Here is a 57,671-nt window from a genome sequence, read left to right as displayed (position 1 = left end):
CTTCCCGGCACCGTTCCTTTCGGGTCAGCAGGCGGCTGCTCTGCGGTCTGCTGTGCAGGCTTATGGGACTCCTGCGCAGAGCCGCCCGTTTGCGCCTTTTGCGTCAACAAATAATATCCAATAAGTAGTGCAATGACGGCAAGCAGACAGAGATTCACGTATCCCCACTTCCGCCCCTGCCTTTTTCGCCTGGCTTTTTTTCCAGCCTGGTGTTTCTGTGATCTTGGCGGGTACATGATTCACCCCTCATTACAATTTTTCTAAAATACTCTGCGGCCCTCCCCTGAAGGCCCACTCCATTATATCAGGTTCCCGGGAACAAATAGAACCCCCGGTCCGTGACACAGGGGTTCATCATCGTATATAGTGATGCAGTCGTATTCGAGAGTTTTACTCCGCCTGGGCCATTTCCCACTGCCCGATCACCGCGTCGGACAACGTCTGCATATAGAGCGGATCGCTGTTCAGAGAATCGATGCGCATCAGACGCAGATCCAGCTCCTTCGCTACCTGCTGGGCTTCGATGTCCAGATCGTACAGCACTTCGAGATGGTCGGACACGAAACCGATCGGAGCGACCAGCACGTCCTCGACTTCCTCTTTGCTCAAGTTGCGGAGCGTGTCCAGAATGTCAGGTCCGAGCCATGGCTCGGCGGTACGGCCCGCACTCTGCCAAGCAAACTGCCAGGAAGTGATATCAGCCTTTTCCGCCACCGCGCGGGATGTTTCCAGAAGCTGCTCCGGATACGGATCACCCAGCTCCAAAATTTTCTCAGGCAGGCTGTGCGCACTGAAGAGGACGCGCACTTTGCTGCGGTCCGCACCGGCTTCCTCGAACAAAGCCAGCTTTTCGTTCACACGGCGGGTAAAAGCCTCGATCAGCTGCGGATGCATATGGTAGCTCTGCACAAAGGTCATCTCAACCCCGACCTCGTCAGCTTTCGCTTTGGCCCGCTTCATATAGCTTCCGACGCTCATAGTCGAGTAGTGCGGCGCCAGTACGATCCCGACCGCTTTGCTAATGCCGTCTTTGGCCATCGCCTCCACGCCGTCCTCAATGAACGGGGAAGCATGCTTCAAGCCTTGATAGCAGACGAATTCTACCTCGGGGTGGCGGCTGTCCCGGTTCAGGGTCTCCTGCAGGCTCGCCACCTGCCGGTTCGTGTTCTCACGAAGCGGGAATACGCCGCCCACGATCGCCTCATACCGGTCGGCCAGCTCTTTGAGCTGCTCCGGCGAAGGGGCATGCCCTCTGCGGATATGCGTGTAATACGCCTCAATGCCTTCCATGCTCTCCGGTGTGCCATAGGACATCACCAGTACGCCTACTTTATTTTTCACGAAACGCTCACCTCTTCTTTATATATCGGTTCTTCCATGAAGAAACGGTCTCCTAGCGGAGAAGGGTTGCCGAATATTCATGAATATATTCCGTCAATTCCTTCAGCTTATCCAGCGAAGCTTCGGGGAACAAGCCGTGGCCCAGGTTGAAAATATACCCCGGCTCCTGAACGCCCTGATCGATAATCTCTTTAGCATACTGCTTGATGACGTCCATCGGCGCGGTCAGCACATAAGGGTCCAGGTTGCCCTGAACGGCGAATTTGCCGCCGATCCGCTTCCGTCCCTCGGCAATCGACACTCTCCAGTCGAGCCCGATCACGTTCGCCTGCAGTTCCTTCAACGTCGGCAGCAGTTCGCCTGAGCTGACGCCAGGGAAATAGATTTTCGGTACATGTAAATCTGAAAGTTCGGCAAAGATACGGGTAATGGTAGGTAGTACGAATTTCTCGAAATCCTGAGGCGCCAGCGCCCCCACCCAGCTGTCAAACAGCTGGAACGCCTTGCCGCCGTTCTTGATATGCGCACGCACATAGGTTATGACCATGTCGCCCAGTTTGTTCATCAGCTGATGCCAAACCTCAGGCTGGCTGTACATCATCGTCTTGGTGAGAATATAGCTTTTCGAAGGACGCCCTTCGATCAGATAGCTGGCAATCGTAAACGGAGCTCCGGCAAACGTAATCAGCGGAACATCCAGCTCTTTGTCCAGGATCCGGATCGTCTCCATGATGTGGCTGAGATCCTTGTCTATGTCGATCGGACGCAGGCGCTCCACATCAGCCGCGGTCCGGATCGGATTGTCGATCACAGGCCCGACATTTTTCACGATATCAAAATCGACTCCCAGGGATGCGACCGGATTCATGATATCCGAATACAGAATGGCTGCGTCCACGCCAAGCTTGCGCACGGGCATCATCGTTATTTCGGCAGCGAGCTCGGGCTGGCGGCAAATTTCCAGGAGCGAATATTTCTCTTTGATCTTGCGGTATTCCGGATCATAGCGACCCGCCTGTCTCATATACCAAACAGGAACATGGCTGACTTCCTGCTTGTAGCTGGCGCGGATCAACGTATCGTTATAGGTCACGAATAGGCCTCCATATCTATAAAATTCTCTGCTTCCTATTATGCCCTTTTTAAAAGTAAGTAACAACCGCCGTACCCTGACATCTGATGACAATCGTATGACATCTTTAACATAAGACATTCAGGAAATGTGCTATACTGGTAAAACTGTGTTTTTTTCAATCATTTATATCAGTCAACTTAGAAAGGAAGTGAAAGCACATTGAAACCGTGGAAGGTCAACCTCATTGTGCTTTGGTTCGGCCAATTTCTGGTCAACTCCGGAATGACGATGATCACGCCGTTCCTGTCCCTGTATCTGGCTAAAGATCTGGGGGTGCAGGGCGAGCATGAAATCGGCCTCTGGGCGGGCTTTATTTTTGCGGCCAACTTCATGACCTCATTTATTTTTCAGCCATTATGGGGCAAGCTGTCGGACCGGTACGGCCGGAAAATCATGCTGCTGCGCTCCGGCTTCGGGATGGCCATCGTCATCGTGCTGATGGGCTTTGCCCGGAATCCGTGGGAGCTGCTGCTGCTGCGCCTGCTGAACGGCACGATCTCCGGCTTCAACCCGGCATCCATCTCGCTCGTATCGAGCACGACCCCGAAGGAACGGATGGGCTTTGCAATGGGGATCATGCAGTCGGGCTCGGTGGCCGGAACGATTCTCGGGCCGCTGATCGGCGGCGGCTTGGCCGACCTGATCGGCTTCCGCCCGATCTTTTACATTATCGGTATGCTCATCTTCGCCGCTTCCCTGCTGGCGCTGTTCCTGGTCAAGGAAAACTTCAACCGGGAAAAGGCCGCCCATGCGCCGCAGGTGTCGGTGCTTGAAGGCTTCAAGGAGCTGGCCCGTATTCCGCAGCTTCCCGCGCTGTTCGCGGTAACGTTTCTGCTGCAGTTTGCGATGATGAGCCCCATGTCGCTCCTGCCGCTGTACGTGGAGAAGCTGCACCGCTCCTCGGTTGACATCGCCTTCTGGGCGGGCGTGGTCAGCGCCGTGACGGGATTGTCGAATATGATTACCTCCCCGATCCTCGGGCGCTTCAGCGACAAGGTCGGTGCCCACCGTATTCTGACCTACGCCCTGATCGGCGCAGGACTGTGTCTGATCCCGCAGGCGTTCGTGCAGAGTGTATGGCAGCTGATCGTCGTCCGCTTCCTAATGGGTATCTTCATGGGCGGCCTGCTGCCCAGCGTCAATGCCCTCATCCGCTCCTACACGCCGGGAGGTATGGAAAGCCGGGCATTCGGCTTCAACACAAGCACGCTCGCACTCGGCAATATGCTGGGCGCGCTCGTCGGCGGATTCCTGTCGGGATTTATCGGCATCGAAGGGCTGTTCATCATTTCCGGCAGCCTGCTGCTGCTGAATATGGTCTGGGTGCGGCTGAAGCTGTACAAGCGCAGCAACACGCCGCAGTACCGCTGAACAGCCGCCGTTGGCGGGAAAAAGACGGCCGCAGAGTCACACAAGTGACCTTGCGGCCGTCTTTTTTCTTGCCGTATGACTACAAGAATAAGCCCCTATCGATCCGGAAAGTAACCTCACGTGATAAATGACAAACTCCTTCTTATATATTCCGTTTCCCCTAACTAAAGCCCCAAAACTTGAAGATATGTAATGTAATGTAATCTAACATAATATAATATCCACTAGACTATTTCTACTCCATTTCACAACCTAAATCAAGCTAGATTATTTTATGAAATGTATCAAATCACCAACAAAAACGGTTATTATCTATCATTTTCTCCGATAACAAACGCTTACACGCCAACCTTTTTCATTTGTCATATAACCTAACACCATATATGATCATCTTAGATTTTATTACATAACCATTACATATACATGAGGAGCTGATCGATTAATGGAGAAAAGAAAATTCGGCAAGTGGTCCCTGATTCATGCATCTGCGCTGACGGCACTGTCCCTCTTCGCCGCACCGGCAGGCAGCGTATTCGCCGACGCGGCAGCGGTAACAAGCAGCTCGGTGACAGCATCGGCAACCGTAACGACAAGTCCCGCTGTAACGACAACCGCACCTGCAACCACAACGACAACCGGCACAACCACCCCGGTTCGCAACACGGCCATCCCGCCGATCACCGATGCCGACAAGGCCTCCAAGCTGCCTAACGTGCTGGTGATCGCCACAGGCGGCACCATCGCCGGGCAGTCCGTCGACCAGACCAGCTTCCAAAATTACAAGGCGGGCAGTATTCCTATCGCGCAAATGGTGAGCGAGCTCCCGGACAAGCAAAAAATCGCCGACGTCGAAACGCTCCAATTCGGCAACTCAGGCTCCTCCGCCTATTCGATGGCCGATCTGTACGACCTGTCCAAGACCGTAGACGAAGCGCTCAAATCCTACGACGGCGTCGTCGTCACTTCCGGAACCGACACAATGGAGGAAATCGCCTACTTCCTGGATCTGACCGTGCAAAGCGACAAGCCGGTCGTCATTACAGGATCCATGCGGCCGTGGACGGTCGTCGGCTCCGACGCCAAGGCGAACCTTTATAACGCCATCAAGCTGTCGGCAAGCGGCCGGACCGCCTCGTTCGGCACCGTCCTCATGCTGAATGACACGATCAACCTCGCCCGCGGGGTCACGAAAACGAACGATTACCGCGTCGACACTTTCGAGACGCCGATGCTCGGGGCCGTCGGATATATCGATGAAACGACGATCCGCATTTACCGGGCTCCGGAACGGGCCCTGCTTGGGCCGGGCAAAGGCAAGCCGGTCTTCGACCTCGCCAAAATCAAAAAGTCCGATCTGGCGAAAACCGAAATCGCCTATTCCTATCAAGACGCGGGCGGCGAAGCCATCGAAGGGTTTACCGCTGCCGGAGCCAAAGGCATTGTTACCGCAGGCACCGGAGCCGGAGGCATTTCATCCGCGATGAGCAAGGCGCGCAGCAAGGCGGTTGAGCAGGGTGTGGTCTTCGTCACCACGACCCGGACCGGTTCCGGCAGCGTCTACGGCGGCGGAAAGGGCATCATTTCCGGGGACAACTTGAGTCCGCAGCAGGCCCGCATCCTGCTGATGCTCTGCCTGTCCTTCAGCAGCGACTTTGAAACGGTCAAGTCGTGGTTCACGACCTACGGGGTCACGGAAATCGAATAAGCTGTCATTCAGGGAATCATGCACTCATCATCTTTATTTCATTCCAAAAAAAGCCCGATCCTGGACTGCATCCGGATCGGGCTTTCGTTTGCTGTTTTACTTGACCATGGCCACCGCCAGCCCGTCATAAGCAGGGAGAATGGTTCCGATCAACCGGTCGTCGGTCGCCATCGCTTCGTTAAAGCGGCGGATCGCCTGCACCGAAGGGCCGTTTTTGTCGGGGTTGAGGGTCCGCCCCCGCAGAAAGGTGTTGTCGCCCGCAATCAGCGCGCCCGGATTGGCCAGTTCGATCGCGTACTCCAGGTAATTCGGATAGTTCTCCTTATCCGCATCGATAAAGAAGAAGTCGAACCTCTGCCCCTCCGCCTTCAGCTGCGCCAGGCTCTCCAGAGCCGGTCCGACCCGGTATTCCACCTGGCCGCCGAACCCGGCTTCAGTCACATTGGCCCGCGCAACGTCCGCAAATTCCTGCTTCAGTTCGAGCGAGGTAAGCGTTCCTTCCGGCGCAAGCCCCCTGGCGAGACAAATGCCGCTGTATCCGCCCAGCGCCCCGATCTCCAGGACACGGGCCGCTCCCGTCGCCTTGACCAGCAGCGTCAGCAGCCGTCCGTAGCCCGGCGCGATGGCGATTTCGGGCATGCCTTTCTCGGCAGTCACCTGCTTGACCCGATTCAGGATCTCGTCATTTTCGATAAAATGGTCTGCATATTGTTCTGGATTCACTTTCCTACTTCCCCTTTTTCCTACCGGACCCGGCAATTTTTACGTAACGAACACAAATGTTTGTGATTGACTTTACATTATCCTATAATGTGAGGATGAACAAAGATCCGCACCCGAACGCCGCTGCGGGATCTACCATCATTGTATGAATTTTTACGGTAGTCTACAAGAATAATGGAGTTGAACACGCACCATGCCAGAGCTGCAGTTGATTGCAACCGCCCCGATGGGCCTTGAAGCCATCGTCGCGCGCGAGTTAAAGGAATTAGGTTATAACGACGTTCAAGTCGAGAACGGAAGGGTCAATTTTACCGGAGATTACAAAGATATTTGCCGCTGCAACCTGTGGCTCCGGACGTCCGACCGCATCCTCGTCAAAATGGGGGAATTCCCCGCCAAGACGTTTGACGAATTGTTTGAAGGGACCAAAGCCCTGCCCTGGCAGGACTGGATTCCGGCGAACGGGGAGTTCCCCGTGGAAGGCCGCTCCCACCACTCCCAGCTCAGCAGCGTGCCCGCCTGTCAGGGCATCGTCAAGAAAGCGATCGTTGAAAAGCTGAAACAGAGCTATCATACCGAGTGGTTCCAGGAGAACGGTCCGCGCTATGTCATCGAAGTCAATCTGCTCAAGGACGTGGCGCTGCTGACGCTGGATACGACCGGGCCGGCCCTGCACAAGCGGGGATACCGCAAGCTGGTTACCGAAGCCCCGCTGAAGGAGACAATGGCCGCCGCTTTGCTGCAGATAAGCCGCTGGAATCCGTCGCGGCCGCTGTATGATCCCTGCTGCGGCTCCGGCACGATCCTGATCGAAGCGGCTCTCCTCGGCTGGAACATTGCGCCGGGTCTGCGCCGTTCCTTCCCTTCGGAGCACTGGCCGGCCATTCCTGAGGAGCTGTGGAGCGAGGCGCGCGAGGAAGCGTTCGATGCGGTGCAGGACGATGAGCCGCTCCAGCTGACCGGCAGCGATATCGATCCGAAGGCGATCGAAGTCGCCAAAGCAGCCGCCAAGAGCGCAGGCCTCGCTGGCGAGATCGATTTTCAGGTGCTCCCTGCCTCCAAAGCCCATCCGCAAGGGGAATACGGCTGCCTGATTACCAACCCGCCGTACGGGGAGCGGCTCAGCGAGAAGACCGAAGTCGAGAAGCTTGTCCGCACGCTGGGGCATACGGCCAATCAGCTGCCGACGTGGTCCTTCTTTGCCTTAAGCCCGACCAAACAGTTCGAGCATTACTTCGGCCGGAAGGCCGACAAGCGGCGGAAGCTGTTCAACGGCCGCATCGAGTGCCAATATTATCAATTCCTGGGGCCTCTTCCGCCCCGCCGTTCGTAACAAACGCTGCCGCTTTGTCAGGAGCTGTCCACTTTGGACAGCTCCTATATGGTTTTGGGGTATTTCTTATCATGACCTATTTACAACGCTATAGCAGGAGGTTGTCCAATTTGAACTACTCATACAGCATGTCCAGTCACGCTTCAAATGGCGGCTTCGGGCGGTTCATCCGCTCCCGTTACTTCACATACAGCCTATTTTTGCTGTTCATGATATATAAGCTGCTTCTTTTCCATTTTAAACTTCATATCAGCAAAATCGATTTCAACCCGCTGGACTTTTTTATCGGCCTCGGATCCCTGATCCTCGTATCGTTCTGGACCTTATGGCTTCCCCGGCGCGGGCAGCGGATCGCGCTTATCGTCGTTAACCTATTGCTTACGGCGCTGATGTACACGGACTTGGTGTACTACCGATATTTTCAGGATCTGGTCACCTTTACGGTGATGATGCAGGCAAGTCAGGTGGACTCCCTCGGGGACAGCATTATGACACTGCTTCATTGGAGCGATCTATGGTTTGCCGCGGATTGGCTGCTGCTGGCCGTCATCGCGATATGGAAGCCGTCAGGATGGCGAAGTCCGGCACGGGGGGCACTGAATTTTACTATCGGAAAATCACCATCCCGGAAGGCCGGATTCGCCCGCCGCTTCTCATCCGGGATCGCCGCCCTGGTGATCGGCTGCGTCGTAACGTTTGCGCCGCTCAAGTTCTACATCGATTACTACGCTGTCGGCCTTTTTACCGGAAATTGGTGGAACCTTTCGCTTTATAACGTAACCGGGCTGCTCGGTTTTCATGTATACGACGCATACCGCTTCGGTAAAGAGCATTTGGGTCCAAAGCCCGTGCTCGCTTCGGGCGAAGTCGACAATGTGCAGGAATGGTTTGATCATAAAGATACAACGCGTTCGGAGAACGACGCCATGTTCGGCAAATACAAGGGCAGCAACGTCATGGTCATCCAGACCGAGGCGTTCATGAATTTCATGATCGGCAAGCAGATCGGCGGACAGGAAATCACGCCGAACTTCAACCGGCTCATGAAGGAAAGCATGTACTTCAGCCATTATTATCATCAAACCGGCCAGGGCAGAACCTCCGATGCGGATTTCTCGTCCCAGACTTCCCTGCATCCGGTTCCGTACGGCTCGGTATTCATCCGCTACGCAAACCATCAGTTCAACTCGCTCCCGGCGATCCTGAAGGAGCACGGCTACACGCCAAATGCGTTCCATGCTTATGACGGCAGCTTCTGGAACCGGAATGCAATGTACGAAACCTTGGGCTACGACCGGTTTTTCAGCAAAAAGGATTACGATATCGACGAGCCTCTCGGCTGGTCGCTCGGGGACAAATCCTTTTTCAAGCAGTCCATGGATCAAATTAAGCGGCTTCCGCAGCCGTTCTACTCGTTTCTGATTACACTCTCCTCCCACCATCCGTTCTCGCTGCCGGACGACGTGCAGGAGCTGAATGTCGGCGAGTTCGACGGAACCGTCTTCGGAGATTACCTGCAGGCGATCCACTATGTGGACGCAGCGCTCGGTCAGTTGGTGGAACGGCTGAAGCAGGACGGCCTTTGGGATCATACCATCCTGTATATCTACGGGGATCATGACAATTCGGTGAAGGACAAAGCCGTCTATGAGAAGTTTCTGGGCAAAAGCCTGACCGATTTGGACATGGAGCAGATCATGAACGAGGTGCCGCTCCTCGTGCATCTGCCGGACGGGGAAGGCGCAGGGGTGTATGACCAACCAGCCGGACAGCTGGACATGGCGCCATCGCTCCTGCACCTGCTGGGTATTTCCACCAAGTCCCAGTACATGATGGGAAATGACCTGTTTGACGGCCAAGACCGGTTCGTGGTCCTGCGCAGCGGAGCTTATACAGACGGCAAACGCTTCTACATTCCCTCCCAAAGCGGCATGTTCGAGGATGGCAGCTGCTATAGTCTGGAGAACGGCAAAACGGTTGATGTCAGCACTTGCCGTGCCGGCTACGACCGGGCGAAAAAGGAGCTGTACACCTCCGATGAAACCTTGCAGTATGATCTGATCCCTAAGCTCAATCAAAATGAAAAACCCGGAACTCCTTAAGGAGTCCGGGTTTTTGCTGCTTATATCGAAGATTATGCTAGAACAGAAGCTTGTCCGGATCGCTGCCGACGCGGCGGTTCTGATTAAGGCTGTCGATCTTCTTGATTTCATCGGACGACAGCTCGAAATCAAAGATGTCCGCATTCTCGCGTATCCGGGAAGGTGTAACGGACTTCGGAATCGTGACGATCTTGTTCTGGAGGTTCCAGCGCAGGATAACCTGGGCCGGCGTTTTGCCGTATTTCTGGGCGATGCCCGCCAGCGTCGAATCGTCGGTAAGCTTGCCCTGCATCAGCGGGCTCCACGCTTCGAGCTGGATTCCCTGTGCGCCGCAGAAATCCTGCAGATCCTGCTGGATCAGCCGCGGGTGCAGCTCCACCTGATTCACGGCAGGAACCGTCCTGCTGTCCTGCAGCAGGTCCTTTAGATGATGAACGTGGAAGTTGCTGACGCCGATGGCCCGGATTTGTCCTTCCTCATACAGGCGCTCCATCGCTTTCCACGTATCTTTGAATTTGTCTTTGCCAGGCCAATGAATCAGGTACAAATCGATGACCTCGAGGCCTAGCCGCTTCTGGCTCCCTTCGAAGGCCCGGAGTGTGGAATCATAACCCTGGTCGTCGTTCCACACTTTGGTCGTGACGAAAAGCTCGCCTCTCGGAATGCCGCTCTCGGCAATCGCGCGGCCCACTTCTTCCTCGTTGCCGTAAACCTTTGCGGTGTCAATGCTTCGGTAGCCGATCTCCAGCGCCAGCTTTACCGCCTTATACACATCGTCCCCTTGGGCTTTGTAAGTGCCCAGTCCAAGCCATGGCATCGTAACTCCGTTATTCAGGATGGTGCAATCGGTAATGTGCTTCATACTCTCACAACCTTCCTTATGAAATAATGAGGAGACTAAAGAAGACAATCCTCATTATAACATAATCAGGGACGGGCCCCAAAAAAGCCCTTTCAATATAGTCGGCACTCTCGCTGTATGGATTTGACCCGAATCCAGAATGATGACATGCAAAAAAACCCGCAAAGCGCAGTGCGCTTCACGGGTTCAGACAGGAACCTACGAATTCGATTTCCCTTCTTCGGACGTCAGTGACGCCAAACGGCTCTTTTCCTCGGCCAGCATTTCTTCAGCCAATTCGACAGCTTGACGGTTCTCCGCCAGGCCAGCTTGACGTACGGCTTGTTCCGTATGAGCCAGACGGTTGTGCGCCTGCTCGATCATTTGCCCGGTCGGATGGGACAGAGCCGAGGAAACCGCGTTGTGGAGCTTCTCCACCGCGTTTTGAGCCTGGGATACCGAATTTTGTGATTGCAGACTGGAATCGTAACGTGTTGTCATAAACAGTTGCTCTCCCTTCACTACAAAGTTCCTACCCGTCCTTAGAATGGTATGGAAGGAGCGGAACTATGCAGCAATCCGGGAATCCACCATTTTCCACCAGATCCCTGCACGCAGGTTCGCAATAGAGCGCCTTAGTGATCGCCGTGATTGCCTTGGGATGGATTGGTGATCACAAAGCCTTCCTGCGGAAAATACAAATAGTCGATTTTGACGCCGTCAAGAAGCGGCTCATTCTTGTCCAGAAGCACATCGATTTCCTTATCAGTGCTGACGATTTCATCCGAATCCTTGGGCTTGTCCATATCCAGGCCGTAGTGCGCATGGTCGCCATGGGCGTGGGTCACGAGCACGCGAAGCTTCAGATCGCGGTTTTCTTCCTTCTCGAGTTCTTTTTTAAGCACCTTGGCCGCATTGCGGGTAATTTTGCATTTCATCGGCTACATCTCCTATAGGTAAGGTCAGTTTTACATACGGTATAGATTGAACTCAAGTTCCGAATTGAACCCCTGTTGTAACAGCTTATCCAAGCTCTCCAACATAAATTTCTTGAGTTCATTCTATTTGTAACTATTGATTGTACAGTATCGGATATAGGATGGCAAGAAGCCTCAGCGCACCGGACCCTTGGGCGGATGAATCGCGCTGCCGTCCAGCAGCCCGGGGTATTTTTTATCCATCCGGGAGACAAACCATCCCGTCATCAGCATCGTTACTCCTATATCGTCAATCGGGATAAACGGCATAACGTCGGGCAGCACCCAATACAGCACCACCGGAACGAGAAACAGCAGCTTGTCCGTAATGGCCACTTGAGGTGAAACCAGGTAGCGCCAAATCCGGGAGAACATGTGGGACCAGCGCCGCAGCGACAGCAATCTTCTCCATTTCATGCCTTTCCCTCCTCTTCTTGTATATGTGTGGTACGGATCCATCCGGACCCGGACGAGCTCTTACGCGAAAAAGGAAACGATCGCCGGTCTCTACTTAAACCTAACACAGCGTCCGCTCCCTTAATCATATCATACGTAATCTTGCAGAAAATGTTTCAATATTTTTTTCACAATGACATGAGTTCAGCAAGAATCAAACCGACGTCCAGGCTGATTTGATCGTAATCCTCAAGCGGAAGCGGGTTTTTGCCCAACCCGACCTCGACCGTAAAGCCGGGACGGCGGAAATGCTGGATAAACCAGTCTTTATAGCCGGCGTCGCTGCCTTCCAGCTTCACGGGACGATAGCCGCTGACCTGGCCCAGGCGCCTTGACCATTCCCGGCTCTCCTTGGGCTCATAGTTGCGGTAATTCCAGTAAATCTCCTGCCCCTGGCTGTGCAGAGATACGGCCGCATCGGGCGAAGTTTCCAGCGTAAAGGCCGCCAGCGCCGCCGCTTCCGGCTCCGTCAGCGGGGCGGTACCCGGGTAATCCCGGGGGGACGGAGACCGTTTGCCCCGCCTTTGCACCTCTTCCTCCCAATGGGCCGGGAACTGATCGCCCAGGTCCACGCCGTGAATATTGGCCTTCCAATGCCGGAAGTCGCGGCGGCAGCCGTTCCACTCCGTCAGCTGCCTGTAATACGGATGTCCGGGATGAATCCCTTCCTGAACCAGCTCCACGCCGTCCGGATTGACCATCGGAACGACCCAGAGCGTGCACTGCTGGTACCACTGCACGGGATCATAGCCGTTCCAGCGCTGCCCGCGTTGCAGACTGCAGACGTATTCCTCGATGAAACGCATGACGGACGGCGTCGTAATCCATTCGTTAGCGTGGATGGAAGCGTTCACATGTATATGTTTGCCGCCTTCCCCGATTTTTACATACGGAAGCGGTTTTCCGAGCACGCTCTCTCCAATCGATCCGGTTTCGATCTTAGAATAGAACGCCGCCAACTGCCGGATATCATCCTTCATCTGACGGTAACCGTATTCTCCCTGAAGCTGGACGATACCCGCCCGTTCGGACGGAGGAAGCACCAGGACGCGCCCTTCGGGAAGAACATGCGGCGAGATGCCGGGATTCATCTCCATGATCGCCTCTTCCCGGGTTTGAAAGGCCGCAGCGATGCGGTCCAGTGTATCGCCGGCCTGAACCTCATACCTTCTACGCGGAGAAGAGGGAAGGTACAGAATCTGCCCCGGAATTAAATAGGGCTGGTTGGAAGCCCAAGGGTTGGCATTGATAATATGACTCGCCGATAACCCCCTGCTTGCGGCGATGCGTCTCAGGGTGTCGCCTTTCTTCACAGTATACTGCTGCATGGCATCGTTCCTTTCCGCGGGACTAGGCCGCAGTCATCATCACCATTCGTAACATTGTATGCCCCTGTGAGCTTGGCCCATGCGGTAAAAACGGTCCCTAACGCCCTGTTGAAATCGATGATAAGGGCATGTATGTAAAATGTTCCTCGATCACTCTAAGCCAAACCTCAAGGAAGCCAGACTCCATTTAAACGGAGTTTTCACACGATAGGAAAGCCGCGACTTCCTGATATCCAAAAAATCCGTAAGTCACCTTGAAGGCGGCTTACGGATTTGAGACCATCCAAAATCCTTATTCATCAAATTTGGAGACCTGCCATACGACCGGCGTCCGCCGGATTTGCTCCCCCAGCCACAGCTTTGCGATCCGTTTAAACATTTCGGGGTCGCCGCTGCAAAAAAACTGATGGACCGGGCTCTCCTCCCGGCTGGCGAGCTGCCCTTGATTATACAGAATGGTGCTGATTTCACGGGCCGTCTCGTTCGCCGAGCTGATCAGCTTGACACTGCTGCCGATCACTTCCTGGATCGTATCCTTCAAAAAGGGATAATGCGTGCATCCCAAAATCAGACAATCGATGTCGGATTGGCGGATTCCCGCGAGCGACCTTTCCACGATCGCCGTTGTTTCTTCTGAGCGGAACAAGCCCTGCTCCACGAGCGGCACCAGATCCGGACAAGCCTGGCTGACCACCTTGACATAAGGCGACAGCTGCTGCAGCGCGGTGGTATAGGCCCCGCTGCGAATCGTACCGACGGTCCCGATGACACCCACCTGACCGGTTTTGGTCGCGCTGATGGCGGCTCTGGCTCCGGGATGAATCACCCCGATGACCGGAATCGGCACTTTCCCGGAAATATAGTCCAGCGCCGCAGCTGTCGCCGTATTGCAGGCGATCACGATCGTCTTGGGACTGAATTGGATCAGAAAATCGACGATCTGCTCCGTAAATTTTCTCACTTCATCGGACGAACGGGGTCCGTAAGGGGTGCGGGCGGTGTCTCCAAAATATATGATTTTTTCCCGTGGGAGCTGTCTCATGACCTCTTTGGCCACGGTGAGCCCGCCCACACCCGAGTCTAAAATTGCGATTGCCTGCTGCACGAACACACCGCTTCCTTCTCGTTTTCTTCTCTCTGTAGCTACCATATGAAAACCGTCAACAAAACGTACCTCATATCTTAACCCATTTCGTTTTTTCGGACAACCGCGGCATCGCACCCGAAAATATGGAAAAACAGGCCCTGCTCCCGGGTGACACCAGGAGTGGGCCTGCGTTTTACGTTTCTGAATCCATGCCTGCTTCCAAATTAGTCCCGCTTCGCTTCGGCATCGGTCAAATCGAGATCTTCGAACTCATCGGGCTCGCCAGCGGTTTCTTCCGAGAAAGAGGAGATCTGGGCCAGTTCTCCGGCTTCTTCACCGTCAGCCTTGGACTTGCGCCAGGATTGGATATCGGCAATGACGTTGCCTGCGGTATCCTTCACCTTGCCGGCCCATTCCTGGGTTTTGCCGCCAACCGTCCGTGCGCCCTCCGCAATATCCTGACGCAGTTCTTTCCCGGATTTCGGCGCAAGCAGCAGCGCGGTTACCGACCCTACAATACTTCCGACCAATGCGCCCCACAGCAGGCTTTTATTCTTTTCCTTCATATCTCATCTCTCCTTTTCGCTTGTTGGCACCGTTCCCGGCGGGTAAGCCTCCTGCTTCCAGGAGTGCCATACCGACAGCCCCACATCCAGCCACCGGAACGCTTCCGCGAGCCGAAGCTCGTTGTCACGGTGGGCTTTCTCCAGGCGCTCCATGGCGGAATCGGTGACGAGCTTCGAAATCGAATCCACCCGCTCCAGCGTGCCGGTTAAAGTTTCGCCAGCCAGCCGCAGCGATGAACTGAACGGTTCGATGTCTTCCACCCGCTCATGCAGAAGCGACAGTGTTGAAGATGCCTGTGTCAGCAGCTCCCTGGATTCTGCAGCCAGCTGTGTCATGTCGGCTCCCGCCTTCCCCAGAACGGATTCCGCCCGCAGCAGTACTCTCCTCAGCGTATGTAGAAGGATCATTGCCACAACAGCGAACATGATAAATCCGCAAGCGATGAGTATATAGCCCCATTCCGCCATGATGTTTCACTCCCTTCGCCCAGCCGGGCTAATGCCTAGTTGATGGTGTATTATAAGCAGGGCGGGGTTGTCTTGACACAAAATGGGCGCTATTTTTTTAAAAAATCTGCAGAAACACAAAAAGGCCCGTCCATTCCCATGGACGGGCCAATAACAACCTATGCCGCTGCGGCGGAGAACCGGATTACGCACCCAGCTCCTGCTTCAAATAATCACGCACCTGCACGGAAAACTGTTCGAGAATGTCCGGCAAGACCGGGGTCAGCTTGTGCAGGCTTCTCCGGTTCCATGCATAATATTCCTGCACCAACGGTTTGCGGAGACTGACGAGCTCCGCCAGCACGGCAAACACTTCATCGTCAAACACGCGCTCCTCATGCGTAATTTCTACGATATCCTCGTAGCTGCTTGCGTCGCGCATAATAAATCCATCAATTAAATAGCTGCCGACATCGGTTACGACCTCGATGGCCAAATGCAGCGCCCGTTCCTGAACGAAACCGGACACAATCCCGCCATCCCAATTCCCGGCAACCTGCTTCAATGCTTCCACGATGTCCGGAATCGCTTCCAGACGCCGCTGAATTTGTTCCTGGTTCACGTAATACACGGCCTTACCTCCATGATGTGGAAATTTATTTGTCCCGTTTTCCGCGGCGCTTCAGCCAGAATAACATGACAAACAAGGCCGCAATAAATACGATGAGCAGGAATAAGGTCTCCATTGGATATTCTAAATCGCTCATGTCCCATTCTTCCTATTCTTTAGAATTCGTAGTCCACACTCACGGATACGTCTTTCACTTCGTTGATGTGGCGGATCACGATCTGGTGCTCAGGATGAACCTGGTAAGCCTGCAAATCTTCCAGCGATGCAAGCTCCGTCACCAGCGCGATATCAAAAGAACGTTCCGAATGGATGACGTCGAGCCCAACCTCAATCGATACGAGTTGCGGAATCTTCCCCTCCATATTGCGGAGGACCGCGGCGGTGCGTTCAATACTTTCCGGTGATCTGTCCTTTAATTTAAAGAAGACGATATGCTTAATCATGTATCATGCTCCTTGTCCCATTCGAAAAGTGTACTGAGAAAAATATACCATATCCTCCCCCTCAGGGAAAGGAAACATGAAGAACCGTCACAGATCCGGACCGTTACCTTTGTCTTTATTTCGCAAAACGGCGATGAGCTGGCGGATTTTATCCGGCAGGGGCAGGCCAAGCCGTCCGTAATTTTCGGTAATCGATATGAGTTCGTTGGACATGTAAAAATAGATCGCCCCCGTCTTGATGACGTCGCTCCCGCTGCCGATCAGCACGTCCATCTGGTGCGCAAGGACGATGACGAGCAGCATCAGCGCTTTCCGGGTAAGACCCCAGAATCCGACCTGGCTGTCCAAGCCGGATCCTTCCTTGATGGAGGCCAGAACCCCTGTTGCATAGTCGATGAGTATGGTGATCAGAAACACCGTAAGCAGCTGATCCCACCCTCCCAATACAACGGTAAGAATTCCTCCGGCGACCGCACTGATGCCGTTAACAGCCAGATGATTCATCTCACAGCCCCTCCTTTCCTACCATCTCTTATATGAGTATGAAAGGAGAAAGGAATCTGCGCAGCCGGATATCTTCCCTCACCGGCCTATTTCATAGATTTGCCAGGCGATTGGTCTTACCGTTTGTCGTTCCAGAAGTTGACCGGCGGCGTGCTGTTGGTCAGCGGCTTGAACGTGTAACCTTCGGCTTTCAGCGCTTTGATCAGCTTGTCCAGAATCGACGTGGTCGCCGTCTGGTCATGGAAGAGCACGATCGGGGTAACCCCTCTCTTCTTCATGGCCTTCACATCTCTCAGCACGTTGTTATAAATCGTCTGCGGATTACTCTTGTAGCGCCAGTCGTCCGAATCGATGTTCCAATCCCACAGATGGTAGCCGTACGAAGCCGTCAAATCCCGGTAGCTCTGAGTAAAATACGGCTTGCTTCCATAAGGCGGGCGGATCATTTTCGTATAAACGCCAGCAGCGGCGTGCAGCTTGTCGTTATCGGTGTTCATCTCACCCAGCGCAGACGAAGGTGATGCGTAGAACGTATTCTTCTTGTGGCTCATGCCGTGCAGGCCGGCCCCATGCCCTTCCTTCACGATTCTACGGACTGCGGACGGATGCGAAGCAATGTTATTTCCCAGCATAAAGAAGGTCGCCTTCACCTGATTGCGGTCCAGCACGTCGAGCAGACGGGTCGTACCTGCATTCGGACCGTCGTCGAACGTAATGTAGATCACTTTGCTGCCCTGCTGCGCCGTCGTGCCGTTCCCCGTAGAAGGTTTTTGGACAGCCGTCTTCTTATGTTCCTTGATATACGTGCTGTATTTCAGCGCCAGCTGATGGTCCGTCAAGGAGGCGGAGCTGTTCACCGCACGATACAGCGACTGGGCGGCGTTGTAGGAAATTTGATAGCCGAACTTGTCGGTCAGCTTCCGCAGGGAGACGAGCGTTCTTCCGTTTTTCAGAATGGCGTCCTTCCCGGGAACCGTCAGGACAAGTGCCTGCTTTCCGCGCGAAATGGTCAGCTTGCCTGCGGCGTACTTCGCCGACGCATTCATTTGGGAAACCGTAGAGGCGACGGGTACAAACAATGTACCGTTATGTATAAGCGGCTGGGGCTGGTCATAAGTGATCAGTTTGTCATTGACTGCGACAAAGACGGAAGCCTTGACGGAGGTTGCCGTGCTGCCTGCGGCCGTAGCCAGCCCCCCTTCTGCCGAAAGGACGGTGCCAAAAATAAGCAGGAATGATAAGAGCCATTTCGAGTAGTGCAACTTCTTTTTCAACATAATCTACCAACCTTTTTCTCTCGGATTTGGCTAAGATGTCGTAGATACGCGAATCTAGTAATCTAGCACCCTTGCATTGTACCCTTCCCGGCTGGCGAGTTCAATTTCAATTCGGTAACAGTTTGATGACTGAATTGGAAGCATTTTGGGGTTGAAGTGAAAAAATAGTTCATATTATTCACTTGACAACGGGATACCGTAAATTCCCGGGTCATTCGGCTGAAAACTGGGACCTTGCAGAAACAGGCGATAGCACTATTGAAAACGTAGCCGAAACTATTGTAGAATTTTAAGAAAAATCATCGGAGGAAATATGCCTAAACAACAAGAACCGCATTCCATTCAGGCGTGGTCTCTGATCAATCGCAAATACTTAGGAAAAGGAATCCGCGTCAAACGCTTCCGCAAGCCATCCCGCTGCCAAATCCGCAACCGCGTGCTGCTGGCTGTCCTGATGGCCAACGATATCAAGCTGTCCCAGCTGGCTGAGGACATTTCGGTTTCTTCCCGGAGCGTGAGCGCCTGGGTATATGAAGGACGGATCCCTGGAAAAAAGAATTTGGACAAGGTATGCCAATACCTGGGCTATCCGCATCACATTCTGTTTAATCATACCGTCACATCCACGAGCCCGATCATCTGTCAGCCATCCTCTTCGCGCTTCATGCGCCGGACGCTGACCCGCTCGCCTGTCAGCAACAAAATACTAACAGGGCTATGCATGGTTCACGACCTGTCCGTCAGCGACGTCAGCGAATGGATGGACATCCATCCCGGAACGTTTCGGAAATGGCTGCACCAAGGGACGCTGCCGTCAGCCAGCTTTCAGGACCGGGCGGAACAGTTTTTCCGCATCCCGAAATTCATTTTGTTTGCCGACTGCATATTGCAGGACGAGGAATCATGACACTTTTGGCTTATTCACCGCATTGATCATACAAGGTACGCCCTGCTGTTACGGAGACATTCCGGACGGCAGGGCTTTTTTCATGCTTCGGGAGACCCGGGGCCTCGGTTTTATCGCAAAAAAGTTTCCGCTAAATGTGCCACACTCTTCGAATGTACATCGATAGACGTATTTCTTTGCCTTCCAGCCGTTTTTTTTCGCCTCAAGCAAGCCGAAAGGCCGAACCGATCCTTCTCTCAAACCTTTTTCTATATACTTACGAAAAATAACTGAAAACCTGTTGACAAGTGTTCCAAGTGGGGTATAATAAGGTCAAAGAAAGTCAAAGTCAGATCAAAGGATCAAACTTGTACTGCATGAACAACCTCTTTAGGAGTTTGACTTTCGGTGCAGCCGTCTTGTCCTGACGGAGTTCTGACTTTTATCCCTTTATGCCGGCGGCCTGCTCCCGTAAGGCGCGGGCAGCCGTTTTCCTGATTAGGACATCCAGATGAAGTATCCAAAGATTGATTATTCCATTAACTAACGAAAGGGGCATGCCTTCATGCGCTGTCAACAATGTAATCATAACCAGGCAACCGTAGGTCTGAGCCTCACTGTCAACCATAAATCCGAGAAATTGTTTCTTTGCGAAGATTGCTATGCCAAAGTAAACGGCGGCGTGCCGTTTGCGGCCGGCTTTGGTCCTTCCGGCAGCTATTCTTCTCCGCTGGAAGATTTGTTCCGCGGCTTCATGCAATCCGGCCAGCCGGTATCCGGCGCGGCGCAGCAGCCTCCGAGAGCAGCCGCTCAAGAAGGCGGACGGCGCGGCGGCGGGCTGCTGGATCAGCTCGGACGCAATCTGAACGACGCGGCGCGCGGCGGCAAGATCGACAACGTCATCGGCCGCGATGAGGAGATCGACCGCGTCATCGAAATTTTGAACCGCCGGAACAAAAACAATCCGGTGCTGATCGGCGAACCGGGCGTCGGCAAGACGGCCATCGCCGAAGGGCTGGCGCTCCGCATTACGGAAGGCCGCGTGCCGGCGAAGCTGCGGAGCAAGGAAGTCTATTCGCTCGACGTCGCCTCCCTCGTAGCCGGAACCGGCATTCGCGGGCAATTCGAAGAAAAAGTCAAACAGCTGATCGCCGAGCTGGAGCAGCGTAAAAATGTTCTGCTGTTCATCGACGAGATCCATCTGCTGGTCGGCGCGGGCTCCGCGGAGGGCTCCATGGACGCCGGCAACATCCTGAAGCCGGTGCTGGCACGGGGCGAGCTGCAGGTCATCGGCGCCACGACGCTTAAGGAATACCGTCATATCGAGAAAGACGCCGCGCTGGAGCGCCGCTTCCAGCCGGTGACCGTCGACGAGCCGACCGCCGAGGAAACGGTCGAAATTTTGAAAGGGCTGCGTCCGAAATACGAGCAGTTCCACGGCGTACGCTACCCGGACGAAACGCTTGAAGCGTGCGTGCGTCTGTCCAGCCGCTATATCCAGGACCGCTTCCTGCCCGATAAAGCGATCGACCTGCTCGACGAATCGGGCGCCAAGCTGAATCTGCGCGCTCCAGTCGGCAGTGCGGACGAGATCCGAGCCCGTCTGGAACAGATCACAATCGAGAAAGACACGGCCGCCCGCGATGAAAACTACGAGCTCGCCGCCAAGCTGCGCGACGAGGAAGCCGAGCTGCAGCAGCGTCTAAACGGGAATGCCTCTGCCGGAGAGGTCCTCGAAGTAACTGTCGAGGATATCCAGAACATCATCGAGCGTAAAACCGGCATCCCGGTCGGCAAGCTGCAGGCGGATGAGCGCGGCAAGATGAAAAATCTGGCCGCCCGCCTCGCAAGCCGCGTCATCGGCCAGGGCGAAGCCGTCGACAAGGTCGCCAAAGCCGTTCGCCGCGGACGCGCCGGACTGCGCAGCGACTCCAAGCCGATTGCGTCCTTCCTGTTCGTCGGGCCGACCGGTGTCGGCAAGACCGAACTGTCCAAGGCGCTGGCCGAAGAACTGTTCGGCAGCACCGATTCGATGATTCGCCTCGACATGAGCGAATACATGGAGCGGCACTCCGTCTCCAAGCTGATCGGTTCGCCACCAGGATACGTCGGTCATGAAGAAGCCGGCCAGCTGACGGAACGCGTACGCCGCAACCCGTACAGCATTATCCTGCTCGATGAGATCGAGAAGGCGCATCCGGACGTTCAGCATATGTTCCTGCAAGTGCTGGATGACGGCCGTCTGACCGACAGCCAGGGGCGTACGGTAAGCTTCAAGGATACGGTGATCATTATGACTTCTAACGCCGGCACGGCCGCCGATAAGAAAATCATGGTTGGTTTCACCGCCAAATCCGAGCAGACCCGCTCGATTCTTGATTCGCTCGGCAGCTATTTCCGGCCTGAATTCCTGAACCGCTTCGACGGCATCGTACCGTTTGCCTCGCTGAAGGAAGAAGACCTCGTAACGATCGTCGACAATATGCTCAGCGAAGTATCGGCTGCCCTGTCGGAGCGCGGCATCTCCCTCGACGTGACCGGCGAAGCAAAACGCAAGCTGGCCGAACTGGGTTACGATCCGGCCTTTGGTGCCCGTCCGCTCCGCCGCGTTATTTCGCAGCATGTGGAAGACGGCATCACCGATTTGCTGCTGGACGACGAAGACGTTAAGGAGATTCGTGTCGAGCTGGAAGCAGACCAAGTTCGAGTCGTTCGCGCATAACGTCCGCCGAATAGCCAACTTATCAGCCTTAATTTAACAAGCTGTCCCTCAACCGCTGCGCGGTGTGGGGCAGCTTTTTTATGTGTACAGACAATCAGGCATCGCACAACACGGCCAGCTTGCCCTTCTCCCTTCGCTGTTCCAGATGCCCGATATATAGCACTATTCCCTCTTCTCCCCCTCACCCTCTGAGCACTCCGAAACGCGCAGCCATGCCTTTCGACCGTGAAACATAATGAAATGTTCAACGAAAAAACCCGTCACACGGCCACGGACGGACGCCGCACATAAACGGAGGATGCCGGGCATACTAAGCCGACAACCACATTCCACGATAAATAGGACATAAGAAATATATTTTCCGTTTCATAAATTTAACGTTGACGTTAACGTTAGTCAGGATTACAATGGGTAATGTTACCCGGGAATCTTTGTGGGAGGAAGGAAATGGATGAATATAAAATCGACGATGTCGCCCGAGAGTGCGGCTTGACGAAGCGAACGATCCGCTATTACGAAGAGATCGGCGTTTTTCCGACCCCTGAACGGAGCGAAGGAGGCACCCGCCTCTATACCCGCGAGGACATCGAGTACTTGAAGAAGATCGTCAATGCCAAAGAAATTCTCGGTTTCAGCCTGCAGGAGCTGGTTTCGTACTTATCCGTATCGGACGCTTACAAGCTGCACCACCAGACCTACCATGACATGACCAGCCGGGCTCATCGGAGGCAGCAATTGACCCATATGAGCGAGATGCTGGAAGAACAGCTTCAGATGCTGCGCACCAAAGTGGAAAAAATGCGCCTTATGCAGCAGGAGCTGGAACAGACGCAGACACGGCTGGATGATTTCATCCGCAAATTCGACGAGGAAACCGATTCCCAGGAAAGCTGAAGCCGCTGCACGTGTCTATGCAAGGGCGTCGACAGACGTTTTTTTGTTGTGGAGATTCATGAAAATTTGAAAATACATGATTCATCAAAATGGAGGTAATGTTACTTATGAAAACCAATGCTTCGCAGCCTCTTGAGCTGGAACAGCGACAAGGTGGGCTGCTGTCCCAGCCGAAGGCGGTATGGGCGATCGCTTTTGCCTGTATCATCTCCTTTATGGGCCTCGGCCTGGTTGACCCGATTCTGCCGGCCATCGCCGAGCAGCTGCACGCATCCAAGAGCCAGGTTTCGCTCCTGTTTACGAGCTACAACCTGGTAACCGGCGTAGCAATGCTGATTACCGGCGTCATTTCCAGCCGGATCGGCATCAAGAAGACGCTGCTGACCGGGATGCTGCTCATCGTCATCTTCGCGGCGCTGGGCGGCCTGTCGAACTCCATCGGCGGCATCGTCGGTTTCCGCGGCGGCTGGGGACTCGGCAACGCCCTCTTCATCGCCACCGCGCTGTCCGCGATCGTCGGGTTGTCCACGTCCGGCACCGCCAAAGCGATCATTTTGTACGAAGCCGCGCTCGGTCTCGGGATTTCTGTCGGACCGCTGCTTGGGGGCGAGCTGGGCTCCATCTCCTGGCGCGGACCGTTCTTCGGCGTGGCCGTTCTCATGGCCATCGGATTTATTTTCGTTACGTTTATGCTCCCGAACGTGCCCAAGCCGAAAAAAGCCAGCACGCTGGCCGACCCGTTCAAGGCGCTGTCCTATCCTGCCCTGCTGATCCTTGGGATTACAGCATTCCTGTATAACTTCGGCTTCTTCACCCTGATGGCGTACTCGCCGTACGTCATGGACCTGGATGAGCACGGCCTGGGTTATGTCTTCTTCGGCTGGGGCATTCTGCTTGCCTTCACGTCGGTATTCGTAGCTCCGAAGCTGCAGAAGCGCTTCAGCGTCGTGTCGTCCATTGCAGCGGTGCTTACGCTGTTTACGATCGTGCTGCTCATTATGGGCATCGGCACGTATAATCACTCGCCACAAACCGTTATTGTCTGCGTCATCGTGGCCGGGATCTTCCTGGGCATCAACAACACGCTGATCACCACGGCCGTCATGCAGGCCGCTCCGGTGGAGCGCTCCGTCGCTTCCGCGGCGTACAGCTTCGTCCGCTTCCTCGGCGGTGCCGTCTCTCCATGGCTCGCCGGCAAGCTGTCCGAGTGGTACCATGCCGAGACGCCGTTCTACTTCGGTGCCGTCATGGTCTTCCTGGGCGTCGTCGCCCTGCTCGTATCCCGCCGCAAGCTTGCCCATGTTGACCGGGCAGAAGGCCATTAAGGAGGTTCTTATATGTACTCACGTATTCTCGTACCCGTCGACGGATCCCAGCATGCCCGGCATGCGCTGGATTCCGCTGTATCGCTTGTGCAGAGCCTGAATACCGCTCCCGAGCTCGTGGTCCTGCACGTCAACCCGACCGTTTCCATCAATGAACCGCCGGTCGGCGTAGACCTGGAAGAGCACATCCGCCAGGAAGGTGAAAAAATTCTCGCCCCGGCCACCGAAGAAGCGAGCCGCTCGGGAGTCGCCTTCCGCACGGTCAGCAAAACCGGCGATCCGGCCAAGATCATCTGCCAGACGGCCAAGGAAGAGTCGGCCGACCTGATCGTGATGGGCAGCCGGGGCATGGGCCTTGTGTCGGAAATGCTGATCGGCAGCGTCAGCCACAGCGTCGTCCAGCATGCGCACTGTCCGGTGATGATCGTCCGCTAACCCTCCTCACAAAGTGGAGTTTTTGCTCCAACATGGTTTCAAATCCTTGCTGGGACCCCGGACCGTATTAACCTTTATAAAACAAAAAAGCCGTCGCCCATTCCTGATGGGAGACGGCTTTTTGCTGTGCGAACAAACGGCGGCTCATCCAAACCGTCCGGAGATATACTCCTGGGTCATGGCATTGGCCGGGTTGGTGAAAATAATTTCGGTATCGTTATGCTCCATCAGGGTGCCAAGGTAGAAATATGCCGTATAATCGGAAATCCGTGCGGCCTGCTGCATGTTGTGCGTCACGATGACGATGCTCAGCTCTTTCTTGAGCTCGACGATCAGTTCCTCGACCTTGGAGGTCGAAACCGGATCGAGGGCCGACGCCGGCTCATCGAGTAGCAGAATCCCCGGGTTGACCGACAAGGCGCGCGCAATGCACAGGCGCTGCTGCTGGCCGCCCGAGAGCGACAAGGCGGACTGCTTCAGGCGGTCCTTCACTTCGTCCCACAGCGCCGCTTTGCGTAGACTCGACTCGACGATCTGGTCGAGCTCTTTTTTATTTTTTACGCCATGGTACTTCGGTCCAAAAGCGATATTTTCATAAATGGATTTATAAAATGGATTCGGCTTCTGCCATACCATACCGATTTTTTGCCGCAGCTGAATGACGTCGGTGGAAGGATCGTTGATGTCCTCCCCGCCGATCCAGATCTTTCCCTTGATCACGGCTTGGGAGATCTCGTCGTTCATTCGGTTCAGGGACCGCAGAAACGTCGATTTCCCGCAGCCCGACGGGCCGATGAGCGCGGTAACGCTCTTGTCCGGGAAGGTCAGGCTGATGTTCTTCACGGCTTCGTACGCCCCGTAAAACACGCTCAGGTTTTCAGTGCGGAATGTAGTCGATGATTGTTGCATGCTCATTTCTCCTATCCCATTCGTTTGGATGCCGTCATGATCTTATAGAGCAGGTTGCCGAACCAGCGGGCAAACAGGTTGAAGACAAGCACGAGGATCACGAGCACCGCCGATGCGCCGGCGGCAATTTCCGCCGCGTCGGGCGCAATGCCCTCACTGTTGATTTTCCAGATATGCACGGCCAGCGTCTCCGCAGGACGGAACGGATTGATCGGCGACGTCGGGCTCAGCGGGTTCCAGTTGGTAAAATCAAGGCGCGGCGTGGACATCCCTGCGGTGAACAGGAGCGCCGCCGCTTCCCCGAATACACGTCCTGCCGCCAGAACCGTACCGGTCACGATGCTCGGAAGGGCGACGGGAAACAGCACGGACGTGATGATTTTCCATTTCGATAAACCGAGCGCAAGTCCCGCTTCCTTCTGCTCCTTCGGTACGCTGCGGAACGCCTGCTCCGTAATGCGGACCATGAGCGGCAGATTAAAGATCGTCAGCACCAGCGCGCCTGAGAAGAGCGAAAAACCAAAGCCGAACGTGTTGACGATCAAGAGCAGACCGAACAAGCCGACGACGATGGACGGAAACGAGGACAGCACCTCGACGACGAGGCGGATTGCTCCGGTAATCTTGCCTGGCTTGGCGTACTCGGCCATATAGATGCCGGCACCCAGGCCCAGCGGAATTGTAATGATAAGCGTCAGCACCAGCAGGAACAAGGAGTTAAACAGCTGCGGACCGATGCCGCCGCCCTCCCGGATCGTTTGGGGCACTGAAGTAAGGAAGTGCCAGCTGATGTGGCTGAGTCCCCGGTACAGAATAAATCCAAGCAGTCCGAGCAGAACCGCCACGATTAATAAGGAAAACACCACAATAATGGCTGTTGCAATTTTGTCAGCGGCTTTAGCTTTCAAATCCGATTTCTCCTTTCGAGCAGGCGAACGATAACGACGAAGATAAAGGTCATGAACATGAGTGCGAGCGCCATACTCCACAGCGCGTTACTGTGCGCGGTGCCCATGACGGTGTTGCCCATATCCAGCGTAATGACGCTGGTCAGCGTTGAGGCGGATTCGAACAGCGACCGCGGAATATGCGGCGCATTCCCGATGACCATCTGTACCGCCAGCGCTTCCCCGAAGGCGCGGGCCATGCCGAGGACCACCCCGGTCAGAATAGAAGGAAGCACGGTTGGCAGAATAACTCTGTAGATGGTTTGCCAGCGTGTTGCGCCGAGTGCGTACGAGGACTCCTTGAGGCCCCGCGGCAGCGAGGACAGGGCGTCGGTACCGATACTCGTAATCGTCGGCAGGATCATGACCGACAGCACGATCGAGCCCGCGGCGATCCCGATCCCCTGACCGGGAAACATGTCGCGCAGGGCGGGAACGATGACCGTCAGGCCGACAAATCCGTATACGACGGACGGAATTCCGGCAAGCAGCTCAATGACCGGCTGCAGCAGCTTTTTGCCCCAGCCCGGTACGATTTCCGTCATGAACAGCGATGCGCAGATGCTGAGCGGGCTGGCGATGACCGCTGCCAGAATCGACGTCGCGAATGAGCCGAAAATAAACGGCATGACGCCGAACTGCGGCTCGCCATGGTTGCCGTCCGGATCCCATTTGGAGCCGAACAGAAACTCGCTGAAGCTGACGCCGTCTTTGAAGAAAGTCGCCAGTCCTTTGGAAGCGACAAAATAAACGATGGACAAAATAATGACGATCAGCAGAATCGCGCAAATCGTCGTATAGCTGCGTCCCGCGAAATCTTCCATATGATGTTTTTTAAACCGTCCGGGACGGGGATTGTCAGCGATGCCTACAGGCCTTTCATCTATAGCTTTCATCGTTGTCCTTCTTTCTAAAGTGAAAATAGAGGCAGAAGTTGGTCTCTCCGCCTCTTGTCGTACATATTCAGTGTTTCATGAGAGCTCAAGGAACCTGATGTTATTTCGTGATGTTGCCGTCCTTGTCGCGTTTCACTTCCATTTTGGAAGCCGGAATGTATCCGAGCTCAACCACGTCGCCGTTTTGCACGGCATCCGAAGTCATGTAGTCCAGGAACGCCTTCACTTCCGGAGCAGGCTCACCTTTGGTGTACATGTGCTCGTAAGCCCATACTGGGTATTTACCGGAGGCTACGTTCTCTTCCGTTGCTTCCACACCGTCATATTTCAGAGTTTTCACTTTGTCGTCCAGGTAGGACAGAGCGAGGTATCCGATGGCACCAGGCGTTTCGGAAATGATCTTTTTCACTGTACCGGAAGAATCTTCTTGGATCGAACCTTGCAGGTCTTCCGTCTTCGTTCCGAGTGCATATTTTTCAAACGTTGCGCGGGTACCGGAGCTTGCAGGACGGTTGACAATTACGATCTTTTCATCCTTGCCGCCAACGTCTTTCCAGTTCGTCACTTTACCTGTGAAAATATCAACCAGCTGCTGCTTCGTCAGACTGTCTACGCCTGCGTCAGGATTCGTTACAGCCGCCATGGCTACAACAGCCACTTGATGGTCAACGAGTTCTTTGGCTTTGTCTGCATCCAGCTTTTCTTCAGCAAATACGTCGGAGTTGCCGATGTTGGCTTGACCGCCGGAAACTTGAGTCAGGCCGGTGCCGCTGCCGCCGCCTTGCACTTGAACTTGGATTTTAGAGTATTGGGATTCACCCATGAACTTTTGTGCGACTTGCTCGACGAGCGGTTGGAGCGCCGTGGAGCCTACAGCCAGAACGGATCCGCTAAGCGTTTCCTCTGCAGCCGGTTTATCTTCAGTTGCGGTTCCCGAACCCGTAGTGCTGCCGCTATCCGACGCGTTTTTGCTGCCGCAGGCAGCCAGCATAAGTACCAGGACCAACGTACAAAACATAAGTAACGGTTTTTTGAATTTCATAATCTAATGTTTCCCCCCATTTTGGTTTGCCGTGTAACTCTATGAAGTTTACCGACAAGTTCATTGTAGTTCTCTATCATTTTGTAAAATGATGCGTTTTGTAAAAAGAAAGATAAATATCAGAATATAATCTTTATGAGTCCATAGATTAATTCTATAATGAAGAGGAATCGGACGTGACCGAGGGGGAATCATCGTTGAATTTGTTAAAATTGCAAATCCTTGTTTATATTGAAAAATACAAGAAGGTAACCGACGTAGCCAAAGAGCTGGATATGAAACAGCCGACCGTTACCTTTCATATGAAAAGCTTAGAGGAAGAGCTGGGCATCGCCCTCTTCGAGTCCAGGCGGGGCCGCATCCTCTTAACCGACGCCGGCAAGGCGCTGTACCCCTACGCCGTCAAAATGACGGGACTGGCCGCTGAAGCGCGGAAGGCCGTGCAGGACTACGCCGATTTGGGCAAAGGCATTCTTCATATCGGCGCCGACAGCCTGATGGGGACGATTCACCTGCCCAGGCTCGTCAACCGGTTCTGCCGGCAGTATCCCGGCATCCAGATCGAGCTGACCGTTCAGCCCAGCCGGACCGTTCAGGAGCTGCACTACAACCATGAGGTGGACCTTGCCTTTTATTATTCGCAGGACGTTGCGGCTGCGGGCATCAAGGAAGACCTGCTGCTGGAAGATGAGCTTGTCGTCATTTTTGCGCCGGGACACCCTTTCTCCAGCCTGAAATCGCTGAGCGACCAGCTGGTCGCCCAACACTTCTTCATCCAGCATGCCGAAGGCTCTTTTATGCGGGACTTCACCCGGACCTACGCGATCGAGAGTGGAATCCATTTGTGGGAACGCATGATCATCAATTCGCCGGAGTCGGTCAAGCACACGGTAGAGGACGGGGATTTCATCTCCTTCTTCCCCTTGTCCGGCATCGCAAGCGAGCTCGCCGCCGGAAGTCTCCAATACTTGCCCGCCCCCGGTCCCGCAGGCAAATCGGTCAAGGCCTATATGGCCTATCACGCCGATCAGCCCTATTCGCCGCTCAGGGAGCAGTTCAAGCAGTTCGTCAAACAGCAAATCACCAAGCAGGATATGAAGCCCTGATTCCGCGGAATCGGGGCTTTTTTTGGCTCCGCCCCCTATGATCGTCCCGCATACTAACACTGTTTCGACCTCGTTTACCCCACGAAAAACGGACAACCCAGCTAAAAAAACACTTTACAATTCTCCCCATCTGTTTTAGCCTATACTCAATAAAGTTTCCTTAGGTAAAAACTTTTATATATGTGCATTAATTTGTCCCAAGGGAAACTTATGTCAAAGTTTTCATAATCCAAAGGAGGTTTATGCTATGCTCCCCCGTCACCGCGACCCTTCGGTGTCCGTCGACAGCCTATTCGTCTCCTATCACGGCAAGGATGCCCTTCGCGGCGTCAGTTTTACGCTGCTTCCCGGCAGTATGACCGGTATTATCGGACCCAACGGGGCCGGTAAATCCACGCTGATGAAGTCGCTCCTTGAGCTGATTCCGCGGGACCACGGCGAGGTCCGCATCCTCGGCGGCAGCGTCAAGGAAGCCCGGACCCGCATCGCCTATGTTCCGCAGCGCAGCGAAATTGACATGACGTTCCCGATTACGGTAATCGATACCGTCCTGCTCGGCACCTACCCGAAGCTCGGCCTGCTCAAGAGGCCGCGGCGGCAGCATAAAGAGCTGGCCTACCACTGCCTGGAGAAGGTCGGCATGGAGGATTTCGGCTCCCGGCAGATCGGCGAGCTGTCCGGCGGGCAGCAGCAGCGCGTATTTCTCGCCCGGGCGCTCGCCCAGGAGGCGGAGCTGTTCTGCCTGGATGAGCCCTTCGTCGGCGTAGACGCCGCCAGCGAGGAGACGATCGTCGCCATTTTGAAAGAGCTGCGGGATCAGAACCGCACGGTGCTCGTGGTCCATCACGATTTGAGCAAGGCGGAAGCGTATTTCGACGGGCTTGTGCTGCTTAACGGCGAGCTGGTGAAGGCAGGTCCGGCCCGCGAAGTCTGCCGTCCGGACATTCTCAGCCAGGCCTATGCGGCGCAGCTGACCTTTCTCGAAAAGAACGGAGTGGGTGTGTAATGGAATTTCTGAGCGGAATCCTGGAATACGGCTTTTTGCAAAAAGCGCTGCTGACCTCGGTCATGGTCGGAATGATCTGCGGCATTATCGGCTGCTTCATCATTCTGCGTGGCATGGCGCTCATGGGGGACGCCATTTCCCATGCGGTCCTGCCCGGCGTCGCCCTGTCCTACATGCTGGGCATCAACTTCTTTTTCGGCGCCGTGGTGACGGGCGTGCTGACGGCGCTCGGCATCGGATACGTCAGCCAAAACAGCCGGATCAAGAACGACTCGGCTATCGGCATCGTGTTTACGTCCTTTTTCGCTGTCGGCATCATCCTGATTACCTTTGCGAAAAGCTCGACCGACCTGTACCACATCCTGTTCGGCAACGTGCTTGCGGTCCGCGCCTCCGATATGTGGATCACGCTGATCATCGGCATCGTGATCGCCGCGGTCGTCTACCTGTTCTACAAAGAGCTGCTGGTCAGCTCGTTCGATCCGGTTATGTCCGCGGCATATGGGCTGCCTGGGCGGCTTATCCATTACCTGCTGATGACCCTGCTCACCCTCGTGACCGTCGCCTCTCTGCAGACCGTCGGCATCATCCTCGTCGTCGCCATGCTCATCACCCCGGCCTCCACTGCTTATCTGCTGACCAACCGGCTGTGGGTGATGATTTATCTGGCTGCCGGCTTCGGCGCGTTATCAGCCGTGGTGGGGCTGTATTTCAGCGTCAAATACAATCTGGCCTCCGGTGCAGCCATCGTGCTCGCGTCAGCTATCTGGTTCATGCTGGCATTGGCCTTTTCACCAAAACAGGGCGTCCTGTGGCGGCATTTCCGTTCCCGGCGCAAAAAGGCGGCTCTGAAAGGACTTTGACGCCGTCTGCCCGGAAGGCAGCAGGGTTCGCGCCGCAATGATTCTTTTTAAATAGGAGGGAATCTGTATGAAACATAAAAGGAAGGTTTGGCTCGGAGCCGTACTTATGCTGGTCCTTGCACTTGCCGCCGGCTGCTCCGGTCAAACCGGGAACAAAGCCGGCCCTTCCGGGGAGAAGCCGGTCGTGCTGACCACGTATTCGATCCTCTACGATATCGTGAAGCAGATTGCTGGGGACCGCGTAGAGCTGTATTCGATCGTGCCGGTCGGCACGGACCCCCATGAATATGATCCGCTGCCTGCAGATCTCAAGCATGCCAGCGATGCCGATGTCATTTTCTATAACGGGCTTAATCTGGAGACGGGGAACGGCTGGTTCGCCAAACTGCTGGAGACGTCGGGAAAAGCGGGGGATGACGCCCCTGTCTATGCACTGAGCGAAGGCGTGGAGCCGATGTACCTGACCTCCGCCGGCAAGGAATCCGAGCAGGATCCGCATGCCTGGCTGAGCATTGAGAACGGGATCCGTTATGCAGAGAACGCCCTAGCGGCTCTGACGAAAGCGGACCCGGCCAACCGTGAATATTATGAGCAGAATGCCGGGAACTATATCGAGGAATTGAAGAAGCTGCACGATGATGCCGTGACACGCTTTGCCGACATCCCGGAGGAACGCCGGGTTCTCGTTACAAGCGAAGGGGCTTTTAAATATTTTTCTGCAGCTTACGGGCTGAAAGCCCAATACATCTGGGAGATCAATACGGAAAACCAGGGCACCCCTGAGCAGATGAAACGGATTATTGATATCGTGAAGGCGGAGCAGGTGCCTGCATTGTTTGTGGAGACCAGCGTGGATCCGCGCAGTATGGAGAGCGTCTCCAAGGAGACCGGGGTTCGGATATTCGGCAAGGTGTTCACCGATTCCACCGGCAAGCCCGGGGAAGAGGGAGACAGCTACCTCGCCATGATGAAATGGAACCTCGATACGATTCATGCCGGATTGACGAAGTAACGGGTCCCGCCGCCTTTTTCCACACAGCATCTCCCCTTCTCACCGATGGAATGATCCTGTCTCTTCCTATATATAATAGAGTGATGACATCCTTCTTCATCAATCATCGGCCCGGTTCGGGAGGCTATGCCCAGCCGGGTCCACCCCCTCTTTCGCATCCCGGGCGATTCTTGCAATTCCCTGGGCCCTGTGCTTAAATTGCAATAGTGTAATAGTTACTATTAACTTCATTGTCCCGCGTATGGCCCGGCTTAGCACAGGTGTCCAAGCCTTGTGTTTGCTGTGGCCTGATGGCGTTTTTGATAAGGGGTAATCCATGATGCTGAAGAGGGAACGCGGGCGGCCCGCCGGCAGGATAACCTGCGGATGACAGACCGTACGCTGCTAATTCCTATACGCCCTTGAATGGGCTTGGCGATCTGTGTGGAAATTACGAAAGGGGCGTCGATTGATTTTGCATAACCGTTTTTCATGGAGAGCGCTGATAGGTAAACCTTTTATCTTCTTCTCCATTGTCTTGATTTTAAAAATGCTTTTGGTCTGGACGGTCGTGTTCAGGGAAAATGCCGGAGGCTTCGGCATGATGCTGCTGACGGGCATACCGCCCGTATGGCTGCTCTTCTGCCTGATCGAAACGCTGGCCTACCGCAAGAAGCTGGTCACCTACCTGATCGTGGACCTGGTTCTGACCATTATTTATTTTGCCGTCATTATGTACTATAAGTATTTCGGAGTTATCGTTACTTATCATGAACTTCGCCAAGTAAACCAGGTATCCGAGGTCAACAGCAGCGTCTTTTCGCTCATGGATCCGTATTACTTGTTCATTTTCACCGATATCGTCGTGCTGTTCATCCTTATCTGTTCCAGCCGGCGGTTCCGCGCCTTTGGCCGCAGCTTGTCCGTCCGAACGGGCCGCCCGTGGTTTGCTGGTGGAGCCGTCCTGGCACTGATCGCCTGTGCCGCGTGCATTTTTCCGTTCCGGAGCGGGATGAACGAATTCCAGCAGGCCCGGGATATGGGGATTCTCAACTATGAAGCGTATGTCGGCTTTGCCCCTTCCAAGAACATCAAGGTCGACGCCAAGTCGGTCACGCCTGAGGCGGTTGCCCAGGTGAAAGGAACGACCGAGCCGGCGCAGCCGGCATACTGGGGTGCCGCCAAGGGCAAAAACGTCATCGTCATTCAGCTCGAAGCGTTCCAGAATTTCCTCGTCAACCTGAAGATCGACGGCAAGGAAATTACCCCGAACATGAACAAGCTGGTCAAAGATCATATGTATTTCCCGCATTTCTTCCAGCAGGTCGGTCAGGGAAATACGGCGGATGCCGAATTCGTCGTGAACACCTCCCTCTACGTTCCGTCCAACGGGGCTGCTTCCGAGGTGTATGCGGACAAAGCGCTGCCGAGCGCGCCCAAAACGTTTGCCGCGAGCGGCTATCAGACGGCGACGTTCCATACGAACAGCGTCGTGTTCTGGAACCGGGATCAGCTGTATAAAGCGCTCGGTTGGGAAAAATATTACGACGACAAGTTTTTCGGCAAAAATGACCTCGTTTCGTTCGGTTCATCGGACGAGCTGCTATATGCCAAGACGGCCGACGAGCTGGCACGGATGCAAGGAACCGGCAAGCCGTTCTACGTGCAGGTCATTTCCATGTCGGGCCATCACCCGTTCCGCATCCCGGAGCGCAAGTTCAAGATGGAGCTTCCCGACCGTTATAAGGGAACCCTTGTCGGGGATTATATTCAGTCCCAGAATTATGCCGACTACGCCCTCGGCCAGTTCGTGGATAAGCTGAAGAAAAACGGCGTCTGGGACAACAGCGTCATCGTCCTGTACGGCGATCATCAGGGACTTCCGATATATTCCCTCAATAACAAAGAGAAAAAGCTGATGAAGGAAATTTACGGACGGGAGTACACCCTCCCCGATATGATGAACATCCCGCTCGTCCTCTCCGTGCCGAACCAAAAAGCCCAGACGCTGGAGCAGGTCGGCGGGCAGTCGGATATTTTCCCGACGCTGGCCAATCTGATTGGCGTCTCGCTGAAGAACCAGGTGCACTTCGGCCAGGATCTGCTCAACCAGAACAGCCCCGTGCTGCCGCAGCGGTATTACCTCCCGTCGGGCTCGTTTATTTCGGCTAATGGAGCGTTCGTACCGGGCTCCGGTTACGCCGACGGGGTGACCTATCCGCTGAACGGAGGCAAGGTCACCAAGCCGCTGGATTCGAAGGAAACGTACGAGCGGGCGCACAAGCTGATCAGCATGTCGGATGCTTATGTGGCGGCGCTGCCGGAGTGGAAGGATCAGGAGAAGGAGCATGCCAACACGGATGCGAATACGGATTCGAATACGGATGCAAACACGGGGGCGACTTCTCCTCCGGCCGGATCCGGAGCAGGGACTTCCCCGGCAGATGATCAAACGAGCAGCACGAAACCAGCCGATGCCAAGACAGATGGGACCAAACCGGCAGATGCCAAAGCTAGCAGCACTCCAACAGATACCCAGGCTGGCAATACACCAGCGGGCAGCAAACCAAGCAATACCACCCCTGCGAATGATTCGGAAAAGCCGTCCAAGCCGGGCGATGCTGCAGGCAAATAAAACTTACGCTTTAGAAACCAAACAAGACCGGAAGGAATCTTTGCGATTCCCCCGGTCTTTTCATTTGCTGGCAGCACAGGATCATTTTGCCCAATCGTTAAACGAATTGTGAATTTTTCTTTTACCCCCTTTACAAAATGTAAAATCGGAGTAAATTTTATAGTATAAGCTTTCTCTTAACGAGACGTGGCTCAGCTTGGTAGAGCGCTTGCTTCGGGAGCAAGAGGTCGCAGGTTCAAATCCTGTCGTCTCGATCCTTTATACAATCAACGGTTGCGGGGTGTCTGACCGCAGCTTTTTTGTGTTCAAAAACAACAGATGTCTACATTCGGCCTCATTTTCGTGGTAAGCCCCTCTCCCCTTTATTCCTTCGCAAAATGTAATCTCCTCAACGTACGATAACCCTATGTTTTCTACTGTACTAAACTCTCCATATCGGGCTGCAATTTGTTCCGCAAAACATACAGCATAATGGCCCCAACCAGGAACGCGACGGCATCCGCGATGACGAGCGACCAGACTACCCCGTGGAAGCCGTTCATTCGATTGGCGATATAGAGCACAGGAATCAGCGTAACTCCTTGAATAATGGACATAATAAACGCAGCGGTTCCTTGTGCGGTCGCTTGGAAGATCCCCGTAAACAACGTGGTCATACCTGTAATGAACAAGGATAAGAACGTCACATGCAGGATATAGCTGCCCATTTCGATTAACTGCGGGTCATTCGTAAATAAACCAATCAAGTGGTCGGAAATCAAATAGACGATGATGCCAAACGCGACGGCTAACGCTACAATCGTTTTGATCGTAAATCCGATCGTTTGCTTCATACGCAATTTATTCGCTGTAAAAGAGAAGGCAATCAATGGCACGACTCCCTCACATAAACCCATCAGAATAAACTCGGGAAACTGCAATAAGCGCGATGAAATTCCGTAAGCTGCAACGGCCGGATCTCCATATTCTACAAGAAAACGATTAAAGATGAGCGACATGGCCCCCAAAAAGATACTCATGATAAAAACGGGCACTCCAATTTTGATGACATTGCTCAAAATCTCTTTGGACGCCTTAAACCATTTAACGGAGATCGTTAAAAATGAGCTCTTGTATCCCATATGGTAGGCGTAGAATACGCTGGCGACCAGGTTGGAAACGACCGTAGCAGACGCAACGCCGATCACGTCCCAATGAAAAGCGAAGATGACCAGCGCATCGAGAATAATATTCACGACAACACTCAGAATCATCCCCATCATCGACGTCATTGCCGCACCCTCCGAGCGTACGATATTTTCCAGTGTAAAAAATAAGATGACGAATGGTGAACCAATAAGCATCATCGTCACATAGTCCTTCGTAAAGACGAAGGAGTCGGGCGTTGCCCCCAATCCATGGACAATGGGATCAATCAGCGGGATACCTACGGCCATCACGATAAGACCAATAACTAAACTGCTGTAAAAGGCGAATGATGACACATGCTTGACATCATCAAACTTTTTCTCCCCCAGTAAACGGGAAATGAAGGTACCGCCGCCGATGCCAATCAAGTTGCCCAGTGCCATAATGATGGCGAACAACGGCAAGGTTAACGCGAGAGCGGTTAACATCGCCGTATTGTGGAGTGTGCCCAGGAAATAGGCATTCAATATGGAATAGATGACACTCATTGACGTGCCCAGCATCATCGGTACGGCGAAATGAGCTACGGCTTTGGCGACCGGTGCCTTTTCAAAGTAATAAAGATTTTCTGTATCCATGCGGGTCCCTGCTTTCTTTATTGATTTAGGTCAACCGTTTAACAGTGCAGATGTCATCTTACAGTGTTAGTTTGAACCTTACAGTGTTAGATGATATCATGGACTTATGAACATGTAAAGCATAAACTTACACTGTTAGGTAAAAGGATGGATTCCCGATGAAAAAACAGCAGCCTCAGATTTCGGAGGATCGGATTTTGGAAGCCTCATGGGAGCTTCTTGGCGAGGAAGGTATCGAAAAGTTCAGCATGAGACGATTGGCCGACCGGCTGGGGATTCAGGCTCCCTCGATATACTGGTACTTCAAGAGCAAACAAAATCTCTACCAGCGTCTGGCCAACCAGGTATCGAAAATCATTCTGGAGGAGTACCACGCCGAGGGGGACTGGAAGGAGCAGCTGAAGGGGCTGGCGGTAACGGTGCGAAGCGTGCTCGGCCGGTATCCCTGCTCCACGCAGCTTATGATGTTGACGCTGCCCCACGAACCGGACATCATCCGGTTCACCAACCGGATGCTGCTCTGCGTGGAATCGACGCCGCTCGAGCAGGAGCAGAAAATGCAAGTGGTTCTTACGCTTATGAATTATATTTTCAACTTCGTTCTGGACGATTATGAGCACCAGCGCAATGTCTCCGCGATTGTTAAGGAGCATGGAGAAGGAGCGCTTCCGGGTGAGGAGATGATTCGTCTTCTGGACTCCATGAGCGAGACGGATGCCGGACTGTTCCGGAGGATGTTCAAGAACGGGCTGTTCGAGCTGATGGGGACAGACAAGGCGTTCGAGTTTGGACTGAAGCTGATTCTGCTCGGGATCGAGCAGGTGATCCAGGAGCAGGAGAAATAGAATGCAACGTGAACCGCCCATCCGGTTATCGGATGGGCGGTTCACTAGGGTTACCTTTTACATGGCAGAGACGGCTTTCTCAGGAGGGATTCTCCTGAAGGGAGTTATCTTTTTTACTATGAATCACCCTGCCTCTGTACAGGGTAACGATGGCTGAAACTATAGCCAGGATAACAAACAGACCTCCGATCCAGGCATTGGCCGTAACCTCATAACGGCTGATCACCACGCCGCCGATGGCAGATCCCGCAGCTACGCCGAGATGCAGCGAGGAGGTATTCAGGGAGAGTTGGATGTCCGCCGACTTTGGTGCAAGCCGCACCAAATAGCTTTGAATAGCCGGACTTGGCGCCATGTTAAACGCACACCAGACGATGACGACGGGCAGCAAGCGCAGCATGGAGGCAGCTGCCCAGGGCAGAAGCAGGATCGCCATGGCGTGGAGCAGCAGCGTGACGATCATTGTCCGGGCCGCCCCAAAGCGGTCGGCCGCCCACCCTCCAATCCATCCCCCTGCAATGCCGGCGAGCCCATAAACCAGCAAGACGAAGCTGATTTGACCGGGAGACAGGTTCAACATGGTCTGTAAAAACGGCGTGATATAGGCATAGATCGTAAACTGGCCCGTCATTTGCAGAATGGAGACGAGATGGGCGAACACAATTTTAGAATTTCCCAACGTACGCAGCTGTTCCCGCATCGGAAGCTTAGGCGGGGACACCGCTTGGGGCAGAAATTTCATGATGCATATCGTCACAATGAACGAAAGTACACCAATAAAAGCAAAGGTTGCCCGCCAGCCCCAAGCCTCGCCGATCAATGTCCCCAGCGGAACGCCGAGCACGAGGGCGCCGCTGATTCCCATAAAGATCATTCCAATGGCACGCCCTTTTGCTTCAGGTGTCACAATCCCCGAAGCCAGGGTGATCGACAGAACGACAACAATGGAGCAGCTTGCCGCCAGAATAACCCTGGATAGCAGCAGCATCGTAAAATTCGGACTTAACATAGACATGATATTTCCAGCCGTAAACACCAGCATGGCGATGACCAGCAGCCTTCGGCGCTCAACCTTCGTAGTTAAAGCGATCAAGACGGGGGATCCTAAGGCGAAAACCAGAGAATACACCGAAACCAGTTGGCCGGCCACACCGACGGAAACGCGAAGGTCCCGGGCGATCATATCCAAAATCCCGGCAATGACCAGTTCAACGGAGCCTACTGTAAAGGCAGCCAGCGCCAGAATGAAAATGCGCTTATCCATTCCTCTTCCTCTCCTTTCTTTCAACCTGATTATGAACCAGCTGAAAAAAGCAGAGGTAGTCTAAAAATCGCAAATGATTGCCTGATTCTCTCAAAACGATTCATCGCTGGACCCAACAGGGTTTATAATGGACATAGATAAGGAGGGGAAAACAATTCATGCGGGATTTATCCAACCACGCCAATTCCCTGGTTTCGTATCAAAAGGAATTGTCCCTATTGATGGAAAAACATACGGACGGAGACGGCATTCACGAGACGCTCATTCCTTCCCTTTCCCTGATTCGCAGTTCGAAAACGACGTTCCCTTCGTTTTCGGTCCATGAACCGGAGCTGTGCATCGTCACCCAAGGTTCGAAGGTGGTCATGCTTGCAGACGAGAGCTTTACGTATGGGCCGTCCAGCTATCTGGTTATCTCCCTGGATTTGCCCGTCTCCGCACAGATTATTGAAGCATCGCCTGATGTGCCTTATTTGTGCTTCAGGCTTAAACTAAACCTAAAAGATGCTTTGGACTTAGTAAACGAGGCTAATCCGGTATCCCGGAAGAAGCTCCGTTCGAAACGGGGGTTATTCGTAGAACAATCGACTGCTCCTCTCTTGGACGCGGCTGTCAGGCTTACACGCCTGCTCGATAACCCGGAGGATATACCGATACTGGCACCGCTCATCGTTCGTGAAATCTTATATCGGGTTTTGCAGGGAGAGCAAGGAGACGTATTAAGGCAAATGGCCTTGAGGGGAAGCAGCTCGAACCGGATTGCCGTGGTGGTAGAGCAGCTGAAGCGGGAATACATGGAGCCGCTGCGGATCGATGAGCTGGCGGCCGCTGCCCATATGGCCCCCTCCTCCCTGCACCGTCATTTTAAGGAGGTCACGGCCATGAGCCCGCTGCAGTACCAAAAGCAGCTGCGGCTGCAGGAGGCCCGCCGTCTCTTGTTATCCGAATCTGCCGATGCAGCGGATGTTGCTTTTCGAGTCGGTTACGAAAGTCCGTCCCAATTCAGCCGCGAATACGCCCGGCTTTTCGGCCTTCCGCCGATCAGCGACATCACGCGGCTTCGGGAGCAGTTAGGCCGGGTGCCCTGATCCAAAAGCCCCCGGCTCAGTCTGTAATCACAATCCTGAAGAGAATAAAAAAAACGCCTATCGGCGTAAATAAACATAAAAATAGGATCATGCATTGCCTTTCAGCAATCACATGATCCTATCAACGATGCGGTCGAGAGGACTCGAACCTCCACGGGGGGTTAGCCCACACGGACCTGAACCGTGCGCGTCTGCCAATTCCGCCACGACCGCATATTCAGTTGGTCACGTTCGAAATGTTTTTTTCTTAGCGACAAGATAGATCTTACCATGGATCCATTATCATCGTCAAGCGTTTCGCCAAACTTTTTTTATAAAGTTGAAAAGCGGAGTTCCGGGACGAATCTGCCGGGTGATTCCCCGGTGTCCTTCGTTCCAAAACTCCGCCGTGTTCCGTTACCTTCTGACCGTTTTCCCTGCCTCAAGGGTCAGCTCTTCCCCCTTGTGGCGGATCTGCAGCGGTTCCCCCTCCAGGAGTCCGTATCCCGTTCCTTCCGCGTCGACAAGCACCTCCAGAAGCCGGCCCTGGTTCATGATCCGGAAGCGGTAGCTGTCCCACTGCCCCGGCAGCGCCGGCGCAAATTCCAGCATGCCGTCTACCAGGCGCATGCCCGCAAACCCGTATACGATGGACATCCAGGACCCGGCCATGGCCGCCGTATGCAGCCCGTCCTTGGCATTCCGGTTGATGTCATCCAGATCCATGCGCACCGTCCGGTCGAAATAAGCATACGCTTCTTCGAGTTCGCCGATCTCGGCCGAGACGATGCTGTGAATGCACGGCGACAGTGAGGAATCATGCGTCGTCAAAGGCTCATAGTAGCGGTAGTTCCGGATCTTCTCCTCCATCGTGAACCGTTCGCCGAGCAGGAAAAGCGCCAGCACCAGATCGGCCTGCTTCAGCACCTGGTGGCGGTAGATGACGAGCGGATGAAAATGCAGGAGCAGCGGGTACTTGTCGGCCGGCGTGTTCTGAAAATCCCATTTGGCCTTCGTCAGGAACGTATCGTCCTGCGCATAGATGCCGAGTTCGGCATCATACGGCACGAACATGTTCTCCGCTGCCCTGCCCCAAAGCGCGATTTCCTCGTCCGTCAGGCCGATCGCCGCCCGCAGGCGCTGATCTTCCGCCGGATGTGATTCCGCCAGCCAGCCGGCTACCTGCACCGCGTAGCGCAGCTGATCCTGCACCATAAGGTTCGTATAGGCGTTATTGTTGACGATGGCCGTATACTCGTCAGGTCCGGTCACGCCGTCGATGCAGAACCTTCCGTCGCGGGCGGGGTTGAAGTGTCCAAGGTCCACCCAGAACCTCGACGTCTCAAACAATATTTCGGCGCCCTCATTCAGCAGGAAATCGGAATCTCCGGTGGCGGACACATACTGCTTGATCCCGTAGGCAATGTCCGCGTTGATGTGAGCCTGGGCCGTACCGGCGGGATAATACGACGAGTTCTCTTCCCCGTCGATGGTCCGCCAAGGGAACAAAGCACCCTTCTGCGACATGACCCGGGCCCGTTCGCGGGCTTTGTCCAGCGTGGCGTAGCGGAAATGCAGCAGCGCCCTGGCAATATCCGGCCGGGTATAGGTGAAGAACGGCAGCATGTACATTTCCGTATCCCAGAAGTAATGGCCCTCATATCCTTCGCCTGTGAGACCCTTGGCGCCGATATTGGTCACGCCGTCCCGGCCGACGGACTGCAGCAGCTGAAACGCATTGAAGCGGATGCCCTGCTGCAGTGCAGGGTCGCCGGCGATTTCCACGTCGGCGGTTTTCCAGAACTGTTCGAGAAAAGACTGCTGCTCTTGGGCAAGCACCTCGAACCCCGACTGCCGAGCCATCCGCTGAACCTCTTCAGCACGGACAAGCAGCTCCCCTTCGGCATAATCCTTGGACGTATGGTACGTGACGTATTTGGTGAGGGCTGCGCTCTCCCCCTGCCGGAGTGAAACGGTAAATTCGGATGCCGCATACTCGTTCTCCGACCACGCCGAAGTCTGGGAGGGCTGACTCGTCTGCAGATCATGGCTCATGGCCGTCAGGAGAACGAATCCCGAATGCCGCGTACGCTGTCTCATCCAGGTCAGCTCTCCGTCACGGCCCGCATCTTCGAGCAGCAAGCTCGGCTCAGCCTTGACGGCGCCCAGACGGGGATCGCCGTTGTTGTTCTGCGATGCGATCTTACCGTCCAGCGCGGAGATCAGGCTGATGGCCCCGCTGAAATTAAGGGCGGTGACTTCATAATGGATCGCCGCCAAATGCTTGTGCTGGAGGGCGGCGAACCGGCGGATCCGGATCCGGGCACGCTGGCCGCCGGGTGCTTCCCACTCGATCTCGCGCGTCAGCATTCCCTTTTTCATGTCCAGCTCCCGCCGGTAGTCGTGGACGACGCCGCTGTTCAGATGGAACAGCTGGCCCTCGATCCGCAGCTCCATCCGCTGCGCGTTGGTCACGTTCAGCATCGCGTGATTCCGCTCCGGATACCCGTACGCCCCTTCCGGATACACGATCGGCTCGGAGTCATAGAACCCGTTCAGATAGTTGCCGGTGACGGAGGTGCCCAACATGCCGTAAAAGCCTTCCTCGAAATTGCCGCGCATGCCGATATATCCGTTGCCGATGGCAAATAGGCTTTCGCTGCGCTGGTTGTTTGCCTCGTCATACGTTTCCTCGGACAGACTCCATGCCTCATAAGGGTACAACGGCTGCGGCCTCACATACGTTTCCATTCTCATCTTCGACTTCAGCTCCTTACGCCGCAAGGGCTTCATTATATGTTCATGTTACCCAGCGGTACCGTTAACCTTTCACCGATCCGCCCATCAGTCCTCTGACGAAGTACTTCTGGAGCAGGAAGAAGATCGCAAGCGGCATCAGCATCGAGATAAAGGCGGCGGACGTCAGCAGGTGCCAGTCGTTGCCGCGGGAGCCGACCAAATCGGCGATTTTCATCGACATGACCTGCACTTCCGGCTGGTTGCCGATAAAGATCAGCGAGACGAGGTAGTCGTTCCATACCCACAGAAACTGGAAGATGCCGATGGAAGCAAGCGCCGGGACCGACAAGGGCAGGATCAGCCGGCTGAAAATCGTGAAGTGGGTAGCTCCGTCCATAAAGGCCGATTCGAACAAGTCCTTTGGCAGCTGGCTGATGAAGTTGTACATAAAGTACGTAACCAGCGGCAGGCCGAACGCCGTATGCGCCAGCCAGATTCCGAGGTAGCTGCCGTTCAGGCCGAGCGAAGTATAATCTTTCAGCACGGGGATGAGCGCCACCTGAATCGGAATGACCAGCATCGCGATAATGACGACGAACAGCGTCTTGCGCCCCGGAAAACGCAGCCAGGCGAAGGCGTAGGCGGCGAAGGATGCGATCAGGACCGGAATGACCGTCGCCGGAACCGCAATCGTCAGCGTGTTCCAGAACGCCTGGGATAAGCCGGTTCCCTTCTCCTTCGACTCGCTGCCGTCGGCATTTTTGATCGTATATTCCTTGCCTGTGATCACGTTTTTATAGTTATCGAGCGTCAGTTTGGACGAGCCGACCCAGCCCTGATCCTGCACGCTGATTTCGCGTGCGCGGCGGTTTTCCCAGGTCAGCCGCTTTCCGTCCTGCATGACGCCGCTCTTGAGCTGGTCGTCCGTATACGTCTGGCCGTTCACTTCGATCGGCCCGCGCAGGTCGACATCCTTGGACAGCTGAATCGTGTCCTTCGTTTTCCATTCCTGGTGAGGGAATACCTTCCACCATCCGGTCTCCAAAATATCCGCAGCCGGACGGAAGGACGAAATCAGCAGCCCCAGCGTCGGCAGCAGCCATACGAAACAGATGATGCCGAGCACGATGTTGACGATCCACTTTTTGCTTCTTCTTTTCTTTTTGCCTGCCATGTCAGAATCCCCCCTGCTTGCGGAACTGGCGCAAATTGATGATGATGACCGGCAGGACGGCGATCAGGAGCACGATGGCCAGCGTTGAGCCGTAGCCGAAGTTCCGGTACATGAAGAACTGCCGATAGAACTGGGTCGCCACCACTTCCGTGCCGTACTGTCCGCCCGTCATGACCATGACCACATCGAAAATTTTCAGGGTGAACACGATGATCGTCGTCGTGACGGTCAGAATCGTCGTCGAAATAAACGGAATGATGATGCGGAAGAAAATGCGGATTTCGCCGGCTCCGTCGACGCGGGAGGCTTCCAGAATATCGTCCGGCACGCCCTTGATGGCCGCCGAGAAGATGACCATGGCGAAGCCCGTCTGCATCCAGATCAGGATAATGATCAGGAAGAAGTTGTTCCACGGCTGGAGCATGCTGACCCAAGCCTGGGGCTCACCGCCGAGCGCCATGACGATGGCGTTCAGGAGGCCGATCTGCTCGTCTCCCGGCTGGTAATAGTACACAAACTTCCAGATGACGCCGGCCGCCACGAAGGAAATGGCCATCGGCATGAAAATGATCGATTTTGCGATCCGCTCATAACTGCTCCGGTCTGCAAGAATGGCAATCAGCAGCCCAAAGGCGACACACGCCAGTGTTCCGACGAAAACCCACAGCAGGTTGTTGCGCAGCGCGGTCGCGAGCAGCCGGTCGCTGAAAATGGCGATATAGTTGCCCAGACCGACGAACTTATCAGAAGACGCATTGAAAAAGCTCAGGTACAGCGTACGCAGCGCCGGCAGCACGAGCAGCCAGCCCAGCACCAGAACCGCCGGCCCGATAAACACATACGGGAGCACGCTGCGGCTGATCCGGTCGGGAAACTTCTCCACCGCCCAGGTAAACGTATAGTAAATCAAGTAAACGCCCAGAACGCCCCATAGAACGGCCAGCACTGCGGTAAGCAGCGGGTTCAGGGACGAATCCCGGAAAAAGACGAAAATTACGCCGTTGACGGCGATATTGGCGATCAGGACGCCCAGAAAGATGAGCAGTGCCTTGATGCTGAATCCCGGTTTCGTTTGCGTATTCATAGGTATCCTCCTAAACAGACGACTTCATGGGTAGATCAAACGCGGGGAGGAAAAAGAGAGGCCGACGGATCGCTAAACCCGATCAGCCTCTTTGGTTGCCCATCCCTGCCTCTCCGCTGCCAAAAAGCTAAGCGGCTGCGGTTAGTTGTTCCAGCCGGCCTGAATTTGCTTCAGCGCCTCATCCAGCGTCGCGGTGCCGCTGACATAGTCGGTCATGCCCTTCCAGAACGTGCCGGCGCCCACTTTGCCCGGCATCAGGTCGGAACCGTCAAAACGGAGGGTCGTCGCATCCTGGACCAGCTTCGCCATGCGGCGGTCGGACTCGGATGTGTACCAGTCGAGCGAAGCGTCGTTCATCGGAGCAATCACGCCGCCGGACTGCACCCACGACTTGATCGATTCGCCGGTCGTGAAGAACTCCATCACCGCACGGACCTCCGGACGGTCGTTGAACATGGCATAGATGTCTCCGGCCACAAGCACCGGTTTGCCGTATTTCGAATCGATCGGCGGCAGGTAGAACCAGTCGTAGTCCTGGTCGACCTTGGCCGTTTCAGGGAAGAAGCTGGTAATAAAGTTGCCTGTCAGGTTGAACCAGGCTTTCGGAGGATTCTCGAACATCGGCTTCGGCGCATCGCCGAAAGCGGTCGTCACGATCGATTTGGTGCCGCCATAGACATAATCCTTGTTCATCCAGATTTTGGACATGAGTTCAAACGCGTTCTTCACTTCAGGCGAGGTGAAAGGCAGCTCGCCTTTGACCCATTTGTCGTAGTTTTCAGGTGTTGTCGTGCGCAGCATAATGTTTTCGATCCAGTCGGTTCCCGGCCAGCCGGTAGCCGCACCGCTCTCGATGCCAATCGTCCATGCCGGGTCTCCGTCCTTGGCGATCTGCTCGGTCAGAGCCATCATTTCATCCCAAGTTTCCGGAACTTTGTAGCCGGCTTCCTCAAACTGCTTTTTCGGATACCAGACCAAGCTCTTCACGTTGCTGCGGTTCCAGATACCGGCCATAATTTTGCCGTCCTTGCCGTCCATCGTCCCCATGTCGAGCCAGCTTTGATTGTAGTTCTTCTTCAGTTTCTCCTGGTCCAGAACTTTGGTCAGATCCACCACTTTGCCGGTCTTGGCGATCGAGGCCAGCAGGCCTGGCTGCGGGAAGTCGGCGATATCCGGCGCGTTGCCGCCGTCCACGCGGACGTTGATGGTCGCCTCGAACTCCTTGGAGCCTTCATATTGAATATCGATGCCCGTTTTATCCTCAAAGTCTTTGATGCTGGACTCGAATTTCTTCTGGTCTGCATCCACAAACGGCCCGAACATCGTCACTTTGGTGCCTTTATATTTGCCCTGAAGCGCCTCCTCCAGCGGCGAACCCGGTGTAGCCGCAGGCTCGGTTGCCGTTGCTGTCGAACCTCCGTTGTTAGACGCCGTACCAGCTGGTTCTGTCGAAGGACCTGCATCCTTGCTGCTTCCGCAGGCGCTCATCACCATTGTAAACGACAGTCCCAGCACCATCAGCAGCGATAGTTTGGGCTTTGATGTTTTTTTCATTTTGGAACATCCCCTTTTCTTCATTTAGAAAACGATTCATGATTCCTGATTCAGGTTACGGATGCCATCACGGGTTCCTAGCTTAGCGGCCGCTCACCCCCTTCACAGAATTGAATTCGGCGCCCTCCTGAAACATCCAGTTCATACAGCATTGAACATATTCGTCAAATACAACGCTTACATGAATCCGGGAGGAAATCTCCTTCTGAAAAGCTTTTCAGTGTCGTGTAAAAAAAAGAGCTATCGACATATCTTCACAGCAGACAGACCGCACTTAGCGAAAGTTTTTCTTGCGAGATCTGGAAGCGGAAGCTCCGAAGCTTTTACTTTCTGATCTCTAAAAAAAGATCTGCTTATCTCTGGCGGGATGACTCCCTTACGATCAGCTTATGCTTCATCATCTCCTTTGGGACCTTCACGCTGCCTGTCGTAAGCAGTTCATGAAGCTTCTCCGCCGCGCGGTATCCGAGCTCGTAAATCGGCTGGGCCACCGTCGTCAGCTTTGGAATGAACATATTCGCCATCCGCAGATTGTCGAACCCGACGACCGACACCTGACCCGGCACGAGAATATTCCGGTCCTTCAGATACGAGATCGTCCCCATGGCGAATTCGTCCGCCACGCAGAATACAGCCGTAATGTCCGGATGGGCGGAAAAAAGCTCGTGCGTCGCATGATAAGCCTGCTCGAACCGGTGTTCCGCGTACGCCACCTTTTCGATGTTGTGGGTAAGCCCGCCTTCCTTCATGGCCCGGACGAAGCCTTCATACCGCGGCGGCCCCGATACCGAGTTCACATGGTTGAAGCCGATCATACCGATTTCCCGGTGGCCCAGCTCAATGAGGAACTTCACGGCCTCATAGGCGGCCTCTTCGTCGTCGACCTCGACGCTCGGAACCTCGAATTCGTCCGAATGCGAGGACAGCAGCACGAACGGGATGCGGCATGCGGTGAGCTTCTCATAGTACTCCGGATACAGGATATCGCTGGCGAAGACGATGCCGTCCACCTGCTTCTCGCGGAAGGCGTCGATGTACGACAGCAGACGGTCCTTGTCGCGGTCGGTGTTGCAGATCATTAAGCTGTATCCAAGCTTGACGCAGGCGTCCTGCATCCCCCGGATGATCCCGGCAAAGTACATGTTCTCGATATCCGGGATGAGGAGCCCAAGGGTGAAGGACTTTCTGTAAATCAGTCCCCTGGCAAAGGCATTCGGCTGATACTGGAGCTTCTCGATCGCTTCGAGCACGCGTGAGCGCTTGGCCTCCACCACCGATTCGGGCGAGTTCATAACCCGCGAGACCGTGCTGATGGAGACACCGGCCATCTTGGCAACATCTCTGATTGTTGGTTTCATGTAGGCAACTTCCTTTTTAAGAAAACCTTTTCAAGGCGATTATAGCAAGGGTATTTCGAGTTGGCAATAACTTTTTTTTAAGCGCTTACATCAACTTTTTATGCCGAAACGTTTTTACTCATTGAAGGTGCCTATAGCTGCATAGGGAAAGGTTCTTCGTCCTCTCAGCAAAAAAAGCCCCATCAGGGCTTTTAGGTACATCGCCAAACGTTTGCGATTTCTTTCGGGAAGGTCATTGCTCTGCATCTCCATTCTTTATTCATGAACTGCAGCGTCCTGAATCCATATTTTACAAAAAAATAAGACCGCCCTTTTCTTCCCAGGCCGTTTAGGCGATCTTATTTTCCTTGCTTGGTATTCTTGTTACTTGGTCACTTCCCAGTCCCGGCTCAGGACTTCGCCATCCCCGTGTAGACTAGAATCGCGTCCCGCAGAAACTCCGCCGCTCCCGGCTGCTTCGCATCATAGTAAGCCTTGAAGCGCTCGTCGTCCACATACATCTGGGCCAGCCCGGCATGCGCCTCTTTACTGTAATCGCTCCAATAGTACGTCAGCCACTGCTTGTGGAGGTCAGCCGCCTTCTGAGCGAGCTCACCGGCAGGATCCCCGGTTTGATAAGCCTGCCCAAGCGTGGACAGCACCTCATCGGCCAGGCGCGACACCTCTTCATACTGCTCCTTGGTCATGTTTTTCACCTTGGCGTTGGAACGATCGATGGCCGCATCTCCGTACTTCTCACGGATTTCCTTGCCGTACTTCTGTTCGTTATCGTCAATGAGTTGTTGTTTGAATCCTTCAAATTTTTGCTGATCCGTCATGTTTATTCTCCCTTCCTGATACTGGATCGACCGTTCCACGTTGGCAATCAGCCGGTCCAGCTGCCTGCGTTTGTCAAGAAGCTTCTCACGATGTTCCTTCAGAGCTTCGCTGCTGTTAAAAGAAGGTGAGGACATCAGCTCCTTAATGCGGTCGAGGCTTACGTCCAGCTCTCTGAAAAATAAAATTTGCTGCAGCCTGTTCACCTCATCTTCCCCATAAATCCGGTACCCTGACGAATTGATCCTAGCCGGCTTAAGAAGACCGATTTCGTCATAGTACCTCAGGGTCCGGGTGCTGACGCCCGCGAGTCGTCCCAGCTTCTGTACGGTGTATTCCATGGGATCACCTCCTGACGGTTTCACTGTACACCTTTACGTAACGTCAATGTCAATGTCAAACCTATTTTGTACACAACAAAAAGGGCTTACCAGGCCGACCCTCAGACGAAAGCCATGCCGTGCAGCCCTTGAAGTAACATTTGACCAATTGCTTTGTTTCATTACTCGGCTGAAGCCGGGTTCCGTCCGCCCCATTTATCCACCCATCGCTCCATTTCCTTTAAGGCGAGCTGAAAATCGGCGCCCTTCTCCGTCAGCGAATATTCGACGGTCACCGGGACCGTGGGGAACACCTCGCGGTTCACAAGTCCCATCCGTTCGAGATGCCGGAGCGTATCCGTCAGCGACTGGGTTTTGATCACGGACGCATTGCGCTGAAGCTGATTAAACCGCTGCGGGCCCTTCAGCAGTTCATCCAGAACGAGGAACGCCCATTTGGTCTTCAGGATTTGCAAAACCTCGCAAATTTTCGAGCCCGACTCTTCGGGATCATATTTCAAAGCATGATCTTCCAAAGTGCTTCACCTCCCTCGTGTTCGAGAAAAATAGTACCGACGTTATCCCGCCTGGCCGGCAGGATGCTGCCCTGAATATATAGCTTCAGCATGCCCGTGTCAATGAGCGGATGGTACGCTTGCCGGATTCCTACGGCCGATCATAAAGCTCGCCCAGTGCCGCAAAGGAAGATTTCGTATCCCACGGCATCCCGGGATAGGCCGCCCCTGTCCGCCCGTCTTTGAACGTGCGCACGACGCTGTAGCTCGCCGTATCCAAGTTAAAGGACGGCTCTTCGTCATACGGATAGCTTGGCATGGCAAACGTAAACCAAAAAGCTCCATCCACCCCTTCTTCCTGAAAAATATCGAAAAGCTCCCTCATGTACCGGACCTGCACCTGTTCGTCCCTTACGATGCCCTCCCCCAGCCGCTTGGGCGAATGTCCATGATCTACGACGTTCCAGCCAAAACCTCCCCGGTCCTGCGCCCCTTCGTAGGTGCAGCATCCGAATTCCGTGATGACGACCGGTTTCCCGTGCTTGAAATAGGCGCGCAGCTGCTCCCGGTAGCGCTTATTGTTATACGCATCGCGGTAATGATCGGCCGAAACGATGTCAAAGGGACCCCAATTCACATGTTCCCACGTACCGGAAGCATAGGTGACTTGCCAGTGGAAATGCTCCCGGATCACGTTCACGGCTTTGCTGAGAAAAGCGTTCAGACGCTTATGAAAAGATCCCTTTCGAATGGTGTATTTGAGCAGCCGCCAAGGGCTCATCAGCACCCCGATCCGGTCGAAGGACGAAGCTCCTTCCAATATCCCTTTCATGAACAGGCTCAGCTCACAGCCGGCCACAAACACGACGCCCGCACCTTGTCGCCGCAGCGTCTCCGCAGCGATTGCACATTCCCTGTAGTACTCGAGCATCGCTTGTTCTTTCTCATCGATCAGAGCCGGGGAGAACCACACCTCGAGCCCCTGATGGAGAGCGTATTCCGAAGCCGCCACCAGTCTGTCCACGTCCCTACCCGAAATGCGGATACTGTTGCAGTGCAGTTCGCTTCGGATGATCTCCATTTCCTTCCGGACGGTCTCCGGATCAAAAAGTTCTCTCGATGAGGGCTGATCCGGTCCCCGGGTATACGTTCCGACATCATAGTTGATTCCCCTCCGGCGGGGACCGCCGCTCCTGCGATTTATTGGATCATTGGCCATGCTGCGGGTCATTAGGGTTCCCCCTCTGTCTCGTTTTTAATTAATATTTATTTACTATTACTGTTGATATTTTGCATTAATACGTGAATAATATAAATAAATATTTACTACCTGTCAAATGGATAGGTATGAAGGAGAACACGCCATGAATTCAGACAACTCCAGGCTTGCGGCAGCTTATATTCAGCTGATCCCGCTGCTTCACCACGGCTTTGACATGCCTTCAGCGCGGCAATTGATGCCTGAGCTGACGCATTTGCAGTACCACGTGCTCGAGGCTTTATATCATCAACCGGATAGTTATTCGATGAGCCTTCTGGCCAAACATCTGCATATATCCAAGCAGCAGCTTACGCCTCTGATCGCCAAGCTTGAAGAGAAGGAGTGTCTCACCAAGCAGCCGGACCCTCAGGATAAGCGTCAGATCGGATTGTCCTTGACCGAGAAGGGCCGGCGAATCGTAAGCAGCCGATGGGAGTCCTTCCACCACGAGCTGAGCCAGCAGCTGGACCGTCTTAGCGAGGAGGACCGAGGCGATCTCGGCTTCTGCCTTGAGAAGATGACCCGAATCCTGCGCCGGTTGGATCCGGATACCTCAAAGGCGGATTAGCCCGGCCTGTCCGGCCGGTTTTGATCCGTTACTCGGGCCGGCTTGCGGGAGCGGATTCCCGCTGCCGGTACAGTGGGAGCACGATAAGCAGGCCGATCAGCAGGCACAACCCTGCCAAGCTGTAGATGATTCCGAGCGGTAAGTGTCCGGCGAGCACGCCAGACAGGCTCATCATCAAGAGCATGGCACCTGTCATAAGCGGCGTGCGGATTCCGCTCACCCGCCCGATGTATTCGGGCTCCGTATGCTGCATGACCAGCGTTTGGTTACCGATGAATATCGCCGGCTGCAGCAGGGCGATAACGAACTGGGCCAGCATCGTGAGCCACAGCATACCGGACCATCCGGTGACGGCAATCCCGGCTGCATTGACGATCAGGCCGAGCATCAGCAGCGTCTGGGGAGCCATGCGGCCGGCCAGCGCAAACGCGGCAATCCCTCCGGCAATCTCCCCGGCGCCATACGGGATGGACAGCCATTTCAGGTGATCGGCGGGAAGACCGAGCTTGTCGGTCACGATGAAGACGCTTAGCGGCGAAATGAGGCCGATCCCCAGACCGACAGCCGCAAAACAGAGACTGAGCCGACCCAGTACGCGGTTCGAAGTGACATAACGGATGCCGTCCCTCATCTCCCGGAATACCGAGGTTTCTTTTCTTCGGCCGCCCCCTTCGGCCTTGGCATCGGCTGGAATCCATCCCAGCACGGCGGCGGACAGCAAAAAAACAGTCCCGGTCAAGCCCATGGAAACGCCGATGCCGAAAGTTTGGTACACCCATGTCCCAAGAACGGGGCCGAGCACCATAAACACGGCAAACATCGTTTGCAGCACGGACATCGCCGGCTGGATCAAGTCCGCTGCGGCCCGTTCTTGAAACAGCCTCATTCCTGATGGCTGCGACAATTGGGACAGCACGGCGGATACCAGCGTCGGGAAGAACACGGCTTCCCAGGCACCCGATTTCATGGCCGCGAGGACGATCCAGATGGAGACGGCGGCGAGCAAATCGCACCAGATCAGCGTTCTGCGCGGCCGCCACCGGTCGGCGAACACGCCTCCGATCAAGGCAAATACCAACATCGGAGCGTACTCGGCAACCGAGATCATAGAGACGGCAAAGGCGTCGCCGCCAGTCTTGTTCACCACATAGAGCAGCACCGCGAAGTTCCGGACCCAAATGCCGGTTTGCGTCAGCAGATTGGAAATGAGGACGATGCGAATCCATGGATGATGTAACAGCCTTAACGAAGCGAACATTTATTAGACTCCCTTCCTGGTTTGGATTTCATCATGTGCGTTTCGGATTCGATGATGCAGCCTCCTCCAAGGGGAGAGTCAATGACAATTTTTTTCGGGTTCCCTGCTTGACTCTGACCTTAGGGGAGGCTATACACTAACCGCGAAAGGAGGAAATGACCAGGTGTACACCGTGAAAGAAGTATCGGAGCTGTCGAATGTCACGATCAAGACGCTCCACCACTACCACAAGATCGGCCTCCTGATGCCGAGGGAGATTACCGATGCGGGATATCGGTTATACGGCATGGAAGAACTGGAGCGTCTGCAGCACATTTTGTTCTATAAGGAGCTCGATTTTCCGCTGGAGCAAATCAAACAGCTGCTGGAGGATCAGCCGGGCAGAGCCGAGATTTTGTCCGGTCAAAGGGAGCTCCTCCTAGGCCGGATGAGCCGGCTCGAGCGGCTTGTCCATACGCTGGATGAGTCCATTCAACATACACGGGAGGGAAAAGCGATGAATACGAAAGATATGTTCCAAGGATTTCAGAGCGAAGAGGAATGGAAAGAAGCGTTGGCGGAGCAGAACCGCCATGTCCAGGAGAATTACGGATACGACATGCTGGAAGAAAACCGGGTGGATCCGGTCGAAATGAACGATCAGGCCGCGGAGGCGGTACGCTTTATGAACGGAATGGCGCAGGCGCTGAAGGATGGCGTCAAATACAACGACGGGCAGATCCGGCAGCTGATCGCATCGCATCTGGAGGCTTTGAAAAAGCATGGACATGACACCGGACCGGACGCATTTGCCGCGCAGGCGCGTTTTTTCCTGCAGGACGACTTTCACCGGAACATGCTGGAGTCCCAGCAAACCGGCCTGTCTTACTATCTGTGTACCGCAGCCGAGGCATTTGCGCAGAACGCTTAACAGGCGTATCGGAAGACATCAAGATCCAATGCCTTCGGGATCGAAGGATGCAAAAAGACGGATCAGCTGCAGCTGGTCCGTCTTTTTTCCTCTCTCAGGGTTTATTCATGGGAGGAGGCGATTGGAGAATTCCCGCTCCCCCCTTTGGTGCCGCTGACGCCGGCCAATTACGTTTTCTTTAACGCTCCGAGCCGGACGAGCGCATCACCTGCACGTCTGCCATGACATGGCTGCCTTTATAAAAAGCATAAATCGTCGTGTTCCCTGCCCGCTTCCCGACCAGATTTCCTTCCGCATCGATATCCGCGATATCAGGGTTCTCGCTTCGGAACTTCGCCTGCTTGGTTACGTCGGTTTCCTTGCCGGTCAAGTAATCCAGCACCGTCAGACGGATATCGATCTGCGTGCCGGCGGCCAAAGAATACTCGTCCGAATCCAGCTGAAGCCGACCTTTGACCTTATCGAATTCGTCGCTGTCCTTAGGCAGCACATGGACCTTGATCCTGGCGCTCAGCCCCTGGAATTCTGCAAGCAGATAGGTTTTCCCCCGCGAGACACCGATGACACGCCCGGAAGGGTCCGCCTCGGCAATGGACGCATCTTCGATGCTGTACACCGCCGCTGTGGACAGATCGCTGTGCGATCCATCCTCGTATACCGCCTCAAGCACGGAAGGAACGGTTTCCCCTTCTTTCAGCTTCAGTTCCTTTCCGGAAAAAGCAATGCTTGTCGGCTTGCGGTCATCCGCTGGCCCCTGCTCCTGAAAAGGGGCAACCTTAATGAGCTGGAACTTCGTCGTTTCCTCGCGCAGTACCGTGCCGGGAACGATGACGCCTCCGTCCGGACCGGCGGCACCGATGCCGTAGCGGGATAAAGCAGCCTCCTTGAACAAATGGCGGTTCAGAAGGTTGCCGTCCCTGTCCACGGTCAGTACATCGTACTGGATTTTCCGGTTCGAAGGGCTTCCCGAATAGTGGCCCCCCAGCATAGCGTAGCCATCGCCTAACGGAATCAAATTGTTAAACACCTCATAGTCCGAGCCCTCCGTCTTGAACGTCTTCTCCCACTGCGGCTCCCCGTTCAGATCCGTCTTCGTCAGAATCGTAATGCGCTGCTGGTCTACCACCCGCTGGCTGCCGATCAAATAACCGTCGTCACCCGCGGGGATGACCGCAAAAGCGCCCCGGTCCGTGTGGGGATCGCTGATCTGCTTAGACCAAACCTCCTGCCCATCCGCATTCAATTTGATGATCAGCAGCGCGTCCGGATCCCCTGCCTCGTATTCCGGAGTATTCACCGCGCCTACCGCGATCAATCCTCCGTCGACCGCCGGAATCAAATCGTCAAAATACTGGCTCTCCGCATAACGGTATTTGTTATACCACAGCTCCTGTCCCTGCCCATCGACCTTAAGCGCGTAAGCGGTCTCGTATCCCATCTTGGAGATGCCCTTGCCGCCGATAACGAAGCTTCCATCCTCGAGCTCCACCGCTGCCTTCGGCGTGCTGTAAATATAAGGATCATCCTGGGTCCGGTCCCACTTCAGACCGCCGTCGGCATCCAGTTTGGCCAGGTACATCTGGCTGTACGGCTCACCGGCCTGATTGGTGGATGTTCCGTACACGAGATACCCGCCGTCCCGGGTTTCAATCGCGGACAGCGCTTCATTGGTGCTAGAACCGCCGTAGGCCAACCTTTGCTCCCATTTCACCTCTCCCTCCGGGCTGAGCTTCATGATATACGCCTGTTGCTCATAATCGTCCCACTCCCCGGCAGGCACGACTTCCGTATAGCTGCCCAAAGCCAGGTATCCGCCGTCCGAAGTGGGAAGAACGCCTTCACCGGCAGACCAGCTGCCGTATTCCCGGGACCATTCGATATGCGTCTGGCTGTCGCTTTCCGCGCGGACCACCCCCGCCTTTCCCCCTGGCATCATAATCAACAATACCAGCATCATGCCTGTAAATCGCAGTAAAAACCTGGACATATGCGCACCCCTCACGTCTCGTCTGATTAAATTCCATAATATTTCAATCTGCTCTAATTATGGGTTCAAATCATCCAGGTGGGTATCCCCCTAATCTCTTAAATCCCTGTGTCGTATGAACGGTTTTCCATTCGCCGGTCAAGGTCCTCGGCAACCCTCAGGACCTAGTTCGATGGAATGAGCCCGCATATAGCGCCATTGCATTCGTCATGATAGTGTGCTAATAATTGTATGAACTATTTTACACGATGTAAACGAAATTATCTAAAGCAGGATTCGTTTACACTTTATATTGGGGAGGCAATCTGGCATGAGATTACAAGGCAAAGTGGCGATCATCACCGGGGCAGCAAACGGAATGGGTGCGGCGGAAGCGAAATTGTTTGCCAAAGAAGGCGCAAAGGTCGTCGCAACCGACTTAAACGAGGCGAAGCTCAATGAAATCGTTGCCGAAATTACCGCAAACGGCGGCGAAGCAGTGGCGCTGAAGCAGAACGTCACCTCGGAAGAGGAATGGAAGGCGGTCGTAGGAAGAGCGGTTGAGCTCTACGGGAAAGTGGATGTATTGGTGAATAATGCCGGCGTCGCAAGTCCCAAAACGATGGCTGATATGGAGATGGACGAGTGGAACAAGGTCATGGACATCAATCTGAACGGCTGCGTGCTTGGCATGAAATACTGCATCCCTGAAATGAAAAAGGCCGGCAGCGGATCGGTTATTAATATTTCATCCATCGGCGGCATTGTGGGCATGGCAGGCTCTAGCCCTTATACGGCTGCCAAAGGGGCGCTGCGCGCGTTGTCCAAATCCGCTGCCGTCGAGTACGGCAAGGATCGGATCCGCGTCAACTCCGTCCATCCCGGCATCATCGTCACGCCGATGACCGCTCCTTCAATGGCATCCGCCATGCCTTATTATGAGGCGCACACCCAGCTTCCTTACATGGGCGAGCCGGAAGACGTTGCTTATGGCGTCGTATTCCTGGCCAGTGACGAGTCCAGATTTATGACGGGTGCGGAACTCGTCATTGATGGCGGCTGGACGGCGCTGTAACGGGAGCATTTTTATCTATCCCCAAAAAACAGGGACTGCTTCTCAAATGGTGCGAACCTTTGAGGCCAGTCCCTTTTTTCTCGGCTATTCGGTATCCTGATATAGCAAGATAGATCATCGACAGGTGACGTCTGGCTGCCTTGAATATACGTCGAATGACGTTTTTTATGCTAGTATAGAGTTACCAAAAGATAGGTGTGATGTGGGTGGAAAGAAAAGATCCAAGGCAAGTGCATTCGATGAAAAAAATACAACGGGCTTATTTGTCGCTGATGCTGAAGGAAAGCGAAAAGAGCATCACCATTCAGCGCATCTGTCAGGAAGCTCATGTAACGCGGCCTACGTTTTATAAATTGTATAAAGATATTCTGGAATTGCGCGTCGACCTGCATAATGCGATTTTAAACGATTTAAGGCAGTCCTTGACCATTACCCATCCCAAAAGGATTGACGAGCTGCGTTCCGAGGACCTTCCGGAAAACATGGTCGCCCTGTTTGAGCATATCATTCAGAACCAGCTAGCCTATGAAGTCATGCTCGTGTATAAACCGGACGACTTATTCATTCAGGAAGTGAAAAACATCATCAGGCATTACGTAGAAGACGGTATTCGCGTATCCCAAACGTCCGAAGATGGGCTTCGCATGGAGATGTCCTTCGTCATTGCCTACACAACGGGCGCTTATTTGGAAAGCATCGTCTGGTGGGTTCGCAGCAACTATAAATATTCCGCCGTCACCATGGCGTCCAAGCTGCTCGAAATCTCCTTCCACGGGCCATACAAAAACCCGATTTTATGGAATAAGTAACACTTATTTCACGATGCCAATCATAAACCCGTCGTACCCCTTGCTCCCTACCGTCTGCAGCGCCGTGGCCGAAATATTCGGATCCCCGCTTAGCATATCGAAGAACGTCCGGACACCCTGCACCCGCGGGTCAGTGCTGTGCCGATCGGCAATTTCCCCGTTGCGGATTACGTTGTCCCCGACAATGACCGTTCCCGGCCGGGAAAAATGCAGCGCCCAGCGGAGATAGTTCGGATTGTTCGGCTTATCCGCATCGATAAAAATGAGGTCAAACGGCTCCACCCCCTCTTTCTCCATTTGGGCCAGCTGTTCAAGCGCGTCCCCGGTGCGTACTTCGATCGTCTGTTCCAGCCCCGCCCGGGCGATGTTCTTCTTGGCGACCTCGGCATGATGCGGAC

General features: G+C 54.4%; 53 protein-coding genes and 2 tRNA genes (2 of these 55 running past the window's edge). 21 read left to right on the top strand and 34 right to left on the bottom strand.

Translation table 11 applies throughout. From position 1 onward, the window contains the following. From C7820_RS19720 to hemE, 3 genes are all read right to left on the bottom strand, one after another. A protein-coding gene (locus C7820_RS19720; RefSeq protein WP_116232446.1) for a CapA family protein crosses the window boundary here: on the bottom strand, positions 1-236 show its 5' portion. The gene continues 1,234 nt to the left of window position 1, outside the view; only the first 236 of its 1,470 coding nucleotides appear in the window; it begins with the start codon at positions 234-236; its stop codon lies beyond the left edge, outside the window. A 154-nt stretch (positions 237-390) separates the two neighbouring features. Beyond that, entirely contained in the window at positions 391-1,341 is a 951-nt protein-coding gene (gene hemH / locus C7820_RS19715; protein ID WP_105441586.1) for a ferrochelatase, read from the bottom strand. A 52-nt stretch (positions 1,342-1,393) separates the two neighbouring features. Next, entirely contained in the window at positions 1,394-2,434 is a 1,041-nt protein-coding gene (hemE, locus tag C7820_RS19710; RefSeq protein ID WP_116232445.1) for a uroporphyrinogen decarboxylase, read from the bottom strand. A gap of 201 nt (positions 2,435-2,635) precedes the next feature. Between hemE and C7820_RS19705 the strand changes: the two genes are divergently transcribed. Then, positions 2,636-3,847 (top strand): MFS transporter, encoded by a 1,212-nt coding sequence (locus C7820_RS19705; protein ID WP_105441588.1) that lies wholly within the window; start codon positions 2,636-2,638, stop codon positions 3,845-3,847. A 442-nt stretch (positions 3,848-4,289) separates the two neighbouring features. Further along, the gene (locus tag C7820_RS19700; RefSeq protein WP_116232444.1) at positions 4,290-5,552 is read left to right on the top strand and encodes an asparaginase; all 1,263 of its coding nucleotides are present in this window, start codon (positions 4,290-4,292) and stop codon (positions 5,550-5,552) included. A 96-nt stretch (positions 5,553-5,648) separates the two neighbouring features. On the opposite strand, the gene C7820_RS19695 is transcribed toward C7820_RS19700, so the two are convergent. Further along, positions 5,649-6,275, bottom strand: a complete 627-nt coding sequence (locus C7820_RS19695) for an O-methyltransferase (protein ID WP_116232443.1) — start codon at positions 6,273-6,275, stop codon at positions 5,649-5,651. A gap of 193 nt (positions 6,276-6,468) precedes the next feature. On the opposite strand from C7820_RS19695, the gene C7820_RS19690 reads away from it, so the two are divergent. Then, positions 6,469-7,608: a THUMP domain-containing class I SAM-dependent RNA methyltransferase gene (locus tag C7820_RS19690; protein ID WP_076170263.1), complete on the top strand. Its 1,140-nt coding sequence runs from the start codon at positions 6,469-6,471 to the stop codon at positions 7,606-7,608. Positions 7,609-7,736: 128 nt separating this feature from the next. Continuing rightward, entirely contained in the window at positions 7,737-9,710 is a 1,974-nt protein-coding gene (locus tag C7820_RS19685; protein WP_116232687.1) for an LTA synthase family protein, read from the top strand. A 37-nt stretch (positions 9,711-9,747) separates the two neighbouring features. Here the strand turns inward: C7820_RS19685 and C7820_RS19680 are convergent, their stop codons facing one another. The 12 genes from C7820_RS19680 to C7820_RS19625 all read right to left on the bottom strand — a co-directional run bounded on the left by C7820_RS19680 (position 9,748) and on the right by C7820_RS19625 (position 18,267). Further along, complete coding sequence (locus tag C7820_RS19680) at positions 9,748-10,572, bottom strand: aldo/keto reductase (protein WP_116232442.1); 825 nt, start codon at positions 10,570-10,572, stop codon at positions 9,748-9,750. Between the two features lie 198 nt (positions 10,573-10,770). Further along, complete coding sequence (locus tag C7820_RS19675; RefSeq protein ID WP_076170265.1) at positions 10,771-11,052, bottom strand: hypothetical protein; 282 nt, start codon at positions 11,050-11,052, stop codon at positions 10,771-10,773. A 134-nt stretch (positions 11,053-11,186) separates the two neighbouring features. Further along, positions 11,187-11,489 carry an iron-sulfur cluster assembly accessory protein gene (locus C7820_RS19670; protein WP_076170266.1) on the bottom strand — a complete coding sequence of 101 codons (303 nt, stop codon included), beginning with the start codon at positions 11,487-11,489 and terminating at the stop codon, positions 11,187-11,189. A gap of 174 nt (positions 11,490-11,663) precedes the next feature. Then, positions 11,664-11,945, bottom strand: a complete 282-nt coding sequence (locus C7820_RS19665) for a hypothetical protein (RefSeq protein WP_116232441.1) — start codon at positions 11,943-11,945, stop codon at positions 11,664-11,666. Between the two features lie 167 nt (positions 11,946-12,112). Continuing rightward, entirely contained in the window at positions 12,113-13,312 is a 1,200-nt protein-coding gene (locus tag C7820_RS19660) for a M14 family metallopeptidase (RefSeq protein ID WP_116232440.1), read from the bottom strand. Between the two features lie 292 nt (positions 13,313-13,604). After that, positions 13,605-14,417: a glutamate racemase gene (gene racE / locus C7820_RS19655; protein WP_076170743.1), complete on the bottom strand. Its 813-nt coding sequence runs from the start codon at positions 14,415-14,417 to the stop codon at positions 13,605-13,607. A 206-nt stretch (positions 14,418-14,623) separates the two neighbouring features. Then, the gene (locus tag C7820_RS19650) at positions 14,624-14,965 is read right to left on the bottom strand and encodes a YtxH domain-containing protein (RefSeq protein ID WP_105441597.1); all 342 of its coding nucleotides are present in this window, start codon (positions 14,963-14,965) and stop codon (positions 14,624-14,626) included. A gap of 3 nt (positions 14,966-14,968) precedes the next feature. After that, positions 14,969-15,433: a hypothetical protein gene (locus tag C7820_RS19645; protein ID WP_116232439.1), complete on the bottom strand. Its 465-nt coding sequence runs from the start codon at positions 15,431-15,433 to the stop codon at positions 14,969-14,971. Between the two features lie 184 nt (positions 15,434-15,617). Beyond that, positions 15,618-16,043, bottom strand: coding sequence for a DUF86 domain-containing protein (locus tag C7820_RS19640; protein ID WP_116232438.1), 426 nt, complete (start codon positions 16,041-16,043; stop codon positions 15,618-15,620). A gap of 155 nt (positions 16,044-16,198) precedes the next feature. After that, positions 16,199-16,486: a Dabb family protein gene (locus C7820_RS19635; protein WP_076170272.1), complete on the bottom strand. Its 288-nt coding sequence runs from the start codon at positions 16,484-16,486 to the stop codon at positions 16,199-16,201. A gap of 87 nt (positions 16,487-16,573) precedes the next feature. Next, positions 16,574-16,990, bottom strand: coding sequence for a phage holin family protein (locus C7820_RS19630; protein ID WP_116232437.1), 417 nt, complete (start codon positions 16,988-16,990; stop codon positions 16,574-16,576). Positions 16,991-17,106: 116 nt separating this feature from the next. Next, positions 17,107-18,267, bottom strand: coding sequence for a polysaccharide deacetylase family protein (locus tag C7820_RS19625; RefSeq protein WP_116232436.1), 1,161 nt, complete (start codon positions 18,265-18,267; stop codon positions 17,107-17,109). 313 nt (positions 18,268-18,580) lie between these two features. Here C7820_RS19625 and C7820_RS19620 point away from each other — a divergent pair, with 313 nt between their 5' ends. The 5 genes from C7820_RS19620 (at position 18,581) to C7820_RS19600 (ending at position 24,529) form a co-directional block, all read left to right on the top strand. After that, the gene (locus tag C7820_RS19620) at positions 18,581-19,174 is read left to right on the top strand and encodes a helix-turn-helix domain-containing protein (protein WP_076170275.1); all 594 of its coding nucleotides are present in this window, start codon (positions 18,581-18,583) and stop codon (positions 19,172-19,174) included. Between the two features lie 544 nt (positions 19,175-19,718). Beyond that, a complete protein-coding gene (locus C7820_RS19615; protein ID WP_116232435.1) occupies positions 19,719-21,875 on the top strand; it encodes an ATP-dependent Clp protease ATP-binding subunit in 2,157 nt (718 codons plus the stop codon). A gap of 447 nt (positions 21,876-22,322) precedes the next feature. Next, on the top strand, positions 22,323-22,769 hold the full coding sequence (locus tag C7820_RS19610) for a MerR family transcriptional regulator (RefSeq protein ID WP_076170277.1): 447 nt from the start codon (positions 22,323-22,325) through the stop codon (positions 22,767-22,769). A 107-nt stretch (positions 22,770-22,876) separates the two neighbouring features. After that, entirely contained in the window at positions 22,877-24,094 is a 1,218-nt protein-coding gene (locus C7820_RS19605) for an MFS transporter (protein WP_089546024.1), read from the top strand. 12 nt (positions 24,095-24,106) lie between these two features. Beyond that, the gene (locus tag C7820_RS19600; RefSeq protein ID WP_116232434.1) at positions 24,107-24,529 is read left to right on the top strand and encodes a universal stress protein; all 423 of its coding nucleotides are present in this window, start codon (positions 24,107-24,109) and stop codon (positions 24,527-24,529) included. A 144-nt stretch (positions 24,530-24,673) separates the two neighbouring features. On the opposite strand, the gene pstB is transcribed toward C7820_RS19600, so the two are convergent. The 4 genes from pstB to C7820_RS19580 form a co-directional block, all read right to left on the bottom strand. Further along, positions 24,674-25,438 (bottom strand): phosphate ABC transporter ATP-binding protein PstB, encoded by a 765-nt coding sequence (pstB, locus tag C7820_RS19595; protein ID WP_089546020.1) that lies wholly within the window; start codon positions 25,436-25,438, stop codon positions 24,674-24,676. 11 nt (positions 25,439-25,449) lie between these two features. Beyond that, the gene (gene pstA / locus C7820_RS19590; RefSeq protein ID WP_076170281.1) at positions 25,450-26,346 is read right to left on the bottom strand and encodes a phosphate ABC transporter permease PstA; all 897 of its coding nucleotides are present in this window, start codon (positions 26,344-26,346) and stop codon (positions 25,450-25,452) included. Then, a complete protein-coding gene (pstC, locus tag C7820_RS19585) occupies positions 26,343-27,209 on the bottom strand; it encodes a phosphate ABC transporter permease subunit PstC (RefSeq protein ID WP_260869391.1) in 867 nt (288 codons plus the stop codon). The genes pstA and pstC overlap by 4 nt, the downstream gene beginning before the upstream one ends. Before the next feature lie 172 nt (positions 27,210-27,381). Beyond that, positions 27,382-28,323, bottom strand: a complete 942-nt coding sequence (locus tag C7820_RS19580) for a phosphate ABC transporter substrate-binding protein PstS family protein (RefSeq protein WP_089546018.1) — start codon at positions 28,321-28,323, stop codon at positions 27,382-27,384. Positions 28,324-28,520: 197 nt separating this feature from the next. On the opposite strand from C7820_RS19580, the gene C7820_RS19575 reads away from it, so the two are divergent. The 6 genes from C7820_RS19575 to C7820_RS19550 all read left to right on the top strand — a co-directional run bounded on the left by C7820_RS19575 (position 28,521) and on the right by C7820_RS19550 (position 35,178). Then, positions 28,521-29,429, top strand: coding sequence for a LysR family transcriptional regulator (locus C7820_RS19575; protein WP_181909119.1), 909 nt, complete (start codon positions 28,521-28,523; stop codon positions 29,427-29,429). Between the two features lie 247 nt (positions 29,430-29,676). Then, on the top strand, positions 29,677-30,435 hold the full coding sequence (locus tag C7820_RS19570; protein WP_089546015.1) for a metal ABC transporter ATP-binding protein: 759 nt from the start codon (positions 29,677-29,679) through the stop codon (positions 30,433-30,435). After that, positions 30,435-31,298, top strand: coding sequence for a metal ABC transporter permease (locus C7820_RS19565; RefSeq protein WP_076170286.1), 864 nt, complete (start codon positions 30,435-30,437; stop codon positions 31,296-31,298). Before C7820_RS19570 ends, C7820_RS19565 begins: the two co-directional genes overlap by 1 nt. A gap of 67 nt (positions 31,299-31,365) precedes the next feature. After that, positions 31,366-32,310, top strand: coding sequence for a metal ABC transporter substrate-binding protein (locus C7820_RS19560; protein WP_116232432.1), 945 nt, complete (start codon positions 31,366-31,368; stop codon positions 32,308-32,310). Positions 32,311-32,890: 580 nt separating this feature from the next. Next, complete coding sequence (locus C7820_RS19555) at positions 32,891-34,924, top strand: LTA synthase family protein (RefSeq protein WP_309545765.1); 2,034 nt, start codon at positions 32,891-32,893, stop codon at positions 34,922-34,924. Positions 34,925-35,104: 180 nt separating this feature from the next. Next, positions 35,105-35,178 (top strand) — tRNA-Pro (locus C7820_RS19550). Between the two features lie 159 nt (positions 35,179-35,337). Here C7820_RS19550 and C7820_RS19545 read toward each other — a convergent pair. Further along, the gene (locus C7820_RS19545; protein ID WP_116232431.1) at positions 35,338-36,690 is read right to left on the bottom strand and encodes an MATE family efflux transporter; all 1,353 of its coding nucleotides are present in this window, start codon (positions 36,688-36,690) and stop codon (positions 35,338-35,340) included. 158 nt (positions 36,691-36,848) lie between these two features. Here C7820_RS19545 and C7820_RS19540 point away from each other — a divergent pair, with 158 nt between their 5' ends. Next, complete coding sequence (locus C7820_RS19540; RefSeq protein ID WP_116232430.1) at positions 36,849-37,535, top strand: TetR/AcrR family transcriptional regulator; 687 nt, start codon at positions 36,849-36,851, stop codon at positions 37,533-37,535. A gap of 79 nt (positions 37,536-37,614) precedes the next feature. Here C7820_RS19540 and C7820_RS19535 read toward each other — a convergent pair whose 3' ends face one another. Beyond that, positions 37,615-38,799 carry an MFS transporter gene (locus C7820_RS19535; protein ID WP_116232429.1) on the bottom strand — a complete coding sequence of 395 codons (1,185 nt, stop codon included), beginning with the start codon at positions 38,797-38,799 and terminating at the stop codon, positions 37,615-37,617. Between the two features lie 158 nt (positions 38,800-38,957). On the opposite strand from C7820_RS19535, the gene C7820_RS19530 reads away from it, so the two are divergent. Further along, entirely contained in the window at positions 38,958-39,887 is a 930-nt protein-coding gene (locus tag C7820_RS19530) for an AraC family transcriptional regulator (RefSeq protein ID WP_116232428.1), read from the top strand. A gap of 128 nt (positions 39,888-40,015) precedes the next feature. Here C7820_RS19530 and C7820_RS19525 read toward each other — a convergent pair. The 9 genes from C7820_RS19525 to C7820_RS19485 form a co-directional block, all read right to left on the bottom strand. Beyond that, positions 40,016-40,100, bottom strand: a tRNA-Leu gene (locus tag C7820_RS19525). A gap of 183 nt (positions 40,101-40,283) precedes the next feature. Beyond that, a complete protein-coding gene (locus tag C7820_RS19520) occupies positions 40,284-42,623 on the bottom strand; it encodes a glycoside hydrolase family 65 protein (RefSeq protein ID WP_116232427.1) in 2,340 nt (779 codons plus the stop codon). Between the two features lie 64 nt (positions 42,624-42,687). Then, complete coding sequence (locus C7820_RS19515; RefSeq protein WP_089546004.1) at positions 42,688-43,779, bottom strand: carbohydrate ABC transporter permease; 1,092 nt, start codon at positions 43,777-43,779, stop codon at positions 42,688-42,690. Between the two features lies 1 nt (position 43,780). After that, positions 43,781-44,863: a carbohydrate ABC transporter permease gene (locus C7820_RS19510; RefSeq protein WP_076170294.1), complete on the bottom strand. Its 1,083-nt coding sequence runs from the start codon at positions 44,861-44,863 to the stop codon at positions 43,781-43,783. Between the two features lie 141 nt (positions 44,864-45,004). Then, the gene (locus tag C7820_RS19505) at positions 45,005-46,417 is read right to left on the bottom strand and encodes an ABC transporter substrate-binding protein (RefSeq protein ID WP_076170295.1); all 1,413 of its coding nucleotides are present in this window, start codon (positions 46,415-46,417) and stop codon (positions 45,005-45,007) included. Positions 46,418-46,770: 353 nt separating this feature from the next. Next, on the bottom strand, positions 46,771-47,775 hold the full coding sequence (locus tag C7820_RS19500) for a LacI family DNA-binding transcriptional regulator (protein WP_116232426.1): 1,005 nt from the start codon (positions 47,773-47,775) through the stop codon (positions 46,771-46,773). 389 nt (positions 47,776-48,164) lie between these two features. Beyond that, positions 48,165-48,932 (bottom strand): MerR family transcriptional regulator, encoded by a 768-nt coding sequence (locus tag C7820_RS19495; protein ID WP_116232425.1) that lies wholly within the window; start codon positions 48,930-48,932, stop codon positions 48,165-48,167. A 161-nt stretch (positions 48,933-49,093) separates the two neighbouring features. Further along, a complete protein-coding gene (locus tag C7820_RS19490) occupies positions 49,094-49,447 on the bottom strand; it encodes a winged helix-turn-helix transcriptional regulator (RefSeq protein WP_234489423.1) in 354 nt (117 codons plus the stop codon). 130 nt (positions 49,448-49,577) lie between these two features. Next, the gene (locus tag C7820_RS19485) at positions 49,578-50,657 is read right to left on the bottom strand and encodes a glycoside hydrolase family 113 protein (protein WP_220376661.1); all 1,080 of its coding nucleotides are present in this window, start codon (positions 50,655-50,657) and stop codon (positions 49,578-49,580) included. A gap of 133 nt (positions 50,658-50,790) precedes the next feature. On the opposite strand from C7820_RS19485, the gene C7820_RS19480 reads away from it, so the two are divergent. Beyond that, positions 50,791-51,255, top strand: a complete 465-nt coding sequence (locus C7820_RS19480; protein ID WP_181909118.1) for a MarR family winged helix-turn-helix transcriptional regulator — start codon at positions 50,791-50,793, stop codon at positions 51,253-51,255. A 28-nt stretch (positions 51,256-51,283) separates the two neighbouring features. Here the strand turns inward: C7820_RS19480 and C7820_RS19475 are convergent, their stop codons facing one another. Beyond that, a complete protein-coding gene (locus C7820_RS19475) occupies positions 51,284-52,513 on the bottom strand; it encodes an MFS transporter (RefSeq protein WP_116232423.1) in 1,230 nt (409 codons plus the stop codon). A 163-nt stretch (positions 52,514-52,676) separates the two neighbouring features. Between C7820_RS19475 and C7820_RS19470 the strand changes: the two genes are divergently transcribed. Beyond that, positions 52,677-53,423, top strand: coding sequence for a MerR family transcriptional regulator (locus C7820_RS19470; RefSeq protein ID WP_258875304.1), 747 nt, complete (start codon positions 52,677-52,679; stop codon positions 53,421-53,423). 178 nt (positions 53,424-53,601) lie between these two features. Here C7820_RS19470 and C7820_RS19465 read toward each other — a convergent pair whose 3' ends face one another. Next, positions 53,602-55,410 (bottom strand): Ig-like domain-containing protein, encoded by a 1,809-nt coding sequence (locus tag C7820_RS19465; RefSeq protein WP_116232422.1) that lies wholly within the window; start codon positions 55,408-55,410, stop codon positions 53,602-53,604. A gap of 310 nt (positions 55,411-55,720) precedes the next feature. Here C7820_RS19465 and C7820_RS19460 point away from each other — a divergent pair, with 310 nt between their 5' ends. Continuing rightward, the gene (locus C7820_RS19460) at positions 55,721-56,464 is read left to right on the top strand and encodes an SDR family NAD(P)-dependent oxidoreductase (RefSeq protein ID WP_116232421.1); all 744 of its coding nucleotides are present in this window, start codon (positions 55,721-55,723) and stop codon (positions 56,462-56,464) included. Positions 56,465-56,703: 239 nt separating this feature from the next. Next, the gene (locus C7820_RS19455) at positions 56,704-57,273 is read left to right on the top strand and encodes a TetR/AcrR family transcriptional regulator (RefSeq protein ID WP_181909117.1); all 570 of its coding nucleotides are present in this window, start codon (positions 56,704-56,706) and stop codon (positions 57,271-57,273) included. A 3-nt stretch (positions 57,274-57,276) separates the two neighbouring features. Here C7820_RS19455 and C7820_RS19450 read toward each other — a convergent pair whose 3' ends face one another. Next, positions 57,277-57,671, bottom strand: the 3' portion of a protein-coding gene (locus C7820_RS19450) for an O-methyltransferase (RefSeq protein ID WP_116232419.1). It continues 268 nt past the right edge of the window; 395 of the gene's 663 nt are visible here — the last part of the coding sequence; its start codon lies off the right edge, out of view — the gene reads right to left on this strand; it ends in the stop codon at positions 57,277-57,279.

This window comes from Paenibacillus sp. VMFN-D1, assembly GCF_003386155.1.
Classification (GTDB): domain Bacteria; phylum Bacillota; class Bacilli; order Paenibacillales; family Paenibacillaceae; genus Paenibacillus_AQ; species Paenibacillus_AQ favisporus.
This window is presented reverse-complemented; position numbering and strand designations above follow the sequence as displayed.

What these genes read in the sequence shown, in the direction of transcription:
- C7820_RS19580 (WP_089546018.1), bottom strand. Translation starts at nt 28,323, where the DNA reads ATGAAATTCAAAAAACCGTTACTTATGTTTTGTACGTTGGTCCTGGTA.
- pstC (WP_260869391.1), bottom strand. Translation starts at nt 27,209, where the DNA reads ATGGAAGATTTCGCGGGACGCAGCTATACGACGATTTGCGCGATTCTG.
- C7820_RS19660 (WP_116232440.1), bottom strand. Translation starts at nt 13,312, where the DNA reads ATGCAGCAGTATACTGTGAAGAAAGGCGACACCCTGAGACGCATCGCC.
- C7820_RS19505 (WP_076170295.1), bottom strand. Translation starts at nt 46,417, where the DNA reads ATGAAAAAAACATCAAAGCCCAAACTATCGCTGCTGATGGTGCTGGGA.
- C7820_RS19465 (WP_116232422.1), bottom strand. Translation starts at nt 55,410, where the DNA reads ATGTCCAGGTTTTTACTGCGATTTACAGGCATGATGCTGGTATTGTTG.
- C7820_RS19700 (WP_116232444.1), top strand. Translation starts at nt 4,290, where the DNA reads ATGGAGAAAAGAAAATTCGGCAAGTGGTCCCTGATTCATGCATCTGCG.
- C7820_RS19515 (WP_089546004.1), bottom strand. Translation starts at nt 43,779, where the DNA reads ATGGCAGGCAAAAAGAAAAGAAGAAGCAAAAAGTGGATCGTCAACATC.
- C7820_RS19620 (WP_076170275.1), top strand. Translation starts at nt 18,581, where the DNA reads ATGCCTAAACAACAAGAACCGCATTCCATTCAGGCGTGGTCTCTGATC.
- C7820_RS19535 (WP_116232429.1), bottom strand. Translation starts at nt 38,799, where the DNA reads ATGGATAAGCGCATTTTCATTCTGGCGCTGGCTGCCTTTACAGTAGGC.
- C7820_RS19610 (WP_076170277.1), top strand. Translation starts at nt 22,323, where the DNA reads ATGGATGAATATAAAATCGACGATGTCGCCCGAGAGTGCGGCTTGACG.
- C7820_RS19675 (WP_076170265.1), bottom strand. Translation starts at nt 11,052, where the DNA reads ATGACAACACGTTACGATTCCAGTCTGCAATCACAAAATTCGGTATCC.
- C7820_RS19600 (WP_116232434.1), top strand. Translation starts at nt 24,107, where the DNA reads ATGTACTCACGTATTCTCGTACCCGTCGACGGATCCCAGCATGCCCGG.
- C7820_RS19555 (WP_309545765.1), top strand. Translation starts at nt 32,891, where the DNA reads ATGATGCTGCTGACGGGCATACCGCCCGTATGGCTGCTCTTCTGCCTG.
- C7820_RS19530 (WP_116232428.1), top strand. Translation starts at nt 38,958, where the DNA reads ATGCGGGATTTATCCAACCACGCCAATTCCCTGGTTTCGTATCAAAAG.
- C7820_RS19545 (WP_116232431.1), bottom strand. Translation starts at nt 36,690, where the DNA reads ATGGATACAGAAAATCTTTATTACTTTGAAAAGGCACCGGTCGCCAAA.
- C7820_RS19680 (WP_116232442.1), bottom strand. Translation starts at nt 10,572, where the DNA reads ATGAAGCACATTACCGATTGCACCATCCTGAATAACGGAGTTACGATG.
- C7820_RS19570 (WP_089546015.1), top strand. Translation starts at nt 29,677, where the DNA reads ATGCTCCCCCGTCACCGCGACCCTTCGGTGTCCGTCGACAGCCTATTC.
- C7820_RS19455 (WP_181909117.1), top strand. Translation starts at nt 56,704, where the DNA reads ATGAAAAAAATACAACGGGCTTATTTGTCGCTGATGCTGAAGGAAAGC.
- C7820_RS19495 (WP_116232425.1), bottom strand. Translation starts at nt 48,932, where the DNA reads ATGGAATACACCGTACAGAAGCTGGGACGACTCGCGGGCGTCAGCACC.
- C7820_RS19520 (WP_116232427.1), bottom strand. Translation starts at nt 42,623, where the DNA reads ATGAGAATGGAAACGTATGTGAGGCCGCAGCCGTTGTACCCTTATGAG.
- C7820_RS19565 (WP_076170286.1), top strand. Translation starts at nt 30,435, where the DNA reads ATGGAATTTCTGAGCGGAATCCTGGAATACGGCTTTTTGCAAAAAGCG.
- C7820_RS19650 (WP_105441597.1), bottom strand. Translation starts at nt 14,965, where the DNA reads ATGAAGGAAAAGAATAAAAGCCTGCTGTGGGGCGCATTGGTCGGAAGT.
- C7820_RS19630 (WP_116232437.1), bottom strand. Translation starts at nt 16,990, where the DNA reads ATGAATCATCTGGCTGTTAACGGCATCAGTGCGGTCGCCGGAGGAATT.
- C7820_RS19480 (WP_181909118.1), top strand. Translation starts at nt 50,791, where the DNA reads ATGAATTCAGACAACTCCAGGCTTGCGGCAGCTTATATTCAGCTGATC.
- C7820_RS19685 (WP_116232687.1), top strand. Translation starts at nt 7,737, where the DNA reads ATGTCCAGTCACGCTTCAAATGGCGGCTTCGGGCGGTTCATCCGCTCC.
- pstB (WP_089546020.1), bottom strand. Translation starts at nt 25,438, where the DNA reads ATGCAACAATCATCGACTACATTCCGCACTGAAAACCTGAGCGTGTTT.
- C7820_RS19615 (WP_116232435.1), top strand. Translation starts at nt 19,719, where the DNA reads ATGCGCTGTCAACAATGTAATCATAACCAGGCAACCGTAGGTCTGAGC.
- C7820_RS19690 (WP_076170263.1), top strand. Translation starts at nt 6,469, where the DNA reads ATGCCAGAGCTGCAGTTGATTGCAACCGCCCCGATGGGCCTTGAAGCC.
- C7820_RS19500 (WP_116232426.1), bottom strand. Translation starts at nt 47,775, where the DNA reads ATGAAACCAACAATCAGAGATGTTGCCAAGATGGCCGGTGTCTCCATC.
- C7820_RS19625 (WP_116232436.1), bottom strand. Translation starts at nt 18,267, where the DNA reads ATGTTGAAAAAGAAGTTGCACTACTCGAAATGGCTCTTATCATTCCTG.
- C7820_RS19560 (WP_116232432.1), top strand. Translation starts at nt 31,366, where the DNA reads ATGAAACATAAAAGGAAGGTTTGGCTCGGAGCCGTACTTATGCTGGTC.
- C7820_RS19665 (WP_116232441.1), bottom strand. Translation starts at nt 11,945, where the DNA reads ATGAAATGGAGAAGATTGCTGTCGCTGCGGCGCTGGTCCCACATGTTC.
- C7820_RS19460 (WP_116232421.1), top strand. Translation starts at nt 55,721, where the DNA reads ATGAGATTACAAGGCAAAGTGGCGATCATCACCGGGGCAGCAAACGGA.
- C7820_RS19540 (WP_116232430.1), top strand. Translation starts at nt 36,849, where the DNA reads ATGAAAAAACAGCAGCCTCAGATTTCGGAGGATCGGATTTTGGAAGCC.
- C7820_RS19485 (WP_220376661.1), bottom strand. Translation starts at nt 50,657, where the DNA reads ATGACCCGCAGCATGGCCAATGATCCAATAAATCGCAGGAGCGGCGGT.
- C7820_RS19510 (WP_076170294.1), bottom strand. Translation starts at nt 44,863, where the DNA reads ATGAATACGCAAACGAAACCGGGATTCAGCATCAAGGCACTGCTCATC.
- C7820_RS19605 (WP_089546024.1), top strand. Translation starts at nt 22,877, where the DNA reads ATGAAAACCAATGCTTCGCAGCCTCTTGAGCTGGAACAGCGACAAGGT.
- C7820_RS19670 (WP_076170266.1), bottom strand. Translation starts at nt 11,489, where the DNA reads ATGAAATGCAAAATTACCCGCAATGCGGCCAAGGTGCTTAAAAAAGAA.
- C7820_RS19475 (WP_116232423.1), bottom strand. Translation starts at nt 52,513, where the DNA reads ATGTTCGCTTCGTTAAGGCTGTTACATCATCCATGGATTCGCATCGTC.
- C7820_RS19645 (WP_116232439.1), bottom strand. Translation starts at nt 15,433, where the DNA reads ATGGCGGAATGGGGCTATATACTCATCGCTTGCGGATTTATCATGTTC.
- C7820_RS19635 (WP_076170272.1), bottom strand. Translation starts at nt 16,486, where the DNA reads ATGATTAAGCATATCGTCTTCTTTAAATTAAAGGACAGATCACCGGAA.